Annotated in this window: 59 protein-coding genes (2 of these 59 running past the window's edge); 40 read left to right on the forward strand and 19 right to left on the reverse strand. The window is 67.6% G+C overall.

Annotated features, from left to right (window positions below; translation table 11 throughout):
• Positions 1–941 carry the 5' portion of a coenzyme F420-0:L-glutamate ligase gene (locus tag C8K36_RS03245; RefSeq protein ID WP_107982974.1) on the reverse strand. 406 nt of this gene lie to the left of the window's left edge, so the window shows 941 of its 1,347 coding nt (coding positions 1–941); the start codon lies at positions 939–941; the stop codon falls past the left edge of the window.
• Entirely contained in the window at positions 938–1,942 is a 1,005-nt protein-coding gene (gene cofD, locus C8K36_RS03250; protein ID WP_107982975.1) for a 2-phospho-L-lactate transferase, read from the reverse strand. The genes C8K36_RS03245 and cofD overlap by 4 nt, the downstream gene beginning before the upstream one ends.
• A gap of 492 nt (positions 1,943–2,434) precedes the next feature.
• On the opposite strand from cofD, the gene C8K36_RS24660 reads away from it, so the two are divergent.
• Complete coding sequence (locus C8K36_RS24660; protein WP_181319440.1) at positions 2,435–2,668, forward strand: WhiB family transcriptional regulator; 234 nt, start codon at positions 2,435–2,437, stop codon at positions 2,666–2,668.
• A gap of 7 nt (positions 2,669–2,675) precedes the next feature.
• On the opposite strand, the gene C8K36_RS03260 is transcribed toward C8K36_RS24660, so the two are convergent.
• On the reverse strand, positions 2,676–3,167 hold the full coding sequence (locus C8K36_RS03260) for a metallopeptidase family protein (RefSeq protein WP_107982977.1): 492 nt from the start codon (positions 3,165–3,167) through the stop codon (positions 2,676–2,678).
• A gap of 155 nt (positions 3,168–3,322) precedes the next feature.
• Here C8K36_RS03260 and C8K36_RS03265 point away from each other — a divergent pair, with 155 nt between their 5' ends.
• From C8K36_RS03265 to secA, 17 genes are all read left to right on the forward strand, one after another.
• Positions 3,323–3,721 (forward strand): DUF3499 domain-containing protein, encoded by a 399-nt coding sequence (locus C8K36_RS03265; protein ID WP_107982978.1) that lies wholly within the window; start codon positions 3,323–3,325, stop codon positions 3,719–3,721.
• Between the two features lie 210 nt (positions 3,722–3,931).
• Entirely contained in the window at positions 3,932–5,314 is a 1,383-nt protein-coding gene (locus C8K36_RS03270; RefSeq protein ID WP_107982979.1) for a phosphomannomutase/phosphoglucomutase, read from the forward strand.
• 80 nt (positions 5,315–5,394) lie between these two features.
• Positions 5,395–6,516, forward strand: a complete 1,122-nt coding sequence (locus C8K36_RS03275) for a tobH protein (protein WP_107983728.1) — start codon at positions 5,395–5,397, stop codon at positions 6,514–6,516.
• The gene (manA, locus tag C8K36_RS03280) at positions 6,516–7,763 is read left to right on the forward strand and encodes a mannose-6-phosphate isomerase, class I (protein WP_107982980.1); all 1,248 of its coding nucleotides are present in this window, start codon (positions 6,516–6,518) and stop codon (positions 7,761–7,763) included. Before C8K36_RS03275 ends, manA begins: the two co-directional genes overlap by 1 nt.
• Before the next feature lie 173 nt (positions 7,764–7,936).
• A complete protein-coding gene (locus tag C8K36_RS03285; RefSeq protein ID WP_107982981.1) occupies positions 7,937–9,454 on the forward strand; it encodes an amino acid permease in 1,518 nt (505 codons plus the stop codon).
• A 109-nt stretch (positions 9,455–9,563) separates the two neighbouring features.
• Positions 9,564–10,781 carry an alkane 1-monooxygenase gene (locus C8K36_RS03290; protein WP_107982982.1) on the forward strand — a complete coding sequence of 406 codons (1,218 nt, stop codon included), beginning with the start codon at positions 9,564–9,566 and terminating at the stop codon, positions 10,779–10,781.
• The gene (locus C8K36_RS03295; RefSeq protein ID WP_107982983.1) at positions 10,778–10,939 is read left to right on the forward strand and encodes a rubredoxin; all 162 of its coding nucleotides are present in this window, start codon (positions 10,778–10,780) and stop codon (positions 10,937–10,939) included. The genes C8K36_RS03290 and C8K36_RS03295 overlap by 4 nt, the downstream gene beginning before the upstream one ends.
• Positions 10,940–10,959: 20 nt before the next feature.
• Positions 10,960–11,142 (forward strand): rubredoxin, encoded by a 183-nt coding sequence (locus C8K36_RS03300; RefSeq protein WP_107983729.1) that lies wholly within the window; start codon positions 10,960–10,962, stop codon positions 11,140–11,142.
• 34 nt (positions 11,143–11,176) lie between these two features.
• Positions 11,177–11,785, forward strand: coding sequence for a TetR/AcrR family transcriptional regulator (locus tag C8K36_RS03305; RefSeq protein WP_107982984.1), 609 nt, complete (start codon positions 11,177–11,179; stop codon positions 11,783–11,785).
• 74 nt (positions 11,786–11,859) lie between these two features.
• Positions 11,860–13,338 carry an adenosylhomocysteinase gene (ahcY, locus tag C8K36_RS03310; RefSeq protein WP_107982985.1) on the forward strand — a complete coding sequence of 493 codons (1,479 nt, stop codon included), beginning with the start codon at positions 11,860–11,862 and terminating at the stop codon, positions 13,336–13,338.
• Positions 13,339–13,557: 219 nt separating this feature from the next.
• The gene (locus C8K36_RS03315) at positions 13,558–14,226 is read left to right on the forward strand and encodes a dTMP kinase (protein WP_107982986.1); all 669 of its coding nucleotides are present in this window, start codon (positions 13,558–13,560) and stop codon (positions 14,224–14,226) included.
• A 135-nt stretch (positions 14,227–14,361) separates the two neighbouring features.
• Complete coding sequence (gene mtrA, locus C8K36_RS03320; protein WP_107982987.1) at positions 14,362–15,039, forward strand: MtrAB system response regulator MtrA; 678 nt, start codon at positions 14,362–14,364, stop codon at positions 15,037–15,039.
• Positions 15,036–16,883: an MtrAB system histidine kinase MtrB gene (gene mtrB, locus C8K36_RS03325; RefSeq protein ID WP_107982988.1), complete on the forward strand. Its 1,848-nt coding sequence runs from the start codon at positions 15,036–15,038 to the stop codon at positions 16,881–16,883. Before mtrA ends, mtrB begins: the two co-directional genes overlap by 4 nt.
• Positions 16,880–18,652 (forward strand): MtrAB system accessory lipoprotein LpqB, encoded by a 1,773-nt coding sequence (gene lpqB, locus C8K36_RS03330; protein WP_107982989.1) that lies wholly within the window; start codon positions 16,880–16,882, stop codon positions 18,650–18,652. The genes mtrB and lpqB overlap by 4 nt, the downstream gene beginning before the upstream one ends.
• A 42-nt stretch (positions 18,653–18,694) precedes the next feature.
• The gene (locus C8K36_RS03335; RefSeq protein WP_107982990.1) at positions 18,695–19,369 is read left to right on the forward strand and encodes a ComF family protein; all 675 of its coding nucleotides are present in this window, start codon (positions 18,695–18,697) and stop codon (positions 19,367–19,369) included.
• 252 nt (positions 19,370–19,621) lie between these two features.
• Positions 19,622–20,299 carry a ribosome hibernation-promoting factor, HPF/YfiA family gene (gene hpf, locus C8K36_RS03340; RefSeq protein WP_107982991.1) on the forward strand — a complete coding sequence of 226 codons (678 nt, stop codon included), beginning with the start codon at positions 19,622–19,624 and terminating at the stop codon, positions 20,297–20,299.
• Positions 20,300–20,457: 158 nt separating this feature from the next.
• Positions 20,458–23,286 (forward strand): preprotein translocase subunit SecA, encoded by a 2,829-nt coding sequence (gene secA / locus C8K36_RS03345; protein WP_107982992.1) that lies wholly within the window; start codon positions 20,458–20,460, stop codon positions 23,284–23,286.
• Positions 23,287–23,296: 10 nt separating this feature from the next.
• Here secA and C8K36_RS03350 read toward each other — a convergent pair whose 3' ends face one another.
• Positions 23,297–23,809, reverse strand: a complete 513-nt coding sequence (locus C8K36_RS03350) for an Rv3235 family protein (RefSeq protein WP_107982993.1) — start codon at positions 23,807–23,809, stop codon at positions 23,297–23,299.
• A 196-nt stretch (positions 23,810–24,005) separates the two neighbouring features.
• Between C8K36_RS03350 and C8K36_RS03355 the strand changes: the two genes are divergently transcribed.
• From C8K36_RS03355 to C8K36_RS03390, 8 genes are all read left to right on the forward strand, one after another.
• Positions 24,006–24,446, forward strand: coding sequence for an HAD-IA family hydrolase (locus tag C8K36_RS03355; RefSeq protein ID WP_107982994.1), 441 nt, complete (start codon positions 24,006–24,008; stop codon positions 24,444–24,446).
• Positions 24,446–25,882 carry a WS/DGAT/MGAT family O-acyltransferase gene (locus tag C8K36_RS03360; RefSeq protein WP_107982995.1) on the forward strand — a complete coding sequence of 479 codons (1,437 nt, stop codon included), beginning with the start codon at positions 24,446–24,448 and terminating at the stop codon, positions 25,880–25,882. The genes C8K36_RS03355 and C8K36_RS03360 overlap by 1 nt, the downstream gene beginning before the upstream one ends.
• A 39-nt stretch (positions 25,883–25,921) precedes the next feature.
• Positions 25,922–26,437: a DUF6912 family protein gene (locus C8K36_RS03365; protein ID WP_107982996.1), complete on the forward strand. Its 516-nt coding sequence runs from the start codon at positions 25,922–25,924 to the stop codon at positions 26,435–26,437.
• A gap of 117 nt (positions 26,438–26,554) precedes the next feature.
• Entirely contained in the window at positions 26,555–27,670 is a 1,116-nt protein-coding gene (locus C8K36_RS03370; RefSeq protein ID WP_107982997.1) for a ferredoxin reductase, read from the forward strand.
• 121 nt (positions 27,671–27,791) lie between these two features.
• Positions 27,792–29,051, forward strand: a complete 1,260-nt coding sequence (locus C8K36_RS03375; RefSeq protein ID WP_107982998.1) for a fatty acid desaturase family protein — start codon at positions 27,792–27,794, stop codon at positions 29,049–29,051.
• 71 nt (positions 29,052–29,122) lie between these two features.
• On the forward strand, positions 29,123–30,361 hold the full coding sequence (locus tag C8K36_RS03380) for a fatty acid desaturase family protein (RefSeq protein ID WP_107982999.1): 1,239 nt from the start codon (positions 29,123–29,125) through the stop codon (positions 30,359–30,361).
• Between the two features lie 162 nt (positions 30,362–30,523).
• Entirely contained in the window at positions 30,524–30,907 is a 384-nt protein-coding gene (locus tag C8K36_RS03385) for a PLDc N-terminal domain-containing protein (protein ID WP_107983000.1), read from the forward strand.
• Positions 30,908–31,021: 114 nt separating this feature from the next.
• Entirely contained in the window at positions 31,022–32,308 is a 1,287-nt protein-coding gene (locus C8K36_RS03390; protein ID WP_107983001.1) for an NADH:flavin oxidoreductase, read from the forward strand.
• A gap of 80 nt (positions 32,309–32,388) precedes the next feature.
• On the opposite strand, the gene rsgA is transcribed toward C8K36_RS03390, so the two are convergent.
• Positions 32,389–33,381: a ribosome small subunit-dependent GTPase A gene (gene rsgA, locus C8K36_RS03395; RefSeq protein WP_107983730.1), complete on the reverse strand. Its 993-nt coding sequence runs from the start codon at positions 33,379–33,381 to the stop codon at positions 32,389–32,391.
• The gene (gene aroA, locus C8K36_RS03400; protein WP_107983002.1) at positions 33,378–34,727 is read right to left on the reverse strand and encodes a 3-phosphoshikimate 1-carboxyvinyltransferase; all 1,350 of its coding nucleotides are present in this window, start codon (positions 34,725–34,727) and stop codon (positions 33,378–33,380) included. The genes rsgA and aroA overlap by 4 nt, the downstream gene beginning before the upstream one ends.
• A gap of 127 nt (positions 34,728–34,854) precedes the next feature.
• Here aroA and C8K36_RS03405 point away from each other — a divergent pair, with 127 nt between their 5' ends.
• A complete protein-coding gene (locus tag C8K36_RS03405; protein ID WP_107983003.1) occupies positions 34,855–35,610 on the forward strand; it encodes an SOS response-associated peptidase in 756 nt (251 codons plus the stop codon).
• On the opposite strand, the gene C8K36_RS03410 is transcribed toward C8K36_RS03405, so the two are convergent.
• Complete coding sequence (locus C8K36_RS03410; protein WP_420910834.1) at positions 35,597–36,613, reverse strand: LLM class flavin-dependent oxidoreductase; 1,017 nt, start codon at positions 36,611–36,613, stop codon at positions 35,597–35,599. The genes C8K36_RS03405 and C8K36_RS03410 overlap by 14 nt on opposite strands.
• Before the next feature lie 111 nt (positions 36,614–36,724).
• Entirely contained in the window at positions 36,725–37,219 is a 495-nt protein-coding gene (ybaK, locus tag C8K36_RS03415; protein WP_107983005.1) for a Cys-tRNA(Pro) deacylase, read from the reverse strand.
• Between the two features lie 251 nt (positions 37,220–37,470).
• Here ybaK and C8K36_RS03420 point away from each other — a divergent pair, with 251 nt between their 5' ends.
• Positions 37,471–38,151, forward strand: coding sequence for a sigma-70 family RNA polymerase sigma factor (locus C8K36_RS03420; protein WP_420910835.1), 681 nt, complete (start codon positions 37,471–37,473; stop codon positions 38,149–38,151).
• Positions 38,148–38,447: a mycothiol system anti-sigma-R factor gene (gene rsrA, locus C8K36_RS03425; protein ID WP_107983007.1), complete on the forward strand. Its 300-nt coding sequence runs from the start codon at positions 38,148–38,150 to the stop codon at positions 38,445–38,447. Before C8K36_RS03420 ends, rsrA begins: the two co-directional genes overlap by 4 nt.
• A 73-nt stretch (positions 38,448–38,520) precedes the next feature.
• On the opposite strand, the gene C8K36_RS25370 is transcribed toward rsrA, so the two are convergent.
• On the reverse strand, positions 38,521–38,595 hold the full coding sequence (locus tag C8K36_RS25370; RefSeq protein ID WP_022597109.1) for a 50S ribosomal protein bL37: 75 nt from the start codon (positions 38,593–38,595) through the stop codon (positions 38,521–38,523).
• 108 nt (positions 38,596–38,703) lie between these two features.
• Between C8K36_RS25370 and C8K36_RS03430 the strand changes: the two genes are divergently transcribed.
• Entirely contained in the window at positions 38,704–38,919 is a 216-nt protein-coding gene (locus C8K36_RS03430) for a biotin/lipoyl-binding carrier protein (RefSeq protein ID WP_107983008.1), read from the forward strand.
• 28 nt (positions 38,920–38,947) lie between these two features.
• Positions 38,948–40,468: a sensor histidine kinase gene (locus C8K36_RS03435; RefSeq protein ID WP_107983009.1), complete on the forward strand. Its 1,521-nt coding sequence runs from the start codon at positions 38,948–38,950 to the stop codon at positions 40,466–40,468.
• 109 nt (positions 40,469–40,577) lie between these two features.
• Here the strand turns inward: C8K36_RS03435 and C8K36_RS03440 are convergent, their stop codons facing one another.
• Together C8K36_RS03440 and C8K36_RS03445 are read right to left on the reverse strand one after the other, a co-directional pair.
• Entirely contained in the window at positions 40,578–40,832 is a 255-nt protein-coding gene (locus tag C8K36_RS03440; protein WP_005518766.1) for a WhiB family transcriptional regulator, read from the reverse strand.
• Positions 40,833–41,158: 326 nt separating this feature from the next.
• Positions 41,159–42,115: a diacylglycerol/lipid kinase family protein gene (locus C8K36_RS03445; RefSeq protein ID WP_107983010.1), complete on the reverse strand. Its 957-nt coding sequence runs from the start codon at positions 42,113–42,115 to the stop codon at positions 41,159–41,161.
• Positions 42,116–42,161: 46 nt separating this feature from the next.
• On the opposite strand from C8K36_RS03445, the gene C8K36_RS03450 reads away from it, so the two are divergent.
• Entirely contained in the window at positions 42,162–42,578 is a 417-nt protein-coding gene (locus tag C8K36_RS03450) for a hypothetical protein (RefSeq protein WP_107983011.1), read from the forward strand.
• A 10-nt stretch (positions 42,579–42,588) separates the two neighbouring features.
• Here the strand turns inward: C8K36_RS03450 and C8K36_RS03455 are convergent, their stop codons facing one another.
• Both C8K36_RS03455 and C8K36_RS03460 read right to left on the reverse strand, forming a co-directional pair.
• On the reverse strand, positions 42,589–43,101 hold the full coding sequence (locus C8K36_RS03455) for a GNAT family N-acetyltransferase (RefSeq protein WP_107983731.1): 513 nt from the start codon (positions 43,099–43,101) through the stop codon (positions 42,589–42,591).
• Between the two features lie 29 nt (positions 43,102–43,130).
• Positions 43,131–43,745: an acid phosphatase gene (locus C8K36_RS03460; protein WP_107983012.1), complete on the reverse strand. Its 615-nt coding sequence runs from the start codon at positions 43,743–43,745 to the stop codon at positions 43,131–43,133.
• Between the two features lie 55 nt (positions 43,746–43,800).
• Between C8K36_RS03460 and C8K36_RS03465 the strand changes: the two genes are divergently transcribed.
• Positions 43,801–44,604, forward strand: a complete 804-nt coding sequence (locus C8K36_RS03465; protein ID WP_107983013.1) for a ParA family protein — start codon at positions 43,801–43,803, stop codon at positions 44,602–44,604.
• Positions 44,605–44,620: 16 nt separating this feature from the next.
• Here C8K36_RS03465 and C8K36_RS03470 read toward each other — a convergent pair whose 3' ends face one another.
• The 4 genes from C8K36_RS03470 to C8K36_RS03485 are packed head-to-tail and all read right to left on the reverse strand — an operon-like array spanning position 44,621 to position 49,653.
• On the reverse strand, positions 44,621–45,856 hold the full coding sequence (locus C8K36_RS03470) for an amidohydrolase (RefSeq protein WP_107983014.1): 1,236 nt from the start codon (positions 45,854–45,856) through the stop codon (positions 44,621–44,623).
• A gap of 59 nt (positions 45,857–45,915) precedes the next feature.
• Positions 45,916–46,740: an SDR family oxidoreductase gene (locus C8K36_RS03475; RefSeq protein WP_107983015.1), complete on the reverse strand. Its 825-nt coding sequence runs from the start codon at positions 46,738–46,740 to the stop codon at positions 45,916–45,918.
• Positions 46,741–46,789: 49 nt separating this feature from the next.
• Positions 46,790–48,004 (reverse strand): PQQ-binding-like beta-propeller repeat protein, encoded by a 1,215-nt coding sequence (locus C8K36_RS03480; protein ID WP_107983016.1) that lies wholly within the window; start codon positions 48,002–48,004, stop codon positions 46,790–46,792.
• 20 nt (positions 48,005–48,024) lie between these two features.
• Positions 48,025–49,653 carry a DEAD/DEAH box helicase gene (locus C8K36_RS03485; protein ID WP_107983017.1) on the reverse strand — a complete coding sequence of 543 codons (1,629 nt, stop codon included), beginning with the start codon at positions 49,651–49,653 and terminating at the stop codon, positions 48,025–48,027.
• A gap of 369 nt (positions 49,654–50,022) precedes the next feature.
• Here C8K36_RS03485 and C8K36_RS03490 point away from each other — a divergent pair, with 369 nt between their 5' ends.
• Together C8K36_RS03490 and C8K36_RS03495 are read left to right on the forward strand one after the other, a co-directional pair.
• The gene (locus tag C8K36_RS03490; RefSeq protein WP_107983018.1) at positions 50,023–50,703 is read left to right on the forward strand and encodes a ferritin-like fold-containing protein; all 681 of its coding nucleotides are present in this window, start codon (positions 50,023–50,025) and stop codon (positions 50,701–50,703) included.
• A 106-nt stretch (positions 50,704–50,809) separates the two neighbouring features.
• Positions 50,810–51,040, forward strand: a complete 231-nt coding sequence (locus C8K36_RS03495) for a DUF3107 domain-containing protein (protein ID WP_181319442.1) — start codon at positions 50,810–50,812, stop codon at positions 51,038–51,040.
• Positions 51,041–51,116: 76 nt separating this feature from the next.
• Here the strand turns inward: C8K36_RS03495 and C8K36_RS03500 are convergent, their stop codons facing one another.
• On the reverse strand, positions 51,117–51,788 hold the full coding sequence (locus tag C8K36_RS03500; RefSeq protein WP_107983020.1) for a TetR/AcrR family transcriptional regulator: 672 nt from the start codon (positions 51,786–51,788) through the stop codon (positions 51,117–51,119).
• Between the two features lie 442 nt (positions 51,789–52,230).
• Between C8K36_RS03500 and C8K36_RS03505 the strand changes: the two genes are divergently transcribed.
• From C8K36_RS03505 to C8K36_RS03520, 4 genes are all read left to right on the forward strand, one after another.
• Positions 52,231–53,217: a DUF3152 domain-containing protein gene (locus C8K36_RS03505; RefSeq protein WP_420910853.1), complete on the forward strand. Its 987-nt coding sequence runs from the start codon at positions 52,231–52,233 to the stop codon at positions 53,215–53,217.
• 43 nt (positions 53,218–53,260) lie between these two features.
• Positions 53,261–54,016, forward strand: a complete 756-nt coding sequence (locus C8K36_RS03510; protein ID WP_258195005.1) for an HAD family hydrolase — start codon at positions 53,261–53,263, stop codon at positions 54,014–54,016.
• Positions 54,017–54,066: 50 nt separating this feature from the next.
• Positions 54,067–55,245: an adenylyltransferase/sulfurtransferase MoeZ gene (gene moeZ / locus C8K36_RS03515; protein ID WP_107983734.1), complete on the forward strand. Its 1,179-nt coding sequence runs from the start codon at positions 54,067–54,069 to the stop codon at positions 55,243–55,245.
• Positions 55,246–55,324: 79 nt separating this feature from the next.
• On the forward strand, positions 55,325–56,179 hold the full coding sequence (locus C8K36_RS03520; RefSeq protein WP_107983021.1) for a TIGR02569 family protein: 855 nt from the start codon (positions 55,325–55,327) through the stop codon (positions 56,177–56,179).
• Between the two features lie 19 nt (positions 56,180–56,198).
• Here C8K36_RS03520 and C8K36_RS03525 read toward each other — a convergent pair whose 3' ends face one another.
• The gene (locus tag C8K36_RS03525; RefSeq protein ID WP_107983022.1) at positions 56,199–56,864 is read right to left on the reverse strand and encodes a FadR/GntR family transcriptional regulator; all 666 of its coding nucleotides are present in this window, start codon (positions 56,862–56,864) and stop codon (positions 56,199–56,201) included.
• A gap of 274 nt (positions 56,865–57,138) precedes the next feature.
• Here C8K36_RS03525 and C8K36_RS03530 point away from each other — a divergent pair, with 274 nt between their 5' ends.
• Positions 57,139–57,671 carry the start of a CynX/NimT family MFS transporter gene (locus C8K36_RS03530; protein ID WP_107983023.1) on the forward strand. 652 nt of this gene lie beyond the right edge of the window, so 533 of the gene's 1,185 nt are visible here — the first part of the coding sequence; it begins with the start codon at positions 57,139–57,141; its stop codon lies off the right edge, out of view.

The following is a 57,671-nucleotide window of genomic DNA, read 5'->3' on the forward strand; positions in this document are numbered from 1 at the left end:
TGCATCGCGTCGAGGACACGCTTGCGGACATCGGGGCTGCGCAGCCACACGAATCGCACCGGCCGGGTGTGGTGCGGTGCGGGTGCGGTGAGCGCCTCCGCGATCGAACCGCGCAGCACGTCGGCGTCGACGGGCTCGTCGGAGAACTCGCGCACCGAACGGCGCAGCAGCAGGGCCTCGCGGCGACCCAGTTCGAACGACTCGGCGGTGCCGAGCCAGAACAGGTCCTCGGGCCCGCGTCGGATCAGCTTGTCCGCGGCCGAACCGTCGTCGTCGAGCCCGAGCCCGCGGACGACGGCGACCGGCATACCGCCGAGCTTGCCTTTGACGAGATCGCCTGCGGCGGCAACCTCGTCGGCCACGGCGACCTCGGTGACGAACAGTTCGTTGCCCTGGCTGTCGACGGAGCCGGCGTAGGCGTGCAGGACCGGGATACCCGACGCGCCGATCGCGGCGTCGATCTGGCCCACGCGCCACGCGCGGCCCATGGTGTCCGTCACGACGACCGCGACGTCGACTCCGAGCCGGCACGCGATGTCCGCGCGCAGCTTTCGAGCGCTGCCGTCCGGATCTTCGGGCAGCAGCGCCAGTTCGGCGCCGTCGACGTTCGAGCCGTCGATGCCCGACGCGGCCTGCACGATGCCGAGTCTGTTCTCGGTGATGAGGGTGCGTCCCTTGCGGGCCACCACCCGGACCGCTTCCTGATCGACGAGGCGTCGGCGGGCCGCATCGCGCTCGTCGGGGTCGGTGGGGGAGGCGACGATCCGCCCCTCGACCTTCGAGAACACTTTGCTGGTGACGACCAGCACGTCACCGTCGGCGAGCCACGGCGCCGCCTCGGCGATCGCGGCCGCCAGGTCGTCGCCCGGCCGGAACTCGGGAAGCCCTGGGACGGGCAGGATCTCGACGGCTCGCCCGGCGCCGTGGTCGCGCACCGTCACAGGCTCACCCCGGCCACATCGAACGCGGCGCGCACCATCTCGGCGGTGGTCTCGGGATCGCTCATGATCAGCGGCACACTTCGGACCGAGACCCCGGGGACGTCGGCCTCGTCGGTCGAGTGGACCAGCCAGCCGTCGAGGATGCCGGTCCCGGAACGCGCTCCGTAGTGCCGGCCGATCGCCTCGGCGGACGTCTCGACACCGATCACGGCGAGGCACTCGTCGGCCATGCCGCGCAACGGCTTTCCGCCGATGATGGGGGACACTCCCACGATCTTGGCCTTGGTGGTGCGCAGGGCGCCGCGGATCCCCGGGACGGCGAGGATGGCGCCGATGCTCACGACCGGGTTCGACGGCGCCAGCAGGACGATGTCCGCGGACTCGATCGCCTCGAGAACCCCCGGCGCCGGCTTCGCCTGCTCCGCGCCGACGTACGCGAAACTGTGCGTGGGAACCTGTGCGCGGTACCGGACCCACCACTCCTGGAAGTGGATCGCTTTCTGTTGCGGCTCGGCCGAATCCGTGTCGTTCTCGGGGTCCGTGACGACGACGTGGGTTTCGCTGCGATCGTCGCTCACCGGCAGCAGGGACACCCCGGGCTTCCACCGGTTGCACAGCGCCTCGGTCACCGCGGAGAGGGGGTAGCCGGCGCGCAGCATCTGGCTGCGGATGAGATGCGTTGCGATGTCACGATCGCCGAGTCCGAACCAGTCGGGCTGGGCGCCGTACGCCGCGAGTTCTTCTTTCGCATTCCAGGTTTCGCCGATGTGGCCCCAGCCCCGTTCCGGGTCGATCCCGCCGCCGAGGGTGTACATGCACGTGTCCAGATCGGGGCAGATTCGCAGCCCGTGCATCCAGACGTCATCGCCTACGTTGACGACCGCCGTGATCTCGTGATCGGTCGAGCCGTCGGCTCCTGCCGAATCGTCGCCGAGCAGATTTCGAACACCTTGGAGGAAACGGGCACCTCCGACGCCGCCAACCAATACAGTCACCTTCACAACCCGAAGCCTATGCGGTATCGCTCAGTGCTGATCGAGGCTGTCTCACCGAACCGGGTTGTACCACGCTGTGTGGACGGGCGCGGATAGTAAACGACTTTTCCCATTCGGCTTGACCCGACACGCCAGGGCATGTCTAATCACATGTATGTCATTCCAAGCTCGAGGGGCGAGTTCACTTGGATCGGCTGTCGGCCCGAGTCATCTTTCGGGCAGTTGCGCGTGTGGCCCTCGGAACGAGAACGGCACAACGTTTTTCGAGATCGATCGACATATTCTGCGCTAGAACACAGGTGGGGAGGCGGAGCGATGCAGTACCAGCAATACGAGTACCAGCAGTATGAGTTCAACACTCCTCTGAGCGTGGTCGCCGACGAGCCGCGGACCGAGTCCGATGCGGTCGCCGGTAGTGAGACCACCGGATTCGTCGGTGCCGAGTTCGAACTCGGCGTGGCCGTTCCCCAGCTCAGTCTGATCCCGGGGCTCGATGCGATGTTCGACCCCGCCGAGGATCAGTGGCAGGACCGCGCACTGTGCGCGCAGACCGACCCGGAAGCGTTCTTCCCTGAGAAGGGCGGCTCCACTCGCGAAGCCAAGCGCATCTGCCTGGGGTGCGAGGTGCGGGGCGAGTGCCTCGAGTACGCGCTTGCCAACGATGAGCGGTTCGGCATCTGGGGCGGACTCTCCGAGCGCGAACGCCGTCGCCTCAAGCGCGGCATCATCTGAGAAGCCACTACTCGTCGGTTTCGGGGAGATCGGGATCGATCACCTCGGGGTCCACGCCGAGATAAGTGGACACCTGTTCCACGAGAACGTCGTGCACCAGATCCTCGAGGTCATGAGGATCCTTGGCGCGCAATTCCATCGGTCGCCGGAACAGTACGATGCGTGCGCGCGTCGCCGTCCCGTGTCGATCGATGCCTGCGGGAATGAGTCGCGACAGGGGCACCGGCCCGTCGGCGACCACTTCCGGTGGCCAGTTGACCGAATCCGGGTCGATGGCCCGAATCCGCGGTACGTCGTCGACCGCGATATCCAGCTTGGTGAGGCGATCGTGCCATCGTGCGTCGATGGGCTCGAACGCGCCCAGCACCAGCTGATCGAACTTTTCCGCGCGTGTCCGCGCCGCCGGCAGATCCGGCGGGAAGAGCGGTCCCCGAATTCCGCGGCCCCGGCGCGCGACCGAACGCGACGTCAACGGGCGGGGACGACGAGCTCTGGCCATGACGTGGAGATTACAGCGATCCCCGGACAACACGCCCCGGACACTGCCGCCGGCCGGCGGTACGGCGATGTGGGCGGCCGGAGACGGCTCCCGGAAGCGTTTCCTCGGTGTGTCCGAGTAGGCCAACCGGACACTTGGGGATAGTCTCCTTGCTTGTGAGATCACTGCGTCGATGCTGCCGGCCTGGGTGCAAGAACCCTGCTGTCGCGACCTTGACGTACGTGTACTCCGATTCCACCGCTGTCGTGGGTCCGTTGGCCACGGTGGCCGAGCCTCATTCGTGGGACCTGTGTGAGACGCACGCGTCCCGCATCACCGCCCCCAAGGGCTGGGAACTCGTCCGCTACGAGGGCGGATTCTCATCCAGCACCCCCGACGAGGACGATCTCACCGCGCTGGCCGAGGCGGTCCGCGAGGCCGGACTGGGCGAGCGTCCCCGTTCCGAGGACGGCTCTCACGAGGCTCGTTCCGGCATGTCGGCGCCGTCGTCGCCGCCCACCGCGCGTACCGGTCGGCGCGGTCACCTGCGGGTCTTACCCGACCCGGCCAACTGATCCCGAGCGCGCAGCACAGCTTCGGTCGACTCGCCCTGCTCCCGCACGAACGCGCATCGAAAGCGCACCGAGCGTAAACGTCCCGACCGACGCCGCCGCTCGGGAGGCGGACTCGGTGCAGTCACCACTAGGCTCGGTGATCGACCCGGTGGACGACTCGGCTCTACGTGCATCGTCTGTCGCATCTACGAACAGCAGGAGTAACCAGAAGTGGCTCGATCTGTCGAATCCGTGAATGCCGTGATCAAGGCCTACGACGTGCGTGGTGTCGTCGGTGAGCAGATCGATGCCGACTTCGTCCGAGACGTGGGCGCGTCGTTCGCCCGACTGGTGCGGGACGAGCAGACCGGCGCCGCGCAGGTGACGCGGGTCGCGATCGGACACGACATGCGTGAGTCGTCACCCGAACTCTCCCAGGCGTTCGCCGAGGGCGTCGTGGGGCAGGGACTCGACGTCGTGCACATCGGGCTCGCGTCGACCGACCAGTTGTATTTCGCGTCCGGTGTCCTGGATTGCCCCGGTGCGATGTTCACGGCGAGCCACAACCCCGCCAAGTACAACGGGATCAAGCTGTGCCGCGCGGGCGCCAAGCCTGTCGGACAGGACACGGGTCTCGCCGACATTGCCCGTGAGGTCGCCGAGGGCGTGCCCGCGCACGACGGGGACATCGGGTCCATCACCGAGCAGGATGTGCTCGGCGAGTACGCGAGCTTCGTCCGCGGTCTGGTGAACCTGGCCGACCTGCGGCCGCTGACGATTGCAGTCGACGCCGGCAACGGCATGGGTGGCCACACGGTTCCCGCGGTGTTCGAGCCGATGCCCGTCACGGTGCGGCCGCTGTACTTCGAACTCGACGGCAGCTTTCCCAACCACGAGGCCAACCCGCTGGATCCGGCCAATCTGGTCGATCTGCAGAAGTACGTGCAGGAGACCGGCGCCGACATCGGACTGGCCTTCGACGGCGACGCAGACCGTTGCTTCGTCGTGGACGAGAAGGGCAACCCGGTCTCGCCGTCGGCAGTGACGGCTCTGGTCGCCGAGCGTGAGCTCGCGAAGGAGCCCGGCGCCACCATCATCCACAACCTCATCACGTCGCGGTTCGTGCCGGAACTCGTCGAGAAGCTCGGGGGCGCGGCCGTCCGGACACGGGTGGGGCACTCTTTCATCAAGCAGCAGATGGCCGAGACCGGCGCCGTCTTCGGCGGCGAGCACTCGGCTCACTACTACTTCCGCGAGTTCTGGGGTGCCGACTCCGGCATGCTCGCCGCCCTGCACGTGCTGGCGGCGCTCGGGGAGCAGGATCGTCCGCTGTCGCAGCTCATGGCTGCGTACGAGGGTTACGCCGCGTCCGGCGAGATCAACTCGACCGTGGCCGACGCGACCGAGCGGACCGAGGCCGTCATCGCGCTCTTCGCGGACCGAACGGTTTCCGTCGACCGCCTCGATGGCGTCACGGTCGACCTCGGCGACGGCGCCTGGTTCAACCTGCGTGCCTCCAACACCGAGCCGCTGCTGCGCCTGAACGTCGAGGCACGCACGCCCGCCGACGTCGATGCGCTCGTCACCGAGATCCTCGGAACGGTCCGCACCTAGAACGTCGATTGCTGGGATACTCGAGACACCTGGACTCGTCGGGGGGACAGGGGTGTGGGTGAAAGGGAGGTGTGTTCGCGATGACAGCTCCGTCGTCTCTGCTCGACCTCGACGATGTCGAAGCACTACTCAATGCCGATATCGACGGCACACTCAGATTCGCGGCACTCGGTGGCGCGCAGATCCGGGCCACGCAGGCCGCGGTCCACGAAGATGCCCTGTCCCGGCTGCACGGGATGCAGCCGCGCAGCGTCGTCCTCGTCAGCGGTGACGGCTGCGCGTCGCGGGCGGCGGAACTGATCGAGGCCGCAGTCGGCAGCCGGATCGGCGTTCCGGTGGTCGGGTCCGTGGGCACTCCGCCGTGGGTGGGTCCGCTCGATGTAGTGGTCGTCGCGGGCGACGATGCGGGTGACCCGCGGCTCGTCGAGTCCGTGGACAGCGCGCTGCGCCGCGGTGCCGAGGTCGTCGTCGTGGCGCCCGACGAGGGGCCGCTGCGCGCTGCGGGCGCGGGCCGCGCAATGGCCCTGCCGCCCCGCATCGCGGTCCCCGATCATCACCGTCTGCTGCGGTATCTCGCGGCCTTCCTCGCCGTCCTCGTCGCCGTCGAGGCGGAGCGGACGACCAAGGTGATCCCCGATCTCGATCGCCTCGCCGACGCGGTCGATGCGGAGGCAATGCGCGACCACCCGTCCAACGAGATCTTCCACAATCCGGCGAAGGCACTGGCCGTGCGGATGCAGGGGCGACGGGTCGTGTTGACCGGTGACACCCGGATGTCGGCAGTGGTGGCCCGGCACGGCAGCGAGACGTTGCTGCGCGTCGGCGCGGGAGTGTCGGCGGCCACGGATCTGCCCGGCGCTGTGAGCGGCGCGCTCCGATTCCCGGTGGCGGCGGGGGTGGGGGCGGGATACGACCCGTTCTTCCACGACGAGGAACTCGACGGACCCGCGCCGGCACAGGGTGTGCGTGTCCTCGTTCTCGCGCTCGAGGCCGATCGGCAGCTCGTCGAACGCCGCATCGCGTCTCTCTCCGACGCGGATGTCGTCGTCGCCGACGACACCGAGGCCACGGCAGGCCTCCCCGTTCCGGGGCCTGAGGTGGCTGGGCCGCCCGGTACGCGGAACGAGTTGGAGCAGATGGCAATCCTCGTCGGCCGCCTCGAGATGAGCGCGGCCTACCTACGTCTGATCGGTGGTAACTAGTGCGCCAACTCGAAGGGGCGCTCCGGTCATACGCGTGGGGGTCGCGGACGGCGCTCGCGGAACTGAGCGGTCGTCCGAGCCCCAGCGCGCACCCGGAAGCGGAGTTGTGGCTGGGAGCGCATCCGGGCGATCCCGCGCACGTGATCGAGGAGAGCGGTGCTCGTTCGTTGCGTGACGTCATCGACGAGGCGCCGCTCCACGAACTCGGTGAGCGCAGCATCGCGGCGTTCGGTGAACGACTGCCCTTCCTGCTGAAGGTGCTCGCAGCCGAGGAACCGTTGTCGCTGCAGGCGCATCCCAGCGCGGAGCAGGCCCGGGAAGGGTTCGCGCGCGAGGACGCCGCGGGTATTCCGCTGGATTCGGCCGAACGCAACTACCGCGACGCCAGCCACAAGCCCGAGCTCGTCGTCGCACTCACCCGGTTCGAGGCGCTCGCTGGGTTTCGGGATCCACACCGCACCGTGCGGTTCCTCGACGCACTCGGCGTCGCCCAACTCGAACCGTACGTCGGGTTGCTGTCGGGTCAGCCCGACCCCGACGGCTTGCGGGCGCTCTTCACGACGTGGATCACGCTGCCGCAGCAGGCACTGTCGGCCCTGCTGCCGCCCGTGCTCGACGGCTGCGTCGATTATCTCTCCCGCCCGGACGCCGCCGGGGCAGAGTTCGTGCCCGAGGCCCGCACGGTGCTCGAGCTGAGCGAGGGTTACCCGGGGGATGCCGGGGTGCTGGCGGCGTTGCTGCTCAACCGCATCACCCTCGAGCCCGGGCAGGGTTTGTTCCTCGACGCCGGAAACCTGCACGCCTACCTGCACGGAACCGCCGTCGAGATCATGGCGAACTCCGACAATGTCTTGCGCGGCGGGCTCACCCCCAAACACGTGGACGTTCCCGAGTTGCTGCGGGTGCTCGATTTCGACTCCGTCGACGTTCCACTGCTTGCGCCCGACGCCACCGGGAGGGTCGGCGAGGTCGCGTACGCGACCCCCGCCCCCGAGTTCGTACTGTCCCGCATCGACCTGGATGCGTCGGACGCGGGAGCCGGAGTGTCGGTGACGATCGAGCCCGACGGCCCGCAGATCCTGCTGTGTACGTCGGGTGCGGCCAAACTCGGATGCGGCGCGCAGTCCCTCGTCCTCGAGCGAGGCGGTTCGGCGTGGATCTCGGCGTCGGACAACGAGGTTCACATCCAGGCGTGCGCCGACGAGACCCAGATCTTCCGTGCCGGCGTGGGTCGTGTGACGACCTGACGTCCGGTCGCACCGGCTGCCGCCGACCCCCTGGCGGGTGAGCCTGATCTGTACCGCATTACCACCTGATTGGAGCGGTGCCGGGCATTGTCCGGTGGCGTGTCACGAAACCCTGCTGACGGCAGCGTCCGGGCATAGGCTTTTCACCATCCCAACCTCCCGAGGAGGCCGCGATGGTGGCACCGAATCGGAAGCCTGCGCGCAACCGTTCAGGACTCTTCCGAACCAAGTCGATCGAGCAGTCGATCCTCGAGACCGACGAACCTGAGACGAAGCTCCGCAAGGATCTGACGTCGTGGGATCTCACGGTCTTCGGCGTCGCGGTCGTGATCGGCGCCGGAATCTTCACTCTCACGGCGCGTACTGCCGGCAACGTGGCGGGCCCGTCGGTGTCCCTGGCGTTCGCGTTCGCGGCGGTCGCGTGTGCGCTCGCCGCACTCTGCTACGCCGAATTCGCGTCGACGGTTCCGGTCGCCGGCAGTGCGTACACGTTCTCGTACGCCACGTTCGGTGAGTTCGTGGCCTGGATCATCGGCTGGGACCTCATCCTCGAGTTCGCGCTCGCGGCATCGGTGGTGGCGAAAGGCTGGTCGCTGTACCTCGGCGAGGTCCTCGGCAGCGCGACCCCGGTGTTCCACATCGGGTCGCGCGAGATCGACTGGGGCGCTGTCCTGATCATCGCGATCATCACGGTTCTCCTGGCGACGGGCACCAAGCTGTCGTCGCGAGTCTCGGCGGTGATCACGGCGATCAAGGTCATCGTGGTCCTGTTCGTGGTGGTCGTGGGTGCCTTCTTCATCAAGCGCGAGAACTACTCCCCGTACATCCCGCCCTCGGAGTCCGGATCGACGGGTGAGGGCATCCACCAGTCGCTGTTCTCCTTCGTCACTGGCGCCGGCGGCAGCACGTTCGGCTGGTACGGCCTCCTCGCGGCGGCCAGCCTGGTGTTCTTCGCGTTCATCGGCTTCGATGTCGTCGCGACGACGGCCGAGGAGACGAAGAATCCGCAGAAGGCCCTTCCTCGAGGCATTCTCGGCTCGCTCGCCATCGTGACCGTGCTCTACGTGGCGGTCTCGCTCGTGCTCACCGGGATGGTCAAGTACACCGACCTGGCGGGCGACGACTCGACGCTGGCCACGGCCTTCGCGCTCAACGGGATGGACTGGGCCAAGAACCTCATCTCGTTCGGCGCCCTTGCGGGCCTGACCACCGTCGTCATGGTCCTCATGCTCGGGCAGACGCGGGTGCTGTTCGCGATGTCGCGCGACGGACTGATGCCCCGGGCCCTGGCGCCCACCGGCAAGCACGGAACACCCGTACGGATCACGTGGCTCGTCGGCGCGGTGGTCGCGATTCTCGCGGCGTTCTTCCCGATCGGCACGCTCGAAGAAATGGTCAACATCGGCACGCTGTTCGCCTTCGTGCTCGTGTCGATCGGGGTGGTGATCCTCCGCCGGACGCGGCCCGATCTGCCCCGCGGCTTCCGCGTTCCGTTGGTGCCCCTCGTCCCCATCCTCGCGGTCCTCTCCTGCCTGTGGCTGATGTTCAATCTGTCGGTCGAGACCTGGCTGCGCTTCGTGGTCTGGATGGCGTTGGGCGTGGTCGTCTACTTCGCGTACAGCCGACGGCACTCGATGATTTCCGTTCGGGAGCGCGCAGCGGCCCGAACGGATGCGCCGGAGAACACATGACAGGTTTACAAATCACTCCATTTGTCTAGACGCCGTACAGCTCGCCGCGTATCGTCCACTTCAGGGTGATGCCGCTCACTATCGAGTGGCCTCGAGGAAGGGGACGACGATGGTGGCGGGCGAAGCGGTCGACACGAACGCGCCGGTCTGGCGGGACAAGAAGCGCTACCTGTGGTTGCTGGGGCTGATCCCGCCGACCGCGATCTTCCTCGCGCTCGGACTCGTCTGGCTGTTCAACCGAATCGGGCTGGAGGCCGTCGCTCCGGTGTGGTGGTGGATCGGTCCGCTGCTCGTCTATGTGCTGCTGCCCATTCTCGATCTGGCGTTCGGTGCCGACGGCCAGAACCCGCCCGACGAGATGATGGAACAACTCGAGAACGATCGCTACTACCGCTGGTGCACGTACGCCTACATTCCGCTGCAGATCGTGACCGTGGTGGTCGCCTGCTACCTGTGGTCCGCGGACGACCTCGGGTGGCTCGGAATCGACGGCGGTCTGGGGGTGATCTCGAAGATCGGTCTGGCCATCAGCGTCGGGTGCGTGGCCGGCATCGGCATCAACACCGCGCACGAACTCGGTCACAAGAAGGACGAACTGGAACGGTGGCTGTCGAAGATCACGCTCGCGCAGTCGTTCTACGGGCACTTCTACATCGAGCACAACCGCGGCCATCACGTGCGCGTCGCGACACCGGAGGATCCGGCGAGTTCCCGCTTCGGGGAGAGCTTCTGGGCGTTCCTGCCGCGCAGCGTGTGGGGCAGCATGCGCTCGTCGTGGCACCTCGAGAAGGCGCGTCTCGGACGTCTCGGCAAGGGGCCGTGGACAATTCACAACGACGTCCTGAATGCGTGGCTGATGTCGGTGGTGCTGTTCGGGGCGATGATCGCGATCTTCGGCTGGGAGGTGACGCCGTATCTGGTGTTGCAGGCCGTGTTCGGGTTCACGCTCCTCGAGACCGTCAACTATCTCGAGCACTACGGACTGCTGCGTCAGCGCACCCAGAGCGGCCGCTTCGAGCGGTGCACGCCCGCGCACAGTTGGAACAGTGATCACATCTGCACCAACATCTTTCTGTACCACCTGCAGCGGCACAGCGACCACCACGCCAACCCGACGCGTCGCTACCAGACGTTGCGCAGCATGGACATTGCGCCGACCCTGCCGAGCGGGTACGCCAGCATGATCATGCTGGCGTACGTGCCGCCGCTGTGGCGCGCGGTGATGGACCGGAAGGTCCTGGCCCACTACGACGGCGACATCACGAAGGTCAATCTGCAGCCGAGCAAGCGGGAAAAGCTGCTCGCGGGATACGGGGGAGCGGCATGAGCGCGTATCGGTGTCCGGTGTGCGAGTACGTGTTCGACGAGGCCACGGGGGCGCCTCGTGAAGGATTTCCCGCCGGTACCGAATGGATGTCGGTGCCCGACGACTGGTGCTGCCCCGACTGCGGGGTCCGGGAGAAGATCGATTTCGAACCCGTGTGACGGGGAACAGGACAGTGATCATGAAGGACTACAAGCTCTATCAGTGCGCGCAGTGCGGATTCGAGTACGACGAGGGGTTGGGCTGGCCGGACGAGGGCATCGCGCCCGGCACCCTGTGGGAGGACATTCCGGACGACTGGCGCTGCCCCGACTGTGGTGCCGCGAAGGAGGACTTCTTCATGGTCGAGGTCGAGCGCAGCTGAGCCGCGACCATTCTGCGCCGATAGGGTCGACGCCATGACCGAGCCACATTCGCGGGTGCCGTATCAGGAGGCGTCGCGTCTTCTCCTGCGTGAATCGATCCTGGATACGGTCCACGACTTCCTGCTCGAACGCGATTGGTCGGGAGTCACGATGACGGACGTCGCGGCCGTGGTGGGGGTCAGTCGTCAGACGCTGTACAACGAGTTCGGGTCCCGGCAGGGTCTCGCGAACGGTTACGCGCTGCGCCTGGTCGACAGGTTCGTCGACGCGGTCGCGGACGCGGTGTACCGACACGAGGGCGACGCCCACACCGCGTTGGTGGACGGCTTCACTGTCTTCTTCCAGGCCAGCGGCGCCGATCCGCTGGTTCGATCGTTGCGGACGGGCGCCGCGAAACCGGACCTACTGCGCATCGTGACCACCGACAGCGCACCGCTGATCGAGCGCGCCACGGGGCGGCTGGCAGAGACCTTCAGGCTGAGCTGGATTCAGGCGTCGGACACCGATTCGACGGTGCTGAGCCACGGCATCGTGCGCATCGCGCTCAGCTACGTGTCGATGCCTCCGACGTCCGATCGGGACGATGCGCGCGAGTTGGCGGCGCTGCTGTCCCCCTTCGTCGACGTCGTGACCCGGGCGTGAGGCACTGCCCGTCTCCGGGGTGCAGGGCTACCCGATAGCCTGAATGCATTCCAGACAGCGAACAGGAGAGACACATGACGTCCTCAGTTTCAGCGGCGCCCGTGGCCGAGCAGCGTAACGGTATCGATTTCAAGGTGGCGGATCTGTCGCTCGCCGAGTTCGGCCGCAAGGAGATCCGGCTGGCCGAGCACGAGATGCCGGGCCTGATGGCGCTGCGGCGCGAGTACGCAGACGTGTTGCCGCTCAAGGGTGCTCGCGTGTCCGGCTCGCTGCACATGACGATCCAGACCGCGGTTCTGATCGAGACCCTGGTCGCGCTCGGTGCTGAAGTTCGATGGGCGTCGTGCAACATCTTCTCGACACAGGATCACGCGGCCGCGGCCGTCGTCGTCGGTCCGCACGGCACCGAGGAGGAGCCCAAGGGCGTCCCGGTGTTCGCGTGGAAGGGCGAGACTCTCGAGGAGTACTGGTGGGCCGCCGAACAGATGCTCACGTGGCCCGGCACCACCGCGAACATGATCCTCGACGACGGCGGTGACGCCACGATGCTGGTGCTGCGCGGCGCACAGTACGAGAAGGCCGGCGTCGTGCCGCCTACCGACGACGAGCACGACTCGGACGAGTACAAGGTGTTCCTGGCGCTGCTGCGCAAGTCCCTCGAGGCCGACGCCGGTAAGTGGACCGCGGTCGCGGAGTCCGTCAAGGGTGTCACCGAGGAGACCACCACCGGCGTGCTGCGCCTGTACCAGTTCGCCGCCGCCGGTGAGCTGGCGTTCCCGGCGATCAACGTCAACGACTCGGTCACCAAGAGCAAGTTCGACAACAAGTACGGCACCCGCCACTCGCTGCTCGACGGCATCAACCGCGGCACCGACGTTCTCATCGGTGGCAAGGCCGCGCTGGTGTGTGGCTACGGCGACGTCGGCAAGGGTTGCGCGGAGGCGCTGCGTGGCCAGGGCGCCCGCGTCACGGTCACCGAGGTGGATCCGATCAACGCGCTGCAGGCGCTGATGGACGGGTTCAACGTCAAGACCGTCGAGGAGTTCATCGGCGAGGCCGACATCGTCATCACGGCGACCGGCAACAAGGACATCATCTCCTTCGAGCACATGAAGCAGATGAAGCACCAGGCGATCCTGGGCAACATCGGTCACTTCGACAACGAGATCGACATGGCCGGTCTCGAGCGCGCGGGTGATGTCACGCGGATCAACATCAAGCCGCAGGTCGACGAGTTCACGTTCGCCGACGGACACTCGATCATCGTGCTGTCCGAGGGCCGCCTGCTCAACCTCGGCAACGCGACCGGTCACCCGTCGTTCGTGATGTCGAACTCCTTCGCAAACCAGACGATCGCGCAGATCGAGCTGTGGACCAAGCCGGAGGAGTACGACAACGAGGTCTACCGTCTGCCCAAGCATCTCGACGAGAAGGTCGCAAAGATCCACGTCGAGGCGCTCGGGGGTTCCATCACCAAGCTGACGAAGGATCAGGCCGACTACATCGGCGTCGACGTCGAGGGCCCGTACAAGCCGGAGCACTACCGCTACTGATTCACATGCGGCATTCGTCGTAAGCGCAGTCGGCAACGGCCGGGGATCGTCGTCACGATCCCCGGCCGCTGCCGTTGTCCGCCCACCTCGTGCCCGGGGACGTCCCGATCGCCGGTGACCGGATCGGGGCGGTCTCGAGTGCGCCGGGCCGGCGACGCCGGGGCCCTCCCACCGCGGGCTTCCGGCGTCCGCGGTCGCACACCGATAGGCTCGACCCTCGTGGGAATTCTGATTGCCCTGGAGGGGCTCGACGGTGCCGGCAAACGGACGCTCGTCGGCAAGGTCGTCGCTCGACTCGAATCGGACGGCCTGGACGTCGCCACTCTCGACTTTCCCCGCTACGGCGCATCGATCCATGCAGACCTCGCGTCCGAGGCGCTCAAGGGTGCGCACGGCGACCTGAGCGGGTCGGTGCACGCGATGGCGGTGATGTTCGCGCTCGACCGCGCGGGCACGGCCGACCGGCTGCGGGAACTCGTCGCCGCACACGACATCGTCATTCTCGACCGCTACGTCGCCTCCAACGCCGCGTACGGCGCCGCGCGGATGCACGAGCAGGGCGACGGCGAGTTCGTCGGCTGGATCGAGAATCTCGAGTTCGACCGGCTCGGGCTGCCGCGCCCGGATCTCCAGCTGTACCTGGACGTGCCTGTCGCGCTCGCGGAGGAACGCGCACGCAGGCGTGAGGCGGTCGACAGCTCCCGGGCACTGGACGCGTACGAGAAGGACAGCGGCCTGCAGAAGCGGACCGGCGAGGTGTACCGCGAGTTGGCCGCAGCGGACTGGAACTCGCCGTGGTGGACGCTCACACCCGATACCGATCCGGGCATCCTGGCCGATAAACTGGCAGTCTTGCATCAGCGGACATGCCCGCCGCCGCAACATTGAGCGGCACGTCGCCGTGACATTGAGCGGCACGCCGCGGTGACATTGAGCGGCACGCCGCGGTGACATTGAGCGGCACGCCGCGGCGCGTACGCGTCTTTCCACATCAAGCAGCCTCGAAGATGTAACGATAGGGATATGAAGCCAAGGATTCTGGTTGTCGACGATGACACGGCGCTCGCCGAGATGCTCACCATCGTGCTTCGCGGTGAGGGGTTCGAACCCTACGTGGTGGGCGACGGCAGCCAGGCACTCGCGGCGGTTCGGGAGACGCGGCCTGACCTGGTGCTGCTCGACCTGATGCTTCCCGGCATGAACGGCATCGACGTGTGCCGTGTGATCCGGGCGGAGTCGGGTGTGCCGATCGTGATGCTCACGGCCAAGACCGACACCGTCGACGTCGTTCTCGGGCTCGAGTCCGGCGCCGACGACTACATCATGAAGCCGTTCAAGCCGAAGGAACTGGTCGCCCGGGTCCGCGCGCGCCTGCGTCGCACGGAGGAGGAGCCCGCCGAGGTGCTCAGCATCGGCGACATCATGATCGACGTCCCGGCGCACAAGGTCACGCGCGACAACGCGTTGATCTCGCTGACGCCGCTCGAGTTCGATCTGCTGGTGGCGCTTGCCCGCAAGCCGCGTCAGGTGTTCACCCGCGAGGTGCTGCTCGAGCAGGTGTGGGGCTACCGTCACGCCGCCGACACCCGCCTGGTGAACGTGCACGTTCAGCGCCTGCGCGCCAAGGTCGAGAAGGATCCTGAGAATCCCGAAGTGGTTCTCACCGTCAGGGGGGTCGGCTACAAGGCCGGACCGCCGTGATCGGTGCCGGCAGAAAACGCCGGCGGGTCAACAGGGCATTCTCGCCACTGATCCGCTGGTGCCGGGCTTCCGGCAATTGGCTCGCCCATTCGTGGCGGAGGTCGCTCCAGCTCCGGGTGGTTGTCTCGGCGCTGTCGCTGTCATTGATCGTCATCACGATTCTCGGTGTGGTGCTCACCAGTCAGATCACCGATCGCCTCCTCGACGCGAAGATCACCGCGGCGAGCGAGGAGCTCGACCGTGCCCGCAGCACGGTCGAGGCGCAGTTGTCCGGCGCCGACGACAGCGGATCGCTGCAGGTTCGCTTGGACGCGGCCCGGCTCGCCCTGACCAACCGCGAGACCGACGGGGGCCAGACGTCGGGGTCCGCGGGTACGTTCGACCCCGTCCTCATCGTGCCGGGCGACGGGCCGCGTGAGCCCACGTCCAGTGGGCCGGCCAGCCAGGTCCCCGAGAGTCTGCGTGAGTTCGTCCGCGCCAACCAGATCAGCTACCAGTTCGCGACGGTCAACGATCCCGACGGATACTCCGGTCCCGCGCTCATCATCGGCAGCCCCACCGCCTCGGACATCTCCACGCTCGAGCTGTACCTGGTGTTCCCGCTCGCGAGCGAGGACAGCAGCCTGTCATTGATGCGCGGAACGCTGCTGATCGGTGGTGCGGTGTTGGCCGTGCTGCTCGCCGCGATCTCGATGCTCGTGGCCAGGCAGGTCGTGCTGCCGATCCGGTCGGCGTCGCGTATCGCGGTCCGGTTCGCGGACGGCCGGCTCAAGGAACGCATGCCGGTCCGCGGCGAGGACGACATGGCCCGGCTGGCGATGTCGTTCAACGAGATGGCCGAGAGCCTGTCGAAGCAGATCACGCAGCTCGAGGAGTTCGGCAATCTGCAGAAGCGGTTCACGTCCGACGTCAGCCACGAGCTCCGGACTCCGCTGACCACCGTGCGAATGGCAGCCGACCTGATCCACGACAGCAGCGACGACCTCGACCCGGTGCTCAAACGATCGTCGGAGCTCCTGGTCGCCGAGCTGGACCGCTTCGAGAGCCTGCTCGGGGATCTGCTCGAGATCTCGCGACACGACGCCGGTGTTGCGGAGTTGGCGTCCGAACAACTGGATCTACGGATGTGCGCGCGTGCCGCCATCTCGACGGTGCGCCATCTCGCGAAGGAGACGTCGACCGAACTGATCGTCGACCTGCCCGAGGAGCCGGTGGTGGCGGAGGTCGATCCGCGACGGGTCGAGCGCATTCTGCGTAACCTGCTCGCGAACGCGATCGACCACAGTGAAGGCAAGCCCATTCTCCTGCGCTTGCGCGCCGACGACGATGCCGCCGCATTCATCGTGCGGGATCAGGGTGTCGGTCTGCGCCCAGGGGAGGAGAAGCTGGTGTTCAACCGGTTCTGGCGGTCGGACCCGTCGCGCGTCCGGAGGTCCGGGGGCACCGGACTTGGCCTGGCGATCAGCGTCGAGGACGCCAATCTGCACAACGGCACACTCGAGGCCTGGGGCGAGCCCGGTGCGGGTGCGTGCTTCCGTCTGACTCTTCCCCGTGTGCGTGGTCGCAAGGTGACGAGGAGTCCGCTGCCGCTCAAGCCGGGCACCGCGAAGTACCTGCAGGGCCAGCCGCTGCCGGGCGCACCCGACACAGCAGAGGCCGCCGACACCTCGATGGCCGACGGCGCAGTCGTGGAGGCCTCGCTCTCCCCGTTCCCGGCTCCTTCGGCGCCGCTCGCCCCGCCCGCGTCCGAACCCGCCGTGACGGAGGCCGATCAGCCGATGGAGCCCCAGCCCGATCCGGACGAGAGCCCCACCGTGCCGAGGGTGCGGGAGAAGGAATCGTGAGCCGGACGCGTGCGGCGGTGTGCGCGGTCGTCGGGGCGGTGCTCATCGGGGTGACGGGCTGCGCCAACCTGCCGGATTCGTCTGCGCCGCAGGCTATCGGAACGATCGAGCGCGCGATGCCGACGACGAGCGTCGAGGCTCCGGCGCCGGGGCGGGAACCGGATCTGTTGCTGCGGGACTTCGTCAAGGCGAGCACCGATCCGACCAACCGGCACCTGGCCGCGCGTCAGTTCCTGACCAAGGACACCTCGGCGCGGTGGGACGACGCCGCGAGCGCGACGATCGTCGACAAGATCGACCTCATCCTCGAGTCGCGCACCGCGGACCGCGCGGTGTACACGATCCGTGCCAACCGCGTGGGACAGCTCGAGCCGGGTGGTCTCTACCAGGCGCAGGAGGGCACCTACGAGGCGAAGTTCAGCTGGGTGAGGGTCGACGGCGAATGGCGCATCGACGACCTGCCGTCCGGTGTCATCATGGACCGGCCTCAGTTCTTGAACTCCTACCAGCGCAAAGCGTTGTACTTCCTCGACCCGAGCGCGACGACCGTGGTTCCGGACCCCCGGTGGGTCGCGGCGAGCCAGGATCAGATGGCGACGCAGTTGATCGGCCTGCTCATCGACGGACCGAAGCCGTCGCTCGCCGGTGCGGTGCGTAACGAACTCGGCTCCGGGGTGTCCGTGCTCGGCACCATCACGAAGGCGGACGGGCGTTCGTCGCAGGTCGGAGTCGGACTCGGCGGCATCCGCGTGGACTTCCAGGGTCTGAGCAAGATGAATGCGCAGTCGCGTGAACTGCTTGCGGCACAGGTGGTGTGGACGCTGGCCAACGCCGACATCTCCGGACCGTACGTGCTGATGGCCGACGGTCAGCCGCTCGATGCCCGCTACCCGGACGGGTGGACCACAGCGGACGTGGCGTCGTTGAACCCGCTCGCGACGACCAGTGCCACCGTCGGGCTGCATGCTCTGCGCGGCGGCGGCCTCGTCAGCGTCGAGGACGCGGTCGTCATGCCCGTCCCCGGGTACTTCGGGGCATCGGACAATCTCCGTTCGGTCGCGATCTCGCGTGACGGAGCACTCGCGGCGGCGGTCGCCGAGACACGGCGCCCGGCGCCCGAACCGCAGACCGCGCTGGTGGTGGGGACCTACGACGGCAGCGTGGCTACCGCACTCGAGGCGCAGTCGGTGACACGACCGTCCTGGGGTCTCGACGGTGCCAGCGTGTGGGCCGTCGTGAACGGTTCGACAGTGGTGCGGGTGGTGCGCGAGACCGGCACCGGCAAGCTGACCACCATGAACGTCGAATCCGGGGCGATCAGCGTGCTCGGCGGGCCGATCACGGAGCTGAGGCTCTCCCGCGACGGTGTCCGTGCGGCACTGATCGTCGACGGCAAGGTCTATGTCGCCACGGTGGTCCAGATGCCGGACGGGGCGTACTCGCTCACGAGTCCGCGTGCCATCGCACACGGGCTCGGCGGCCCGGCCATCTCGCTCGACTGGAGCAACGGGGACACGGTCGTGGTGGCCCGCGGCGGATCCGACGTCCCGGTGGTCCAGTTGGCGGTCGACGGGTCGCGCATGGACTCGCTGCCGAGCCGGAACCTGACGTCGCCGGTGACGGCCGTCGACGCGACGTCGACCACCGAGTACGTCGCGGACGCGCGAGCGGTGTTCCAGCTCAACAACAACGACCCGGCCGGCGACCGGTACTGGCGTGAGGTGCCCGGACTGACCGGCACAAAGGCGATTCCGGTCCTTCCGGGCTGACGCGGGCCCACCTGTGTCGGTGGTGGGCGGCACACTGCCCGTGTGCGCACACTCCTCGACCTGCTCCTGCCCGCAGAGTGCGGGGGCTGCAGCGTCTCCGGGACCATGTGGTGCGAGCGGTGCCGCCGCGCCCTCGCCGATGTTCCGATCGCGGTCACGCCTCGAGTGGACCCCGGTGTGCCGGTGTGGGCGCTCGGGCACTACTCGGGGCCGCGCAGGAACGCGGTGATCGCGGCGAAGGAGCGCGGTCGGCGCGACCTCGCCGCGCCACTCGGTGCCGCCCTGTCGGGTGCCGTCGGCGTCCTGCGGGGGTGGGGAGAGTTGTCGCCGGCGGAGTCGTCCCGGCTCTGCCTGGTCCCCGCGCCCACCCGAGCCCGCGCCGCACGGGTCCGTGGGGGCGATCCGGTGCTCCGCGCCGTGCGAGCCGCCGCGGCCTGCCTGGAAGCGGACTGCCGCGTGTCCCCGGTGCTGTCGATGCGCCGCGGCGTGCGGGATTCGGTGGGGCTGTCGGCGGGGCAGCGGCAGGACAACATCGGGGGCCGCATCGTGGTCGCGCCGTCAGTGGGCGACCGAATTTCGGAAATTGCCGACCGCACGCTCGAAGTGGTCCTGATCGACGACGTCGTGACGACAGGAGCCACGTCGGCCGAGTCGGTGCGGGCACTCCGGTCGGCAGGAGTGCAGGTCGCGGCGGTGATCGTGGTCGCCGCCGCGTGATCCGGCAAAACGGGCGCAGGGCCGACACCAGGAGGAAACCGTCGATTCGGGCGAATGTCGTCGACGACACACCGGTGAAATCCCTCTGAAGAGTGGCACACAGAGCGGTTACGTACTAGCGTCGCCATCACACCCGAAGACACAGGTGGGAGGTGATATTTCACGTTCTGATGCCGGGTGGTTCCCCGCCCGGTCGAGATCGAAACTCGCCGGTCTCACTTCAGTGGGCCGGCCGTTAATCGGGAGGTACGAGTGACGACCCCTACGCAAGCCTCAGTTTTCTTCGACGAGGACACCGCAACGGCGGAGGCTCCGAGTACCGCAGGCGTGAGCAACGCCGAAATCGTCGTCAAAGGACGCAACGTAGAAGTGCCGGATCATTTCCGGGTCTACGTTTCCGAGAAGCTCGCACGACTCGAGCGCTTCGATCCCACCATCTTCCACTTCGACGTGGAACTCCAACACGAACGCAACCGCCGACAGGCCAAGAGTTGCCAGCGCGTCGAGATCACGGCGCGAGGCAAGGGCCCCGTCGTCCGCGCCGAAGCGAGTGCGGACAGTTTCTATGCGGCATTCGAATCCGTGACTGCCAAGCTGGAAAGTCGATTGCGTCGGACCAAGGATCGTCGAAAGGTCCACTACGGGGAGAAGACGCCGGTCTCCGTCGCGGAGGCCACTGCCACTCTCGCGCAAGATGATTCGCTGGCCATCGACCGCGATCTCTCACTGGACGGCGAGGCTCCGCCCGGTCCGGGACAGATCGTGCGCAAGAAGGTCCACTCCGCCGCGCCGATGACCGTCGACGACGCGCTGTACGAGATGGAACTGGTCGGCCACGACTTCTACCTGTTCCACGACAAGGAGACCGACCGGGCCTCCGTCGTGTACCGCCGCCACGCGTTCGACTACGGATTGATTCGCTTGGCGTGACATTGCGGGCGGTCGGTCTACTCGCCCGACTGTGATTGCGCATACCATGGGATCCGGCTGGGGTCGCCCGACCTCGGCCGGATCCCGTTTGTCACGTATCTGCCCACTGATACACCGACACCTGGAACCCGACACCTGGATTGAGGACGAAGAGGACCGTGCCGTCACTGTCGCTATCGAAGCTGCTCCGTGTAGGTGAGGGTCGCATGGTCAAGCGGCTCAAGCAGATCGCCGACCATGTCTCCTCCCTCTCTCCCGAGGTCGAGGCGCTCTCCGACGAGCAGCTGCGGGCCAAGACCGACGAGTTCAAGAAGCGCTACGCCGATGGCGAGACCCTCGACGACATGCTGCCCGAGGCCTTTGCGGTTGCCCGCGAGGCCGCGAGCCGCGTGCTCAGTCAGCGTCATTTCGACGTCCAGGTCATGGGTGGCGCGGCGCTGCACTTCGGCAACGTCGCGGAGATGAAGACCGGTGAGGGCAAGACCCTGACCTGTGTGCTCCCGGCGTACCTCAACTCGATCTCCGGGGACGGCGTGCACGTCGTCACCGTCAACGACTACCTCGCCAAGCGCGACTCGGAGTGGATGGGCCGTGTCCACCGCTTCCTCGGGCTCGAGGTCGACGTGATCCTGTCCGGTATGACGCCCGCGCAGCGGCGCAAGGCGTACGCCGCGGACATCACGTACGGCACGAACAACGAGTTCGGGTTCGACTACCTGCGTGACAACATGACGCACAGCCTCGACGACCTGGTGCAGCGCGGCCACAACTTCGCTGTCGTCGACGAGGTCGACTCGATCCTCATCGACGAGGCCCGCACCCCGTTGATCATCTCGGGGCCGGCCGACGCATCCAGCAAGTGGTACGGCGAGTTCGCCCGCATCGCGCCGCTGCTCAAGCGCGACGTCCACTACGAGGTGGACATCAAGAAGCGCACGATCGGTGTCCACGAGGCCGGAGTCGAGTTCGTCGAGGACCAGCTCGGTATCGACAACCTGTACGAGGCCGCGAACTCGCCCCTGGTGAGCTACCTCAACAACTCCATCAAGGCGAAGGAGCTGTACCAGCGCGACAAGGACTACATCGTCCGCGACGGCGAGGTCATCATCGTCGACGAGTTCACGGGACGTATCCTCGTCGGCCGCCGCTACAACGAGGGCATGCACCAGGCGATCGAGGCCAAGGAGAAGGTCGAGATCAAGGCCGAGAACCAGACTCTCGCCACGATCACGCTGCAGAACTACTTCCGCCTGTACGACCGGCTCTCCGGCATGACGGGTACCGCCGAGACCGAGGCCGCCGAGCTGCACCAGACGTACGGCCTCGGCGTCATCCCGATCCCGACGAACCGTCCGCTGATCCGCGTCGACAACGGCGACCTGATCTACAAGACCGAAGAGGCCAAGTTCGACGCGGTGGTCGACGACGTCGTCGAGCGGCACGAGAAGGGCCAGCCGGTCCTGATCGGTACCACCAGCGTCGAGCGCTCCGAGTACCTGTCGAAGCAGTTCACCAAGCGTGGCGTGGCGCACAGCGTGCTCAACGCGAAGTTCCACGAGCAGGAGGCGACCATCGTCGCCGAGGCCGGACGTTCCGGCGGCGTCACCGTCGCGACCAACATGGCCGGCCGTGGTACCGACGTCGTGCTGGGTGGTAACCCGGACATCATCGCCGACATCGTGCTCCGCAAGCAGGGGCTCGATCCGGTGCACAACCCGGAGGAGTACGAGGCGGCGTGGGACGGCGTCCTCGACAAGGTCAAGGCCGAGGTCAAGGAGGACGCCGACAAGGTCCGTGCCGCCGGCGGCCTCTACGTTCTGGGCACCGAGCGTCACGAGTCCCGCCGCATCGACAACCAGTTGCGCGGTCGTTCCGGTCGTCAGGGCGATCCCGGCGAGTCCCGCTTCTACCTCTCACTCGGTGACGAGTTGATGCGGCGCTTCAACGGCGCCGCGCTCGAATCGATCATGACGCGACTGAACCTGCCGGACGATGTGCCGATCGAGGCCAAGATGGTCTCGAAGGCGATCAAGAGCGCGCAGACGCAGGTCGAGCAGCAGAACTACGAGATTCGCAAAAACGTCCTCAAGTACGACGAGGTGATGAACCAGCAGCGCACCGTCATCTACGCCGAGCGCCGCCGCATCCTCGAGGGCGAGAACCTCGAGGGTCAGATCGACTCGATGATCACGGACGTCGTGACCGCGTATGTCAACGGCGCCGCCGCCGAGGGCTATGTCGAGGACTGGGATCTCGAGCAGTTGTGGTCGGCACTCAAGACGCTGTACCCGGTGGGCATCGACTACAAGGAACTCGTCGGTGCGGCCGAGGCCGGCGAGTCCGACCTCGACCGCGAGGGCCTCCTCGATGCACTGCTGAAGGATGCGCACCAGGCGTACGCCAACCGCGAGCGCGAGATCAACGAGGTTGCCGGTGAGGGCGGCATGCGCGAACTCGAGCGCCGCGTGATGCTCTCGGTGCTCGACCGCAAGTGGCGTGAGCACCTCTACGAGATGGACTACCTCAAGGAGGGCATCGGCCTGCGTGCGATGGCGCAGCGCGACCCGCTGGTCGAGTACCAGCGTGAGGGCTTCGACATGTTCGCCGGCATGCTCGAGGGGCTCAAGGAGGAGTCGGTCGGGTTCCTGTTCAACCTGCAGGTCGAGGCCGGAACCCCGCAGGGCGGCGGCGCCCCCGTCAGTGTGACCGCGGCATCCGCTGCGGCCGCGGCGGCCGGTGGTCCGGCGCTCGGGCAGCAGTCGGCCCCCGAAGGCGCGGCAGCGCCGGTGGCGCTGCGGGCCAAGGGTCTGGACGACCATCAGCCTCGTGGGCTGACGCTGTCGGGCCCCGCCGAGGACGGCAGTGCCCAGGTGAGCCGCGTCGCCGGTGAGTCCGACGCCCCGGACTCCACGCGCCGCGAGCGTCGCGAAGCGGCCCGGGTCGACGCGAAGTCCAAGAAGGCGCCCAAGTCCAAGCGCAAGCGCTAGACCGTGCTCGTCAGGCGATCCGCAGCGATGTGATCGCCCATCCGGCCGGGTGTGCGCCCTTGCCGCGTTCGATACGCGCGGCGACGGCGAACACCCGGCCGCCGCGGTTGTAGGTGCCGAACACCTCCGCCGCGTCGGTGTGGACGGCCCGGACATGGACGCGAGTGAGCGTTGCGCTGCCCAGGCGTCGACTCCCGGGCGCGGATCGAACGAGGGCAGGCACGAGGTCGCGGACGGACGGGGTCAGCAGCGGGCGCAACTGCGCCGGAGTCCGGCGTCCGTCGAGCACCTCCAGGGTGAGCCGCAGCGCGTGCTCGGCGAACCGGCGCAACTCGGGAGAGTCGGTGGTTTCGGCGCTCGACAGTGGTCGGGACGGACGGGGTGAACGCCCGTCGTGGGGTGACCTGCGGGCGGTACCGGACCGCGGTTCGATCTCCGGAGCGAGCGCGGACCGGCGAATCACCTCGCGCGGAAGCGGCTCGAATTGTGGTGCGCGGGACACGAATCTGTGGGGAACGTGCATGTTCGGCCTCTCCTGTGCGGTGATGCGGCACTCTCGTCGACTGCGCCCGCCGGACGCGATTCCGGGTGGACGCGCGGGGTCGACTCCGTGGAGAGACGGAATCTGGCGCACAGCATGGCACGTCGAACGTCGAAAAGCGAGGGCCCCTCGCCCCGCTCGTCTCGCCAACGTCACCGGCGAGTCCTAGGGTGGTGGCGTGCAGGGACTGGTGCTGGACTTCGGTGGCGTACTCGCGGGCCCGGGCGCGAACGGCCGTCTGCTGGCCGGTGTCGTCGCGGCCGCCCGGCGTGACGGGGTCCGCACCGCGATCCTCAGCAACGATCCCGGCGGTCCCGGAGCGCAGGGGCTGAGGGACCTGGCGGGGTCGTTCGTCGACGTCGTCGTGGTGTCGGGGGATGTCGGGATGGCCAAACCCGATCGGCGGATCTACGAGTTGACGGCGGAACGGCTGGGTCTGGCGCCGGGGGAGTGCATCTTCGTCGACGACTTGATCGCCAACGTGCGTGGTGCCGTCGCGGCGGGCATGGTCGGGGTCCATCACACCGATCCGGTAACGGTCGCGGAAGAGATTGCGGTTCTTCTCGATTCGGACGGTCCGGGTTTCGGCACGAGTGTGGTCGAGGATAGGGGGCGTTGATGGCGAAGGCGACGAGACTGGCGACGCAGGACGCGTCGTTCTATTTCCTCGACGGGGGCACCACGCCCATGCACATGGGCTCGGTTGCCGTGCTGGAACTCCCGTCGACCGGATTCGATTTCGAGGCGGTCCTGAGACTCGTCGAGGCCCGCCTGCACCTCGTCCCGCGCTATCGGCAGAGGGTTCGGGAGGTGGCCTTCGGGCTCGCCCGTCCGGTCTGGGTCGACGATCAGGACTTCGACGTCACCTACCACGTCAGGCGTTCGGCGCTGCCGTCTCCGGGCACCGACGAGCAGTTGTACGACCTGGTGGCGAGACTGCTGTCGCGGCCGCTGGACACGACCCGGCCGCTGTGGGAGATGTACGTGGTCGAGGGGCTGGCCGGGAACCGGTGCGCGGTCTTCGTCAAGTCGCATTCGGCGCTGGTGGACGGGGAGGCGGCCCTCGACATCGGTCAGGTTCTCCTCGACGACACCACGGCGCCGGCGGAGACGTCGGAGGATCTGTGGATGCCGGAAGCGGCGCCGAGTGAACCCGCGTTGGTGGTGGGCGCGCTCGCGCAACTGGTTTCGCAGCCCCGCGACGGCGTGCAGACGTTGCGCATGACTCTCGGCGATATGTCCAGCGTGGTCGACGAGACGGTGAATGCCGTCGGCAAGCTCGCGGCACTCGCGCGGACGGCGGCGCAACCGGCGCCGTCGAGTCCGCTCAACGCGCCGATCTCGCGCAACCGCCGCTACGCGACGGCGCGCACCGACCTCGAGCCCTACCGCAAGATCCGGGCCCGGTTCGGGTGCTCGATCAACGACGTCGTGCTGACGGTGGTCGCCGGCGCACTGCGGAACTGGCTGCTGTCGCGCGGTGAACCGGTCGCGGAGGCCACGACGCTGCGCGCCCTCGCGCCGATGTCGATCTGCGAGGCGCACCCCGGGACGAACGGGGCGAGTGTGGTCGACGTGTGCGGCGACGACGGCCGGCCGCACGGGCGGACGTCGTCGTTTCTGGTGGACCTGCCTGTGGGGGAGCCCAATCCGGTGATGCGGCTTTCCCATATCGCGCACGCGACCGAGGCTTTCGGCCGGCAGAGCAGGCCCGTGACCGCGCGGACGATGATCCGACTGTCGGGTTTTGCGCCGGCGTCGCTGCACGCCCGCGGGGCCCGCGCCGCGAGCAGTCAGTCGCACCGGATGTTCAACGTCATGGTCACGAACGCGCCCGGTCCGCAGATTCCGCTGTACCTGGCGGGCATGCGGATGGCCGAGATGTACCCGGTGTCGCCGCTCCTGAAGAATCAGGGCCTGAGCATCGCGTTGACGTCCTACGACGGAAACGTCTACTACGGTTTGAATGCGGATCGCGACGCAATGTCCGATGTGGACGTGGTGGCCGCGTCGCTGCACGAGTCTCTCGAGGAGTTGTTGGATGCCAGTGGCTGAATCGGTGCGCCCGTCGGCGCCGGTGACCGGAGGTCGACCGTGAGGATCTACGTTCCCGCGACCATCGCGATGTTGGAACAGTTGGTTGCCGAGCGCGAACTGGTGCCGGTGAGTCGGACCGCATTCGCGGTGACGCCCGCGCTGCGCGAGGCCTATCACTCGGGTGACGAGGACGAACTGTCCGAGGTGGCGATGGCGGAGGCCGCGCGCGCGTCGCTGCGACTGATCGCCGCCGCGGTTCCGGAACCGGGCAGCGACGGCCCCGCGCCGCGCTATCGCCGCGCGGTGATCGCGGCGGACGTCGAGGACGCCACGCACCGTCCCGATCTCGACGATGCCGTCGTGCGGCTCGGCCAGGTGCTCACCCTGAATCAGGTGGCGTCGGTACACGTCGATCTGGCCGAGGCCGAGTCGGACATCGAGCGGGCCGTCGAGGTGATCGACGACGCAGACCTGGGTGATGCCGATGCGGAGTTCGTTCTCGGCGATGCCGAGGATCACGAGTTGGCGTGGTACGCGACGCAGGAGTTGCCGTTCCTGCTCGAACTCCTCTGATCTGCGGCTTCGGGCGCGCGAGGTCGTTACTTCAGCTCACTACTCTGGCGTAAGTTACGCCACCGTAGGCGCATGCCCTAGTCTGGCGTTACGCCCGAAGTGCTAGTTGGAGGTCGGATGGGATTGAAGAGCTGGATCGAGGCGCCTGCAGCGGGAGTTGCCGGCTCGAACCGGTCGGTGGCAAGCCTGGTGCGCGGCGCCGTGACCAGGCTGACGACGCCACTGCTCCCCGACGACTACCTGCATCTGGTCAACCCGCTGTGGTCGGCGCGCGAGCTGCGCGGCCGCATCGTCGAGGTTCGGCCGGAGACGGCTGACTCGGCGACTCTGGTGATCAAGCCGGGTTGGGGCTTCGACTTCGAATACCAGCCGGGGCAGTACGTCGGCATCGGTATCCATGTCGACGGGCGTTGGCACTGGCGCTCGTACTCGCTGACGTCGGCGCCCAACGTCGACCACAAGCTGATCTCGATCACCGTCAAGGCGATGCCCGAGGGCTTCCTGTCCAGCCACCTCGTCACGGGTGTGCCGTCCGGCGCAATCGTGCGACTGGCTGCACCCACCGGCAACTTCACGCTGCCCGAGCCGCCGCCGGAAAAGATCCTGTTCCTCACGGCCGGCAGCGGCATCACCCCGGTGATATCGATGCTGCGGACCATGAACCGTCGCGGTCAGCTGCCCGACGTCGTGCACGTCCACTCCGCGCCCACCGAGGAAACGGTGATGTTCGGTGACGAACTGGCCGCGTTGGAGAAGTCGCACCCGTCGTTCCACTGCCATGTCCGGCACACCCGGGCACAGGGAAAGTTCGAACTGTCGTCGCTCGACGCCGTCTGCCCCGATTGGCGTGAGCGTCAGGTCTGGGCGTGTGGTCCGCAGGGCATGCTCGACGAGATCGAGAAGACCTGGGAGCAGGAGGGCCTCGCGACCAATCTGCATCTCGAGCGCTTCGCGGTGTCGCGCGCCGATCTGTCCGGCGACGGCGGCACGGTGACGTTCGCCCGGTCCGGCAAGCAGGTGCAGGCGGACGGCGCGACGACGCTGCTCGAAGCCGGCGAGAAGGCCGGTGTGTTGATGCCCTTCGGCTGCCGCATGGGCATCTGTCAGACGTGTGTGGTGCCGCTGGAGTCCGGCCACGCGGTGGACCTGCGCAACGGCAAGGAGCATGCGGAAGGCGAGCGTATTCAGACGTGCATCTCGGTCGCGGCCGGCGACTGCACGCTCGACGCCTGACTGTGGTTGTGATCTCGGCATCTACGCCATCGGAGGGTGTCCGAATTCCCGTATCGTTGATGCCTGTGCCTCGCGTCGACTGCCGACGCCGGTGAACTGATCTATCCAACGGAGGACCTCGGTGGCCATTACGGACATCAAAGAGTTCGCCCATCTCACTGACGCCGACATCGACGCCCTCGGGCGCGAGTTGGACGCGATTCGTCGCGACGTCGAGGAGTCTCGGGGCTTACGCGATGCCCGCTACATCCGGCGCACGATCAAGCTGCAGCGTTCGCTCGAGCTCGGCGGTCGTGCGGTGCTCTTCGGTAGCCGGCGCAAGTCCTTGTGGATTGCAGGTACGGCGATGCTCTCGCTCGCGAAGATCATCGAGAACATGGAGCTCGGGCACAACGTGATGCACGGGCAGTGGGACTGGATGAACGATCCGGAGATCCATTCCACGACGTGGGAGTGGGACCAGACCGGCCCGTCAGAGCACTGGAAGCGGGCGCACAACTACGCGCACCACACGTACACCAACATCGTCGGGATGGACGACGACGTGGGATTCGGCATCCTGCGGATGACGCGTGACGAGAAGTGGCAGCCGATCAATCTGCTGCAGCCGGTCGCGAACGTGATCCTGGCGGCGACGTTCGAGTGGGGCATCGCGCTGCACGACCTCACGGCGCAGAAGAACCTCGAGGGCGTCGACCACAAACAGTGGAACTCCGCTCCCAACAAGCAGTTCGCGGTGAAGATCGTCCGCCAGCTCGGCAAGGATTTCGTGTTGTTCCCGGCGCTCACGGGCCCGGCCTGGAAGCACACGCTGGCCGCGAACACGACCGCCAACTTCGTGCGGAACCTGTGGGCGTATGCGGTGATCTTCTGCGGTCACTTCCCGGACGGCGCCGAGAAGTTCACTGCCGAGCAGTTCGAGAACGAGACGCGGGCGCAGTGGTATCTGCGGCAGATGCTCGGCAGCGCGAACATCGACGCCGGCCCGGTGATGGCGTTCCTGACCGGCAATCTGAGCTATCAGATCGAGCACCACCTGTTCCCGGACCTGCCGTCGAATCGGTACGCCGACATCGCGGTGCGGGTGCGGGCGCTGTGCGCCAAGTACGACCTGCCGTACACGACAGGTCCTCTGAGCAGGCAGTACCTGCTGGCACTGCGCACGATTCACAAGCTGGCACTGCCGGACCGTTTCCTGAAGCGGACGTCCGACGATGCTCCCGAGACGTCGTCGGAGCGCAAATTCCTCTCGACCGGCTCGCGGATCGCGGAGACGCTTCGGGTCGACGCCGCGACCGGTCGGCGTCGTGGCCTGCTGTCGGCGCTGCGGGCGCATGCCGAGGCCCAGGTGGGAAAGCGTCGTATAAAGGGGCTTTCGTAGGCTATTGTGATCTGTCTCACAGTCGCGCGACGTTAACCTACGGTGGCGTAACTTACGGTACGGTAGGCACCGTGGCGATTACCGACATCAAGGAGTACGCGCATCTGACGGATGCCGACATCGAGTCGCTCGGACGCGAACTCGACGCCATCCGTCGTGATGTCGAAGACTCTCGTGGCGAGCGCGATGCGCGCTACATCCGCAACACGATCCGTCTGCAGCGTGGACTCGAGATCGGTGGACGCGCGGTGCTGTTCGGCAGCCGGAAGCGGCCTCTGTGGCTGCTCGGAACCGGCATGCTCGGCATCGCGAAGATCATCGAGAACATGGAGCTCGGGCACAACGTGATGCACGGGCAGTGGGACTGGATGAACGATCCGGAGGTCCACTCAGCCAGCTGGGAGTGGGACAACGTCGACCCGTCGGCGCACTGGAAGCAGACCCACAACTACCTGCACCACAAGTACACGAACATCCTGGGCATGGACGACGACGTGGGATACGGCCTGCTCCGGGTCACCCGCGACCAGAAGTGGCGGCCGTTCAACTACGGCAACATCGGGTACAACGCCCTCCTGGCGCTGCTGTTCGAGTACGGCATCGCCATCCAGCTCCTCGAACTGGGCAAGGTGGCGGCCGGACGCGACGACCGCGAGTACACCAAGCGGAACGCGAAAGAGGTCGGCGCGAAGATCGCCAAGCAGACGCTCAAGGACTATGTGGTCTACCCGGCCCTCACCGGGAAGGCATGGAAGACGACCCTCACCGCCAACCTGACGGCCGGCGTCATCCGCAACCTGTGGACCAACGCCGTCATCTTCTGTGGGCATTTCCCGGACGGCGCCGAGAAGTTCACCAAGGCCGACGTCGACAACGAGACGAAGGCCGAGTGGTACCTGCGTCAGATGCTCGGCAGTGCCAACATCTCCGGCGGACCCGTCATGGACTTCATGACCGGCAACCTCAGCTACCAGATCGAGCACCACATCTACCCGGATCTGCCGTCCAACCGGTACGCCGAGATCGCGGTCAAGGTGCGGGCGCTGTGTGAGAAGTACGACCTGCCGTACACCGCCGGTCCACTGCCGGTGCAGTACGCCAAGGCGTGGCGCACCATCGCCAAGCTGTCGCTGCCGAACAAGTACCTCAAGGACACCTCGGACGACGCGCCGGAGACGGCGTCGGAGCGTAAGTTCGGCGGCAACACGACCGCTTCGTTCGACCCTGTCACCGGCGCGCGCCGCGGGCTGGGCTCGGCCATCAAGGCGTCGAGGAAGCGTCGCGGCCTGCGGGCGCTGATCTCGCGCTAGACATTTCATCCGGGTCCCCGGTGTGATTCGTGCCGAAAGGCGCAGATCGCGCCGGGGATCCGTGCTTTCGGGCTTTCCCCGTTCGCAGTGCCGGGTGGGCGGGTGAGTGGGACAGTGAATGGACGAGGTCTGCTCGAAATCGTCTGGTGAACGGAGCGCGCGATGGAATCGTTCTGGGACTACTTCTGGCTCGTCTTCGCGTGTTTCGTGTTCGCGGCATACGTGATGGTGCTGTTCTCGATCCTCACCGACCTGTTCCGAGACCACCGGATGTCGGGCTGGATGAAGGCGGTGTGGGTGCTCTTCCTGTTCGTGCTGCCGATCGTCACCGAGGCCGTGTATCTCATCGTTCGTGGACGCGGCATGACCGAGCGGGCGGAGGCGGCCGATCGGCAGTATCGGTGGGCCGCGGACGACTACATCCGGGATGCCGCCGGTACCGCCCCCGACCAGCAAGTCGCCACCGCGAAGTCGCTGCTCGATTCGGGAGCAATCACCGACGACGAGTACCGAACCCTGGAGGAACGCGCGGGCCGCGTCGACTGATCGCCGGGCCTTCGATCTCGATCGGTTTTCCGTTGGGAGGGACGCCGTATTGACGGCGCGGTCGCCCATGCGAAATGTGGTGCCGGTCACGCTGGATCGAGAGAAGGGCGACGTATGACCATCGCAGGACTACCCACGGACGGGGTGTCGGTGACCCCGGACCCGTTCGCCCCGGCAACCCTGGGACCGGTTCGGCTCCGCAATCGCATCATCAAGGCCGCGACATCGGAGGGACGATCCCCCGAGGGGCTCGTCACCGACGACCTGATCGACTTTCATCTAGGTTTCGTGCGCGGGGGCGTGGGCATGACCACGGTCGCGTACTGCTGCGTTGCCCCCGAGGGAGCCAGTGCGCCCGGGCAGATCCTGATGAGTACCAAGGCACTGCCGGGCCTGCGACGGCTCACCGACGCGGTCCACCATGCAGGCGGCGCCATCGCCGCTCAACTCGGTCATGCCGGCGTGGTTGCGTCGAAGAAGATCACCGGCGTGACGGCGATGTCGCCGAGCCGGGTGATCAACCCGTCGTCACTCGAATACTGCCGGGAGATCACCGCATCCGAGATCCGCCGCGTGATCGACCAGTTCGGTGAGGCCGCGAAGATCGCGGTGGAGGCAGGCTTCGACGCGGTGGAACTGCACTTCGGACACCTCTACCTGCCGAGCTCCTTCCTGAGCCCACTCCTCAACCGCCGCAAGGACGAATACGGCGGCACCATCGACAACCGGTCCCGGCTGGTCCGGGAAATTGCGCAGCACGTCAGAGAGGTGGTCGGCGACCGGATCGCGGTGACCGCCAAGATCAGCATGGACGACGGGATCCGGGGAAGTATCTGGCTCGCCGAATCCCTGCGAACTGTGCAGTTGCTCGACCAGGACCGCAATCTCGACGCGATCGAACTGACCCAGGGATCGTCGTTCTTCAAGCAGATGTACCTCTTCCGCGGTGACGTACCGGTCGACGAGTTCGCGGCCGTGATGAAGGAGCCCTTCAAGACGGGAGTCCGGCTGTTCGGCAAGCGCGCGCTGGGTACCTACCCGTACGAGGACCTCTACATGCTCGAGTCGGCCCGCCAGTTCGTCCCGGTCGTGGCGGACACGCAACTGATTCTGTTGGGCGGCATCAACAACTACGACCACATCGCGACAGGGATGCGGGAGGGCTTCGGCTTCGTCGCGATGGGCCGCGCCCTGTTGCGTGAACCGGATCTGGCGAACCGGATCAAGGCCGACCACACTGTGTCCGGGCGCTGCAACCACAACAACAAGTGCATGTACACGGTGTACGGGCGCACCCACTGTGTGCTCGACCCGGACAGCCGTCACGGCGTCGCGGGGTCCGCCGACTCGACCTCGTTCACCGCGGACAGGTCGAGGAATCTGCCGATCACACCTGCGTGACCGCGCGCACCGCGTGAGACCGAGACGAAACGCCCGCCCGATTCCGGGGCGGGCGTTTCACCTCGTCGGCAGATGGCCGACTACGTCCAGGACTCGTTCGACATGAGCGCGACCAGCAGTCGTCGCACCGCCTCGACCCGGCCCGCGGAGTCGCCCTCGAGCTTGTCCAGAGCACATTCCGGATCGGCCGGCGGGCCCAGGTGGGTGCATCCGCGGGGGCAGTCCTCGGCGGCCGCAGCCAGGTCGGTGAAGGCGGCGACGACGTCCTCGGGCGAGATGTGCGCGAGCCCGAACGATCGGATGCCGGGCGTGTCGACCACCCAGCCGCCGCCGGGCAGCGCCAACGCCACCGACTGCGTCGACGTGTGGCGGCCCTTGCCGACACCGGACACGACACCTGTTGCGCGGTCCGCGTCGGGCACCAGGCGGTTGACCATCGTCGACTTGCCGACACCGGAGTGACCGATGAGTGCTGTCAGGCGTCCGGTGAGGATCTCGGTGACCGGTTCGATCGGATCATCGCGACCGGCGACGACGACGGGGATGTCGAGGTCGGCGAACGTCGCGGCGAATTCGTCGGGCATCGCCAGATCGCTCTTCGTCAGGCACAGAACGGGTTTCAGGCCGCCCACATAGGCCGCAACGAGGGCCCGCTCGACGAACCCGGTGCGCGGCGGCGGGTCGGCCAGCGCGACGACGATCAGCAACTGTTCCGCGTTGGCGACCACGATCCGCTCGAACGGATCGGTGTCGTCGGCGGTGCGGCGCAGCACCGTCTTCCGGTCCGCGACCCTCACGATCCGCGCGAGGGTGTCGGGTTTGCCGGACAGGTCACCGACGACGCTCACGTTGTCGCCCACCACGATCGGGGTGCGACCGAGTTCGCGGGCTCGCATGGTGACGACGGGACGGTCCGGGTCGCCGCCCAGCACGACGCCCCAGCGGCCCCGGTCCTTCGAGAAGACCATGCCCTCGGCTGCATCGGCGTGCTCGGGCCGGGTCTTCGTACGTGGACGCGTTCCCTTGCCCGGACGGATCCGGACGTCGGACTCGTCGTACTGCCGGCGGCTCAGGACAGAGCCTCCTGCTCGGCGGACCCTGACGCGGACCGTGCCTCGTCCAGCATTGCCGCCCACAGGTTCTCGAACCCGGGCAGCGTCTTGGCGGTGGTGCCGACGTCCTCGATGTCGACTCCGTCGACCACCAGTCCGAGGATGGCGCCCGCGGTTGCCATGCGGTGGTCGGCGTACGAGTGCCACTGTCCGCCGTGCAGCGGACGCGGTGTGATGCGCAGTCCGTCCTCGGTTTCGGTGACGTCACCGCCCAGCTTGTTGATCTCGGTGGCCAGGGCGGCCAGTCGGTCGGTCTCGTGGCCGCGCAGGTGCGCGATACCGCGCAGCACCGACGGGCCCTCGGCGAGCGCCGCGAGGGCGGCCACGGTGGGGGTGAGTTCGCCGATGTCGCGCAGGTCGATGTCGATGCCGCGCAATGTTTCAGGGCCGGCGACGGTGAGGATGCCCTCGTCCAGGCTCACGTCGGCGCCCATGTCGGTGAGGATGCCGCGGATCGCGTCACCGGGCTGCGTGGTGCGTGACGGCCACAGCGGCACCCGTACGGTACCGCCGGTCACCGCAGCCGCGGCGAGGAACGGAGTCGCGTTCGACAGGTCGGGCTCGATGACCCAGTCCACGGGATCGACCTTGCCCGGCAACACCTTCCATGTGTCGGCGTCGCCGCTCTCCCCGGGAGGGCGGACCGTGACACCGGCCTCGCGCAGCATCTCGACCGTCATGTCGATGTGCGGCATGGACGGCAGCGAACCACCGTCGTGGCGGACCGTGACACCCTCGTCGAAACGGGCGGCCGACAGCAGCAGGCCCGACACGAACTGCGACGAGCCCGACGCGTCGATCGTCACCGTGCCGCCGCGCAGTCCGCCACGCCCGTGGACGGTGAACGGCAGCGCATCGCCGTCGATGTCGGCGCCCAGCCCGCGCAGAGCCTCGAGGATCGTGCCCAGCGGGCGGGTGCGGGCCTGCTCGTCACCGTCGATCGCGACAGTGCCGTCGGCCAGCGCAGCCACCGGCGGCAGGAAGCGCATCACGGTGCCGGCGAGACCGCAGTCGACGGCGCCGCCGGTCATGGCGGCCGGGACGACCCGCAGCGTGGTGCCGGTCGGGGCGTGGGGCGTCGCGGTGATCGAGATGCCGAGCGCCCGCAGACCCTGCATCATCAGGTCGGTGTCGCGGCTGCGCAGAGCGCCCGTGATCGTCGACGGACCGGACGCGAGTGCCGCGAGGATGAGGGCCCGATTGGTGATCGACTTGGATCCGGGCAGCGTCACGGACGCATCCACGGGGGCTTCGGCTCGGGGCGCTCTCCACAGGCTCTCTCGACTCACCCGTCCATCTTCGCTCATGCGTGGTCGGGGTGTGGCAACCGTGCCAGCATGGGAGGGAACGGTCACACGCGAGGTTCTAAACGACGGGGCCCGAAACGACGGGGCCCGAGACGACGGGGCCCGAAACGACGAGGAGTGGGCACGCATGTGCGGCAGATATGCGACGACGGCCGACCCGGCGACGCTCGCGGTGGAACTCGACGCCGTGAACGAGACGGGGGAGTCGGGTCCCGACGCGGCGGACTACAACGTCGCGCCCACCACCCAGGTCCTCACCGTCGTCGCGCGGCACGACCGCGGCGACGACGACAGCGAAGTGCGGCGGCGGATCCGCCGCATGCGGTGGGGTCTGGTGCCGTCGTACGCGACCGAGCCGGGCAAGGGCGCGCCGCTGTTCAACGCGCGGTCCGAGACGGTCGCCACCAAGGCGGCGTTCAAGACGTCGCTGCGGTTCAAACGCTGCCTGGTCCCGATGGACGGCTGGTACGAGTGGCAGACCGAGCCGGCGCCGGACGGCAAGGTGGCGAAAGTGCCCTACTTCATGTCCCGCGGCGACGGGGAGCGGCTGTTCATGGCCGGGCTGTGGTCGGTGTGGCACGACCCGAAGGCGCCCGAGGATCCGCCGCTGCTGTCCACGACGATCCTCACGACCGACTCGGTCGACCAACTCGCGAACGTCCACGACCGGATGCCGCTGATCCTGCCGCCCGACCGCTGGGACGCGTGGCTCGACCCGGACAGCCTCGGCCACCCCGATCTGATCCGCCCGAGCCTCGAATCCGTCGAGGCCGTCGACATCCGGCGTGTGTCCTCCAAGGTCAACAGCGTCCGTAACAACGGCCCCGACCTGTTGACCCCGGACACCGAGGACCGGGCGGGCGAGCAGATCAGCCTGCTGTGAGCGCCTGCCGTGCCGCGAGGCCGGTCACGTCGGCGACCAGCTCGAGCGAGCGCATCCACGCGGTGCGGTCGGTGGCCGAGGACACCACCATCAGCTCGTCGGCGCCGGTCTCCTCGGCGAAGCGATCCAGGTAGTCGCGCACGACCGTCGGCGTGCCCACTGCGCTGTACTGCACCATCGCGAGCACCTGCCGTCCGGCGGGCGACTCCAGGATCATGTCGGCCTCCTCCGGTGTGAACGTGCGGCCCCGCCCGACGAAGAGCCCGACCCGCTTGCGTTTGGTGTCGAGAAACAGCCGCTGCGCCTCGTCGTCCGTGTCGGCGGCGATCACGTTGGCCGCCGCGATCACGTACGGCTCCGCGAGCTGCGCAGACGGCCGGAACTCGCGGCGGTAGATTGCGATCGCGTCGTGCAGCGCGGCCGGCGCGAAGTGCGACGCGAACGCGTAGGGCAGGCCCAGCGCGGCGGCCAACCGGGCGCCGAACAACGACGATCCGAGGATGTACAGCGGCACGTTCGTTCCCTGGCCGGGAGTCGCCTCGATCCCCGGCACGCGCGACGGTCCCGAGAGGTAGCCCTGCAGTTCGAGCACGTCCTGTGGGAACGACTCCGCCGAACTCGGGTCGCGGCGCAGCGCGCGCATGGTCTGCTGGTCGCTGCCCGGCGCGCGGCCCAGGCCGAGGTCGATGCGGCCGGGGTGCAATTCCGCCAGCGTGCCGAACTGCTCGGCGATCGTCAGTGGCGCGTGGTTGGGCAGCATGATGCCGCCCGAGCCGAGTCGGATCCGCTCGGTGTTGGCGGCGATGTGCGCGATCAGAACGCTCGTCGCCGACGACGCGATCGACGGCATGTTGTGGTGCTCGGCATACCAGATTCGCTGATAGCCCCACCGCTCTGCGTTCCGGGCCATCTCCACGCTGGCACGGAAGCTGTCGCCGGCGCTCTCGCCCGAGCCGATGTGCGCGAGATCGAGGATGGAGATGGGCAGGGAGAGGTCAGTCACGGCGGACACCGTCTTTCGTTCGTCGAAGATTCTTCTCAGTGGGCAACAGCGGCGCTCGCCCGGAGATTCCTGGGCGCACTCGCGGCGGCTCGGCCGGCAGTCACAGACTGCTCAGCCTGCAGTGATCTCCGCCACCACAGCTCCCGCCAGCCGCACCAGATCTTGTGGTGCCAGATCGATTTCGAGACCCCGGCGCCCCGCACTGCACAGCACCCGGTCCCAGGTGAGGGCGGAAGCGTCGACCACGGTCGGCAGTCGCTTGCGCTGCCCGAGCGGTGAGATCCCGCCCAGGACGTATCCCGTGGAGCGTTCCGCGTCGGACTGCTCGGCCATGACGGCCTTGTTCGCGCCCACCGCGGCAGCCGCCGCCTTGAGCGACAGCTTCGAGGGCACCGGCAGCACCGCGACGGCGAGCTTGCCCGTGTCCGTCTTGATCACGAGCGTCTTGAAGATCTGCGCCGGTTCCACTCCTACGTGACCGGCCAGCGAGTCGACCGCCTCGTCGCCGTACGACGCCGCGCGGGCGTCGTGGTCGTACGCGTGGATCCGGTGCGCCACCTTCTCCTTGTCGAGCAGCTTCGTTGCGGGAGTCGATGTTCCGGCCATGACGACTCACTCTAGAGCGGCACGTGCGGCGGGGTTCGACACCCGTCCGAGTACCTGCGGGAACAGACTCTCGCCGCGTGCTGTTGATATCTGCCGAGACGCTGAATCAGCAAAGGGAGTGGTTCGTGACGGTGTTGTGTGCGGAGCGGGCTCGCCCGGAGGCCCCGACAGAGTTGGTGACCGGGACGCGTCCCTCGATCGTGCCGGGGTTGGCGGTAGCCTTGACCCCTACGGCAAGCGAAGGGATCAGTGTGCTGGACGATCACGATCACGAGCCCGCGAACGAGTCGGCGGGTGAGGGGCCGGAGCCCCAGGACCAACTGATCGAGCGGTTCGAGCGTGATGCGCTGCCGCTGCTCGACCAGTTGTACGGTGCTGCGCTGCGGATGACGAGGAACCCGGCCGACGCCGAGGACCTGGTGCAGGAGACGTACGTCAAGGCGTACTCGGCGTTCCGTTCCTTCAAGAAGGGAACGAACCTCAAGGCCTGGCTCTATCGCATTCTCACCAACACCTACATCAACTCGTATCGGAAGAAGCAGCGTCAGCCCGCGCAGTACCCGACCGACGAGATCACCGACTGGCAGTTGGCGGCGACGGCCGAGCACACGTCGACCGGTCTGCGGTCGGCCGAGGTCGAGGCGCTCGACGCGCTCCCTGACGACGACATCAAGGCGGCACTGCAGGAACTCCCGGAGGAGTTCCGGATGGCGGTGTACTACGCCGACGTCGAAGGGTTCCCGTACAAGGAGATCGCGGAGATCATGGGCACTCCGATCGGCACCGTGATGTCGCGTCTGCATCGCGGACGCAAGCAGCTGCGGGGCTTGCTCGCGGACGTCGCCCGAGAACGTGGATTCAACCGCGGGGGCGCGGTCGACGCCGCCGAGCGCAGCAGTGACGTCGAGGCGGAGCAGGAGGTTACTCGGTGACCGGGGAGAACGAATTCGAGCAGTTGGACTGCTCGGCGGTGATCGCCGATGTGTGGCTGCTTCTCGACAGCGAATGTGACGAGCACTCGCGGGCACGGATCGAGCGGCATCTCGAGGACTGCGGGGCTTGTTTCGCGGCGTACGGCATCGAGGAGAAGATCAAGAGCCTGATCGGACGCAAGTGTGGTGGGGATCATGCTCCCGCGGGCCTTCGTGAGCGCCTGTCGATCGAGATCCGCCGGACGGTCACCGTCACCGAGACGGGACTGGTGGGAGAACTCGACGCGGAGCGCTAGCCGGCGCCTACACGACGATCAGGGGCCGGCAAGCTGTCGCTTGCCGGCCCCTGATTCTCGTCTGCAGCCTGAATCAGGCGTTGGGACGCTTGCCATGGTTGGCGGCGTTGCCCTTGCGGCTGCGCTTCTTACGACCACGCTTACCCATGAGTAGCTCCTTCTCTGTTCGAACTCGGGTTCGTCCTAGTGTTTCACGTGTGGTTGGCTGTGGTTCCATTGGCTGGTCCGCGACCGTCCACGAACAGTGAGGTGCCAGGTGGCAGAAGATGTGCGCGCCGAGATGGTTTCGACCGTCTACCAGGTCGTTGTCAGTGCAGGCGAAGATGTGACCGAGGGCGATACCCTGGTGATCCTCGAGTCCATGAAGATGGAGATCCCCGTTCTGGCCGAGGTGGCCGGCAAGGTGACGTCCGTCGATGTGAAGGTCGGCGACGTCATCCAGCAGGGTGATCTGATCGCCACCATCAGCTGATCCAGCGAAGCGATTCGGAGCCTGGCACATGTCGACGCTGAGCGACCTGCTCGCCGAGCACACCGACCTTCCCGGCAATGCGGTCGACCACTTGCAGCAGGTGGTGGGCGAATGGCAGCTACTCGCGGACCTGTCTTTCGCCGATGTCCTGCTGTGGGTGGCCACCGAGCGGCGTGACGATCAGTCCGCCGCGGTCGCGGGAGAACCCGTCACGGTCGTGTGTGTCGCGCAGTGCCGGCCCACCACGGCGTCCACCGCCTTCCCGGACGATGCCGTCGGTTCCGTGGTCTCGGAGTCGGAACATCCGCAGGTGCTCAGGGCCCTCGTCGAGGGCGAGATCGTCACCGAGGTCGACCACTCGTGGCGCGGGGGAGCGCCGCTGCGTCGCGAAGCAGTCCCGGTGCGCTGCGACGGCGAGGTCATCGCCGTCCTCAGCCGGGACACGAACCTCGCGCAGCAGCGCGCCCAGAGTCCCCTCGAGATCGCATACCTCGATTGCGCGGCCGATCTGTGCCAAATGATCAGTGAGGGAACGTTTCCCAACCCGGAGACCCGCTCGGACACCAATTCCAGTCCGCGCGCGGGCGACGGCTTCATTCGCCTCGATCCCGAGGGCCGCGTCGTGTACGCGAGCCCCAACGCGTTGTCCGCCTATCACCGCATGGGTCTCAACACCGATCTGACCGGCAAGGATCTGGCGTCCACGACGCGCTCGCTCATCACGGACCCGTTCGAGTCGCAGGAAGTTGCCGACTACATCAGCGGCACCGTCGCCGGTCGGCTGGGACACCGGATGGAGATCGAAGCTCGCGGCGCGATCGTGTTGCTGCGCGCCCTGGTGCTCAAGCCCCACGACACGGTGGTCGGCGCGGCCGTCGTGATCCGCGATGTCACCGAGGTCAAGCGTCGTGACCGCGCCCTGCTCAGCAAGGACGCGACGATCCGGGAGATCCACCACCGGGTCAAGAACAACCTGCAGACGGTGGCGGCGCTGCTGCGCCTGCAGGCCCGCCGTACCGGGAACGAGGAAGCACGGCTGGCGTTGAGTGAGTCCGTTCGGCGGGTCACGTCGATCGCGCTTGTGCACGAGACACTCTCGATGTCGGTGGACGAAGAGGTGGACCTCGACGAGGTCGTCGATCGACTGGTGCCGATCCTCGCCGACGTGGCCTCGGTCAACATGCCCATCAAGATCAAGCGCGAGGGCAGCCTCGGCGTCTTCTCCGCCGAGCGCGCGACGCCACTGGTGATGGTGTTGACGGAACTGGTGCAGAACGCGATCGAGCACGCCTTCGAACCGGGCGAGTCGGGGACGGTCTACCTGCGCGCGGATCGATCGGCGCGGTGGCTCGACGTCGTCATCCACGACGACGGCCGCGGGCTGCCACCCGCTTTCAGTCTCGAGAAGTCGGATCGGCTGGGTCTCCAGATCGTGCGGACACTCGTCGGCGCGGAATTGGGCGGCTCACTGGGTCTGCACCCGTCGCCCGGCGGCGGTACGGACGCCGTGCTCCGGGTGCCGCTCGGTCGACGGTCGCCGCGGGTCTGATCGCGGCAACCGAAAGGCCCCGGGCCGGACGTATGTTCGGGTCACGAAACACACGAAAACGACGGAAGGCCCGGCACCTCGTGGTGCCGGGCCTTCCGTGAAAGCCGTGTCAGACCGCGGTGCGCGCGCGGGTCCGAGCGTTGCGGCGCTTGAGAGCGCGACGCTCGTCCTCGCTCATACCGCCCCAGACGCCGGCGTCCTGACCGGACTCGAGGGCCCAGGACAGGCACTCGGCGGTGACGGGGCAGCGGTTGCACACAACCTTGGCATCAGCGATCTGCGCGAGAGCCGGGCCGCTGTTTCCCACCGGGAAGAACAGTTCGGGATCCTCGTCGCGACAGATTGCGGTGTGACGCCAGTCCATCTTTCCACTCCTTAACTGGGTGCAATGTGCACCGTAATGTATTCGCAAGTTCACGGGTGCTTACTTGGACGTTTCAGCACTGTTACTTGTGAATGCTTTCACGAACCGAGGGGAAGTCAATAGAAAACGACTGCACCGTGGGCAAGCTCACTTGGTTAGGCTCCCCTATGTGGTCCCTTGTCCTTTGTACACCCACCTGGGCTTTTATGCACGCCATCTGGACATTCGGTTGCGTCGGCATGGCCGATCGGCCGGTCGGGAGGTCCCGATCGAGCGTCCGAATCGGTGGAACGAGGGTCGAACTGGGCTTGTCGTCGACGGGTGTGTCAGTGCTGTGCAGGTGCGATGACCTCGAGTGCATCGGGTACGGCGACGAAAGTCACATCGGTTCGCAGGCCAATATAGTCGCCGTCCATTTGCAGGCCGATCGGCGAACTCGAACGGATGTGGATTTGCGGTACGTCGTCGAATCGAATCAATGAATGTGATTTAGGCGATAATCCGGCAGAAAGTAGTTGACGAACAACGCGGAGACTGGGAAAGACGCGCATCGTCCGCATCGCGAAGAGTCCGAGTCCGGTTTCGAAGCTGGTGCCCGGATTCGTGTGGACCTCACGCCTGTTCAGGTACGTCCACGGTGTCGAGTTCGAGACGAAGGCGTAGTGGACGCCGTCGATCGGAGCGTGATCGGGGACGTCCACCGTCAACGTAGGCTCCTCCCGCTTGGCGCGGAAGAAGCAACGGATGGCGTGCCGCACGTAACGCCCGGGCGTGACTAGCTGCCCGTTCTTACGGCCGTTGTCGACGGCCTCGCATACCTGGGCATCGAGACCCATTCCCGCGTTGAACGTGAACCAGCGGTTGTCACAATGGCCGAGGCCGATCGTCCGTCGTCGGCGCAGTGTGAGGAGGTCGATGAGCTGGTTGGTGGCGTCCACCGGGTCGGGCTCGATTCCGAGCGAGCGCGCGAACACATTGGCCGAACCGCCCGGGACGACCGCGATCAGCGGGATCGGCCCGATCGGCACCGACCGCATCGACCGCGGGTGGGGCTCACCGAGCAGGCCGTTGACGACCTCGTTCACCGTGCCGTCGCCGCCGTGGACGATGATCAGCGCGACACCGTCGGTGCGAGCCTGGGCGGCCAGTTCACCGGCATGTCCGCGGTGGGTGGTGTGCGCGACGGCGAGGCGGACGCGACTCGACAACGCGTGCGCGAGGAGGTCGCGGCCCGCGGGCGTGGTCGAGGTGGCGTTGGGGTTGACGATCAGCAGCGCACGCACGGGGCATCAGCCTAGCCGGGTCACCACGGTGTTCTAGGCTTGCTGCGTGTCGAACCAGCCTGCGCCCGCCTCCACTCCCAAAACGGTCCGTGGGGCCGGTGCGGTCGTCACCCTCGAGGGTGCGGCCGCCGTCGGTTTCGCGATCTTCCTGTTGGTGCGTGGTCTGCGCGGCGTCGACCAGAGCGTGACGAGCGGCTACGGCACCGCCGCCTGGTTCGCGATCCTCGGCGGCGCCGTGCTCGCGGCCGGTATCGCGCTCCTGCGCGGGCAACGCTGGGGGCGCACGATCGCGCTCATGGCGCAGCTGCTGCTGCTACCGGTCACCTGGTACGTGATCACCTCGCACCAAGTGCTCTGGGGCATTTTGCTCGGCATCGTGGTGATCGGCGCTCTGGTCATGCTGTTCGCGGGCAGCACGTCGCGCTGGATGGCCGAGGCCTACGCCGCACCCGACGGTGAATGAGCGGTAGGTACTACCCGGCTTGCCTGGGCAGTTCCGACAGTTCCGACAGTTCCGCCAGCGCGTCGCCGCTGAGCCGGTAGGTAGTCCACTCGTCCTGCGCGACCGCGCCGAGGGACTCGTAGAAGCCGATCGACGGGGTGTTCCAGTTGAGGACCGACCAGGCCAGCCGCGTGTATCCCTGGGCGACGCATTCCTCGGCGAGTGTCGCGAGCAGCGCCTTGCCGTAGCCGGCGCCGCGGTGCTCGGGGGTGACGTACAGGTCTTCGAGGTAGATCCCGTGCACGCCGTCCCACGTCGAGAAGTTCCGGAACCACAGTGCGGTGCCGACGATCACCGGCGCCGCGGAGTCGTCCGCCCGGACCTCCACGACGTGCGCGAACGCAGCAGGCGCCGGGCCGAACAGTGCCGTCTCGATCTGCGCCGGGACGACGGTGCACTCGTGCCGGGCCTTTTCGTATTCGGCGAGTTCGTAGATCAGCCCGGTGATCGCGTCCACGTCGGCTGGCGTCGCGCGGCGAATCACCGAAGTGGTGCGGTGGTCGGTTTGTTCGCTCACTGACGGCCTTCTCTCGGGGTCACGTTGTGGGTGAGGATCATGCGGAACCCGTGCTCATAGCTCAGGACGGTGTGCGCCGCGGGAGTCAGGGCGAAGCGCCTGCCCTCGGAGACCGGGAGTTCGACCCAGCGTGCGATCACGGCCCGCAGAAAGTGGCCGTGGCCCACCAGCACGACGTCGCGTTCGGCGAGGGCCGCCTCCGCGGTGTTCACGACCATGTCTGCGCGGGACGTCACCATCTCGTGTGTTTCTCCGCCCGGGCACGGGTGCGTCCACACGGTCCAGTCCGGAATCTGTTCGCGGATCTCCGGAGTGGTGAGTCCCTCGAACTCGCCGTAGTCCCATTCGGTCAGTGCATCCCAGCGCCGCTCCTCGGTGAATCCGGCGAGGGCGGCAGTTACGTGTGCCCGACGCCGTGGACTCGTGACGACGAGGGGATTGTTCAGCGCGAGTTCGGCCAGTTGCTGCCCGGCTTCGCGGGCTTGGATCGCGCCGCGATCGGTGAGGGGGACCTCGGTGGCGCTCGTGTGCCGGCCGAGTCGCGCCCACTCGGTCTCACCGTGTCGCAGCAGAACCAGTCGGCGCTCGGGTGAGGTCATGGGATCAATCATGCCGGGTGAGCCCGAACCCTCGCCTTCGGGCCTCGAGTACGCAAGGATCTAGGCCGTGACGATGGTACTGGCTGTAGCGAATCAAAAGGGTGGGGTAGCCAAGACCACGACGGTCGCGTCTCTGGGGGCTGCACTCGTGGACCTGGACCGGCGCGTGCTGGTGGTGGATCTGGACCCGCAGGGATGTCTGACATTCTCGTTGGGGCACAATCCCGATCGACTCGAGGCGTCGGTGCACGACGTCCTCACAGGGGACACGCCGGTTGCGGACGTGCTGCTCGACACCGACGACGGGGTCAAGCTTCTTCCCGCGACCATCGATCTTGCCGGCGCGGAGGCATTGTTGCTGATGCGTCCGGGCCGAGAGTTCGCGCTCAAGCGCGCGCTCGCGCCGATTCTCGACGACTTCGATGTGATCATCATCGACTGCCCGCCGTCGCTGGGGGTCCTCACGCTCAACGGGTTGACCGCGGCCCAGCAGGTGCTGGTGCCACTGCAGTGCGAGACGCTGGCGCACCGCGGCGTCGGGCAGTTGCTGCGCACGGTCTCCGAGGTTCAGCAGATCACCAACCCCGATCTCGTGCTCCTGGGTGCGCTGCCCACGCTGTACGACGCGCGCACGACGCACAGCCGCGACGTCCTCTCCGACGTCTCGGATCGCTACGACCTGCCGGTCCTGGCCCCGCCGATTCCGCGCACGGTGCGGTTCGCGGAGGCCTCGGCGTCGGGATCGACCGTGCTCGCGGGCCGCAAGAACAAGGGCGGTGAGGCGTACCGCCAACTAGCGCATCACCTTTCGGCGCACTGGACGGGCAAGGCCGAGCTGGTCACCTTCTCGCCGTACGAGGGGACCGCCTGACGGACGGCAGGACGGGTCAGTCCAACCACTCGCGTGCGGCGGTAATCAGAGCCGAAACGCCGGTCGTGATGGTCGGTTCGATGACGGGGGCGTAGTACGGCGAGTGGTTGGGTGGCAGGTCGGGGGCCTTGCCCTCGGCTTTCGCCTTCGCGAAGATCGCGGGGTCCGCGCCGCCGAGGATCCAGTAGCAGATCGGGGCACCCGACGCCGTCGCGAACACCCCGACATCCTCGCTCGCGGCGCCCGGGCCGGGATCGATCACGTTCTCGTCGCCGAAGCGTGCGCGGAACGCCGCGGTCGTCCGAGCGACGGCATCGGCGTCGTTGACCAGGACGGGAAACGAATCGATCGGTGTGATCTCAGGTTTTCGCGGTGCGTTCGACGCCTGCGCCTCCGCCTCGACGATGCGGGTGATCGTGGCGAGAACGCCGGTCCGCACGTCCGGGTCGTACGTGCGGATGTTGAGGGCGAGTTCTGCGCGGTCGGGAATCACGTTGGCCTTGGCACCCGCTTGCAGCGAGCCGACGGTGACCACCACCGTGTCGGTCGCGGAGACAGTGCGTGAGACCACCGTCTGCAGGCGCATCACCGTTGCCGCCGCCATGACCACGGGGTCCACGGACTGCTCGGGCATCGATCCGTGGGATCCGACGCCGTGCAGCAGCACGCGCAGCGAGTCGGCGCCCGCGAAGGCGGCGCCCGGGTGGGCCGCGAGCATGCCGGCCGGAAGCGGCGCGACGTGCTGACCGAGCACGACGTCGGGACTGCCGAACCTCTCGAACAGGCCGTCGTCGACCATCGCCTGCGATCCCGACCCGAGTTCCTCCGCGGGCTGGAACACCGCCATCACGGTGCCCGACCACGAAGCCTGTTCGCCCACCAGCACTTCCAGGGCGCCCAGCAGACACGTCACGTGCATGTCGTGCCCGCACGCGTGCGCCACGGGGACGTCGATGCCGTCGGGGTCGGTCGCGTGCGCTGTGCTGGCGTAGGGGAGACCCGTCTTCTCCTCGACGGGGAGCGCATCCATGTCGGCCCGCAGCAGGACGGTAGGGCCGTCGCCGTTGCGGACGAGGCCCACCACACCGGTGCCGCCGATGCCGGACGTGACGTCGATGCCCAGTTCGCCGAGTTTCGCCGCGATCCGTTCGGCGGTACGGGTTTCCTGGTACGACAGTTCCGGATGTCGGTGCAGATCACGGTAGAAGTCGGCCAGCCACGGTGCGGTGCTGGTGCTGTCTGTGCTGGTCATCGCGCAACCTCGCTCGGTTGGGGACACTGCGCGGTCCAGCCTAACGCCTCCGGGTCTCGTCAGCCGGTGAAGTGCCGCGCGAGATCCTCTCCGGAGGGTTCCCACACGGCGGGCCAGTCGTTCTGTCGTAAAAGTGCATCGGTGCCGCCGTCGGCGAACAGGACACTGCCGCACAGCAACGACGCGGCGTCACTGGTGAGGAAGGCGATCAATGCCGCAATCTCCTCGGGTCGGCCGCGTCGACCCAGCGGTACCGGATAGAAGTCGAGAGCCCTCGCGAGGTTCGGATCCAGATCGGGGCCGGACGTCATAGGCGTGTCGACGATCCCGGGCGCGACGGCGTTGAGGCGGATGCCCGCGCCGATCCACTGGGGAGTCACCGACTCTCGGCGTACCCAGCGGGCCAGAGCGAGTTTCGACGCGGGATACGACGGGATGGCGGTCGCCTCGTCGCCGAGGGTCACGGCCAGGTCCTCGTCTCCGGCCAGGCAGGCGTCGACGACGTGCCCGGGGATGCCCGGTTGCGTGCTGGTGCTGCTCGACGAGATCGCGACTGCGTACGAGCGCTCGCGCCGGGCGAGGGTCGGGCGCAACTCGTCGAGGAAGTCGATGACGCCGAAGTAGTTGACGGACAACAGCTTTCCGCCAGAATGCGATGACAGTGGCCCGAGGCCGGCGCAGCACACCACGGCGTCGATCACGCCGTCGGCGGCGTCGGTCACGGCAGCGGAGGCCTCCCGGCGGCCCTCCCGGGTGGACAGATCCGCGGTGACCTCGGTGCCGGCGAGGTCCACACCGACGACGTCATGGCCGTTGCTGCGAAGGAGTTTCACCGTGGCGGCGCCGATGCCCGAGGCTGCGCCGGTGACGACGATGTTCGACATGCGCGAATTAGAACACGTTGCAGGCTGGCGGGGTACCTGATCGACGTACTCAGCGCAGGGCGACGACGTCGTCGCCGCGCTGCTCGAGCACGATGTCGCCGAGGATCGCGGTGGCGATCGGGGCGGCGTCGTTGTCGCGGGTGACGGGGATGCGCCCCTGCTCGACGCCCGTAGCGGGGTCGAGGACGGCGATCGCGCCGGGGACCGGGACCATGAGCGACCCGGCCATGATCGCGCCGGGCCCGAGAGCGCCCGTCGCGGTCCACTTCGGGGCGAGTTCGCTCGTGGAGAGTGCGATCAACTCGCTGCCGGTCCACCAGGTGAAGACGGAACCGTTCCGGGCCGCCGTGGCGTCGGCGCCGACGGCGGTGGTCACCGGGTACGAGGCAGTCTCGTTGCCGGTGCCGTCGACTACCACGATGCGCGCTCCCGACACCGGGCCGGCGGGAAGGAACACCGCCGTGCGGTCGCCGGACGATGCGATGAGTCGAGCCCCGGCAGTGTCCGCACCCGGCCCCGTCAGCAGCGCGGAACCGAACTCCTGCGGTTCCTGGTTGTCCTTCGGGGCGGCGTCGAGGACGCTGATGCGGTCGCCGGCCTCGCCCGGGCAGTGCATCAGCACGGTGACGCGGGTTCCACCCGCCGCGGCCGATTTCAGTTCACAGTCGGGACGTGGCTGCTTCCCGGGGTTGATCGGCGCGTCGACCCGTCCGAACTCGAGGGTGCGGACGAGGTCCGACCGCCACAGTTCCATCCGCTCGGAACCGCGGGACACCACGTAGGTGCCGTCGTAGGACAGGGTCACCACGTCGTCGGCGTCGCTCGACCGCTGGGCCTTGCGTTCACCGGTCGCCCCGCCGAGCTGGGTGACCTGGCTGCAGCCGCGCTGATCGCGGTAGACGGCGACCACGGTGTTCCAGGCGCCGATGGCGCCGCACAGCGGCATATCGCGCTGGTATCGCCACCGTTCGTCGCCGGTGACGGGGTCGCGCCCCAGGACCGTCCCGTCGTCCGCGGTCGCGACGGTGCCGTCGGCGACGATGGGCGCCGACGACGCGGGGCTGGCGGCACGCCACAGTTCGTGCAGTGACGAGGGCGGTGCGAGCGGTGAATCCACTGCAGCCGCAGGACCTTCCGCGGTCACCGACGTGGTTCCCCGAGCGTCGCTCCCGATCCAGATCGCCGCCGCGGCGACCGCGACGAGAATCGCGATGGTCGCGGCGACGGCGACGTCCAGACGGGTACGACGCTCGGGTGCCAGCACAGGTGGCAGGTTACCCCGAGCTACTCGGAGGCTGCAGTGGCGCTCACGGGCTGGGTGTCGGCCTGGCCCGATGCGCCTTCGCCCGCGGCGGGACGGCGGCGACGACGGCGACGACGCGGGGCGGCGGCATCGTCGGATGCGGACGAGGCGACCTCGGTGGTCTTGTCGCCGGACGTCGCGGTGGCCTCGGCCGGCGCCGATCCGTCGGTGGCCTTGCCGCCACGGGTGCGGCGGCGGCTACGGCTGCGGTTGGATGCGTCGGACTTGTCCGTCTTCGCGTCCTTGGCGTCCTTCTCGTCCTTCGCGGGACGCTCGGCGCGGGCCTTGCGAATCGAACCCTTTGCGTCCGTGGGGATGCCGAGTTCCTCGTACAGGTGCGGCGAGCTCGAGTAGGTCTCGACGGGGTCCGGGGTGCCCAGGGCGAGTGCCTTGTCGATCAGCTGCCAGCGGGGGATGTCGTCCCAGTCCACCAGAGTGATGGCGGTGCCGGTGCGACCCGCGCGACCGGTACGACCGATCCGGTGCACGTAGGTCTTCTCGTCCTCGGGGCACTGGTAATTGATGACGTGGGTGACGTCGTCGATGTCGATGCCGCGGGCCGCGACGTCGGTCGCGACGAGGACGTCGACGGTGCCGTTGCGGAACGCCTTGAGGGACTTCTCGCGGGCGATCTGGCCGAGGTCACCGTGTACGGCGCCGACGTTGAAGCCGCGCTCGTTCAGGTCATCCGCGACCTTCTGCGCGGTGCGCTTGGTGCGGGTGAAGATCATCGTCGCGCCGCGGCCGTCGGCCTGCAGGACGCGGGCGACCATCTCGGCCTTGTCCAGCGCGTGTGCGCGGTAGATGTACTGAGTGGTGCGCTCGTGGACGGCGGACGAGTCCGCTTCCTCGGCGCGGATGTGCGTCGGCTGCGTCAGGAACGTGCGCGCCAGCGTGATGATCGGGCCCGGCATGGTGGCCGAGAAGAGCATCGTCTGACGCTTGTCGGGGACCATGCCGAGGATGCGCTCGATGTCGGGCAGGAAGCCCAGGTCGAGCATCTCGTCGGCCTCGTCGAGAACCAGGACACCGACCTTGCCGAGGATCAGGTGACCCTGGTTGGCGAGGTCCAGCAGGCGTCCGGGGGTGCCGACGATGACGTCGACGCCCTTGCGCAGCGCGTCGATCTGCTGCTCGTACGGGCGGCCGCCGTAGATGGACAGGACTTCGAGCTTCTTCTTGCCGGACTTCAGGTACTTCGCAGCGTTCTCGAGGTCCTCGGTCACCTGGACGCACAGTTCGCGCGTCGGCACGATCACGAGGGCGCGCGGAGTGCCGTCGAGCGCTGTGGTGCCGGAATCTGCGGTGGCGACGCGGTGCAGCAGCGGAACGCCGAAGCCGAACGTCTTACCCATGCCGGTGCGGGCCTGACCGATGAGGTCGTCGCCGGCGAGGGCGAGGGGGAGCGTGAGCTCCTGGATGGCGAAGGTGCGCTCGATGCCGATCTCGGCGAGCGCCTTGACGATCTCGTCGCGGACACCGAGCTCACCGAAGGTGGGCGGGGTGTGCGTCTCGTCCAACTGGGCGGACAGCGTGGTTTCGGTTGCGTCGTCTTCGTGGTCGATCGTGATCTTGCTCAGGGAACTGGCCTTCCTCGTATCGGCACGCACGCACGAGGTAAGGGGCCAGGCCGTAAGTCGGCCGATGTCGGTGCCCTCTTGTGCGGTGGCCCGGCCTCCGTCTCAGCGCGGAGATCGTGTCGATCTCGGCGAGACGCGGCGAGCGCCGTCGATCAGGTGCGCGCACATTATCTTCGGGAGTCCTCATCCGTTTCGCGCCCGATTCGTTCGAATTCAACTTCGAATTCGTCACTCCGGATTCATGCTCCGGGACCGGGACCAGCGCGGAAATAACGGTCTCCCGTCGCAATTGTAGCGGTCCGACGCTCCGCGGCCGACACATGCATGGCGCAGATCACGATTCCGGCCCGGTCCCGCCGTCCCCGATGCACTGCACGACACGGATTAGGCTGTGGCGTCATGGGAGCCGATTCACCGACGTCGTCCGTGCCCGCCATCGCTGCAGACCACCCGGGTGTGGCCGAGTTGTTCGCAGTTCTCGCCTATGGCGAGATCTCCGCGTTCTACCGACTGGCGGAGGACGCGCACATGGCTCCCACGCTGCGGGGGCGGGTCGCGCTCGCGAGCATGGCCGCAGCTGAGATGGCGCACTTCGAGACGCTCGAGCGCGCGCTCACGGGCCGCGGAATCGAGGTCTATGCGGCCATGGATCCGTTCGTCCGTGCCCTCGATGCCTACCATGCGTCCACCGACCCGTCGACGTGGCTCGAGTCGCTGGTCAAGGCCTACGTCGGCGACGGGATCGCCGCCGACTTCTACCTCGAGATCGCGCACTCCCTGGACCCCGCGGTGGGAGGGATCGTCCGTGAGGTACTCGCCGAGGTGGGGCACTCCGAATTCGTCGTGCAGGAGGTTCGGGCCGCGGTCGCCGCGAGCAAGAGCGAGAAGGACCGGCTGATGCTGTGGGGGCGCCGCCTGCTCGGGGAAGCGATCACGCAGGCGCAGTTCGTCCTCGCTCGCCGCGAGGACCTCACCGATCTGGTCATGACGGCGACCGGCAGCCTCAACGGCGTCGCGGCCCTGTTCGACAACATGCAGGCGAAGCACGCCGAACGGATGGCGGTGCTCGGCCTCGTCTGACCGGGCTGTTCGCTCTCAGCACAGCGTCGCGGCAGGCCCGTGTGGGCGGGGCTGCATTAATCTGGCCGGGACAGCTTCAAGCGCTCGGAGAGTTCGGAGGTTGACCGTGGAGGTCAAGATCGGTGTAACTGACAGCCCGCGTGAGCTCGTCGTCAACAGCGTCCTCACGCCCGACGAGGTGGAGGCGCTCGTGACGAAGGCGCTCGGCGACGCGGGCGGTGTGCTCTCGCTCATCGACGAGAAGGGGCGCAAGTTCCTCGTCCAGGCCGCGCGGATCACGTACGTGGAGATCGGTCCGTCGGACAGCCGCAAGGTCGGGTTCGCGCCGACGAGCTAGAGGCCGGCACATACGCGAAGGGCGCGGAGTCGAATCGACCCCGCGCCCTTCGCGTGTATTCGCGTATGTGTAGGGCCTACTTGGTTTCGGCGTGCAGCGGTACGTGCGACAGTCCGCCCCACGCGAGCGCGACCGTCGTGTCGACTGCCTCGTCCTTGGGGATGGGGCGCGCGGCCTCGAGCCAGTAGCGCGCGGTGAACTGGCTGGTGCCGACGAGACCGACGGCGAGGATGCGGGCACGGTAAGGGTCGAGGCCCGAGTCGTGCGCGACGAGATCGAAGACGGCGTCGACACATGCCTCGGTGGCCTGTTCGACGCGGCGCGACACCTGCGGCTCGCCCATCAGATCGGATTCGAAGACGAGACGGAAGCCCTGGCTGTCGTTGTCGACGAAGTCGAAGAACGCCTGCACGGCCGCGCGTACCCGCTGACGGTTGTCGGTCGTCGACCGCAACGCCTGACGCACACCCGAGATGAGGCTGTCGACGTAGCTCTGCAGCACCGCGACGTACAGCTCGAGCTTGCCGGGGAAGTGCTGGTACAGGACGGGCTTGCTCACGCCGGCGCACTCGGCGATCTCGTCCATGCCGGCGGCGTGGTAGCCGCGGCTGACGAAGACCTCGCTGGCGGCCGCAAGCAACTGAAGGCGCCGTGCGTCCCGGGGTAGTCGGGTGTTGCGGCGGGTGCCCTGACCGTTTGCGGTCGTGGCGGCGCGATCGGAGGGTGTCCGATCCGCGAGTTCAGTCATGTCGCTCCCAATCTGCACAAAGAGCCCCGCTTCGTCCGGTGTCCGACCTATCACGAACGCCTCGGGGCAAGATAAATCATTTGCACGATACCCGGACGGTTCTCGGCCGATTTCTGTGTACTGATCTTGTCGTCGACGCGCCGTGCGGGCGGCACCGTCACGTCCCCTGACTGCGAGTATTCCAGGATCCCACATTCGGCACAGGGCGGCGCGGCGAGCGGCCGCCCTGCAGTGACGCCGCGACGGCACACCGGTGTCTCATCTCACAGGCATGCCGTGGCCCGGCAGGAAGTCCGGCGTGCCGGGTGAACCGACGGGCGGTCTGTGAGATTCTGGCGTGGTGACTGACCGAGGAGGACCGCGCCTGGGGGGCACAGTTCCCGAGGTGTCCGACGATCAACGATCGGACGGCTCCCGGCCCACAGGAAGCGATCCCGGCCGGATTCCCGACCCACACGAACCTCTGCGCGCGCTGTGGGATCCGACCCGTCGGAACATCGGTCGTCCGCGCACTCCGCGCCCCGAACGCGATGCGCGCAAGCAGAGCAAACTCGGCAAATTCGTCTCGATGTACGGGTGGCGTGCGTACGCGATCCCCGTGCTGCTGATTGTCACGGTCCTCGTCCTCGTGGACGCGGTCCGCGGGATCGGGGAGTCGGAGCCCGGGGCCTCCACCGACCCCGGTTTCGGTGAACTCAGCCACGAGGACGGCACCGACATCGTCGGCGTCCCGCCTCTCGCAGACGGTAACTTCGCCGCGACCGTGCCCGCCGGCGCGCTGCCCGAGGGTGGCCCCTTCACCGCGACGGGAGCACGCTCCTGGCATGTCGTGCCCGGCACGACCGGGCAGGTCGGGCAGGGCACCGAGCGGGTGTTCACGTACAGCGTCGAGGTCGAGGACGGTATCGATACCGCTGGGTTGGGCGGCGACGAGTCGTTCGGTCGCATGGTCGACCAGACGCTCGGCAACCCGAAGAGTTGGACGCGCGATCCCCGGTTCGCCTTCCGTCGCGTGGACCAGACCGATCCGCTCCTGAAGGACGGCGCGAGTCCGGACTTCCGCATCTCCCTGACCTCGCAGACGACGATCCGTGAGGTGTGCGGCTACGACATCCAGCTCGAGGTGTCGTGTTACAACCCCGGCATCGACCGGGTGGTGTTGAACGAGCCCCGCTGGGTTCGCGGCGCGATCGCCTTCCAGGGCGACATCGGCTCGTATCGTCAGTACCAGATCAATCACGAGGTGGGGCACGCCATCGGGTACCAGACGCATCAGCCGTGCGAGGCGGACGGCGGGCTGGCGCCGGTGATGATGCAGCAGTCGTTCGGCACCGCCAACAACGACATCGCTGTGCTCGACCCCGAGGGTGTCGTCCCGATGGACGGCAAGGCCTGCCGCTTCAACCCCTGGCCGTATCCGCGCGGCTGACAAGCACGAGGCCGATAGCACGACGCTGAGGAGGGACCCGCCCGTGTCGTCCGAGAGCGATCCACACGTTCGTATCGGGGACACCGTGTGTTCCGGGTTCCTGTTCGACATGGACGGCGTCGTCACCGACACCGCGCGCGTCCACGAGCGCGCGTGGGCGCGACTGTTCGACGAGTTCCTCGACGAGCGCGGCGCGGGGGATCCCCACTTCACGACCGACGACTACCTGAACTACGTCGACGGACGGCCACGCGTCGACGGGGTCGCGTCGTTCCTCGCGTCCCGGTCGATCGATCTGGCGCACGGTGCGGCGTCGGACCCGCCGGACGCGAACACGGTGTGCGGTCTCGCCGCGCGCAAGGATGCGCTGTTCCTGCACGAACTCGACGCACACGGCGTCGACGCCTTCCCCGGAACGGTCGCGCTGATCGGGCGCCTGCGCGAGGCCGGCGTGCCCGTGGCTCTGGTGACCGCGAGCCGCAACGCCGAGCGGGTGCTCACCGCGGCCGGTCTGGTGGACAGTTTCGACGCGCGCGTCGACGGGATCGATGTGGACAACCTTGCGCTCGCGGGCAAGCCCGACCCGGCCACCTACCTCGAAGGGGCGCGGCGGCTGGGGTTGTCCGCCGACCGATGCGTCGTGCTCGAGGACGCGATCGCCGGGGTCGAGGCGGGTCGGCGCGGCGGGTTCGGGGTGGTCGTCGGTGTCGATCGCACCCACCATGCCGACGCCCTGCGGGCGGCCGGCGCCGACGTCGTGGTGTCGGATTTGGGCGACCTCGAGGTGCGCTTCGGCTGACGGCCTAGGCTGGACGCGAGCGTTTGGCCGGTCGAGTTCAGGAGCGTGTGGTGTCCGCGAATAGTCCGCTTCCCCCTCTGGTGGAGCCGGCGGCAGAGTTGAGCCGTGACGAGGTTGCCCGCTACAGCCGGCACCTGATCATTCCGAATGTGGGCACGGTCGGGCAGCGGCGTCTGCGGAACGCGCGCGTGCTGGTGATCGGTGCGGGCGGTCTGGGCTCGCCGACACTGATGTACCTCGCTGCGGCCGGTGTCGGCACGATCGGCATCGTCGACTTCGACGTCGTCGACGAGTCGAACCTGCAGCGCCAGGTCATCCACGGCACCTCGGACATCGGACGGTCGAAGGCGCAGAGCGCGCGCGAGTCGATCCGGGAGATCAACCCGCACGTCGACGTCCGCCTGCACGAGTTCCGGCTGGAGGCGTCGAACGCCGTCGAACTGTTCGGGCAGTACGACCTGATCCTCGACGGCGCCGACAACTTCGCGACCCGCTACCTCGTCAACGACGCCGCGGTCCTGGCCGGGCGGCCGTACGTGTGGGGGTCGATCTACCGGTTCGAGGGGCAGGTGTCGGTGTTCTGGGATGCCGCCCCGGACGGGCGGGGCATCACCCTGCGCGACTTGTATCCGGAGGCGCCGCCGCCGGGAACGGTGCCGTCGTGCGCCGAGGGTGGTGTGCTCGGTGTGCTGTGTGCGTCGATCGGTTCGATCATGGCGACCGAGGCGATCAAGCTCGTCACCGGAATCGGCGATTCGCTGCTGGGCCGGCTGATGATCTACGACGCCCTCGCCATGCAGTACCGGACCGTCAAGCTCAGCCGCGACCCCGATCGCGTGGATGTCACCGAACTCGTCGATTACGACGCGTTCTGCGGTGTGGAACCGGTCGTCGAGGCGGATCGGGACTGGGCGATCACTCCGCTGGAGTTGCGTGAGCTGCTCGACTCGGGCGCCGATGTCGCGATCGTCGACGTCCGCGAGCCGGTGGAGTGGGACATCGTCCACCTACCGGGGGCGACGCTGATCCCGAAGGACCGGATCCTGTCGGGGGAGGCGCTCGCCGAACTGCCGCTGGACCGGCGCATCGTGCTGCACTGCAAGACCGGTATCCGGTCGGCGGAGGCGTTGGCGGCACTCCGCCGGGCGGGTTTCGCCGACGCGGTGCATCTGCAGGGCGGGGTGATCGCCTGGGCGCACCAGGTCGATCCGTCGCTTCCCGTCTACTGAGCGTCCCTCCGCACCTATTCAGCGCGGCCTTCGGGGCGCCTCACCGAAACGGACGGTCTGCAGCGGTAGCCTGACGCCCGTGAGCTCTGCACAACCTCCCCAGCACGTCTGTTCGACCTTCGGTCTCCGCGAGGCCGATCCGGCCGCATTGGGCGCCGACTGGGACGGCGGATGGCGCTGCGGCGACGTCGTGCTCTCGCCTGTCGCCGATCATGCACGCGCGGCGTGGTCCGCGAAGATCCGCGAGACCCTCGCGGTCGACGCCGTGCGGTTGGCCCGTCCCGTCCGGGCCACGGACGGTCGCTATGTCGTCTCCGGTTGGCGCGCCGACACTTTCCTCGAAGGGGCCTCGGAGCCGAGGCACGACGAGGTGGTGTCGCTGTCGCTGCGTCTGCATGCCGCGACCGCTCAGCTCGAGCGTCCCCGTTTCCTCGCCCAGCCTCCGGTGGCGCCGTGGGCCGACGTCGACGTCTTCGTCGCCGCGGACCGGGCCGCATGGGAGACGGTCCCGCTGCGGACCGCTCGGGCCGCGGGAGCCCTCGAGGACCTGACGTCGGACGGCAAGCGCAGCGTCGAGGTGATCGGCCAGCTCGCCAGCCTGCGCAAGCCGGTGCGCGCACCCGATCAATTGGTGCACGGCGACCTGTTCGGCACCGTCCTGTTCGACGGCAGCGCCGCACCGGGCGTCACCGACATCACCCCGTACTGGCGTCCGGCCGCATGGGCGGCGGGTGTCATCGTCGTCGACGCGCTGTCGTGGGGCGGCGCCGACGAGGGCCTGATCGGGCGTTGGGAAGACCTGCCCGAGTGGCCACAGATGTTGTTGCGGGCGTTGCTCTTCCGGCTCTCGGTGCACACGCTGCACCCGCGCTCCACCCCCGACGCGCTCCCCGGCCTCCTGCGGACCGCCGAACTGGTGCGCCTGATCCTCTAGTCGGTCCGACCTCGCCGATCTACGCGTAGCCGGCGAGTAGTTCGTCGAAGAAGCACCGGGCCGCGGCGACCGCACGCTCGCTGTCGCCGGTGATCACGGCCTCGACGAGGGCACTGTGCTCGTCGTGGAAACCGGCGCCCGTCGCGGACGCGTGCTTGAAGACGGTGTCCTCGATCGCGGGGAGCAGCGAGTCGTAGAACTCCAGGTACACCTGGTTGTGGCTGGCGGCGACGATGCCGCGGTGCAGTGCGATGTCCGCGGCGATGGCGGCCCGCAGATCGGGGCCGTGCCAGGCGTCGGTGCGGGCCTCGAGAAGTACCCGTAGGTCTCGGATGTCGGCGTCGTCGCGGCGCCTCGCGGCCAGACCCGCCGCGGTCACGTCCAGCGACTGGCGCAGTTCGAGTACGTCGCGCTCGTGGGCGCCGGCGAAGTATGTGCCGAGCGTGCTGCCCACCTCCGACGCCGCGAGCACGTAGGTGCCAGATCCCTGTCGGCGCTCGAGCAATCCGGTGTGGACGAGAGCCTGGACGGCTTCCCGGACGGTGTTGCGCCCGGTGCCGGTGAGGTCCGCGAGCTCGGGCTCGGTGGGAATGCGGCTGCCGACCGCCCAGTTGCCGGAACGAATCTCTTCCCGGAGCTGTTCTGTCACCTGGGTGATCAGGGTGCTGCGGCGAACGGGTTGCACGGCGCTCCTGTGGGTAGGCGTGATGTCACACGAATTATGCTTTGCCCTCGATCGTCCGGTCATCCTATGATTTGTCGCGTCGAGTGCAAAGTTCTCGGGCAGTTGCTCTCAGGTGCTCTCAGTTGCTCTCAGTTGCTCCCGAAACACTCAGACCGACGAATCCCTCATCACAAACGGAACGAGGCAGTACATGACCGCGCCTGCAGGCAGTTCCCGCTCCGCGGGTGCGACCGCCCAGGCCCCGCGGGGGCCACAGCCACTCCTGGCGGGACGCATGCTGGTATTCGCCGCGATCGTGATGTCGGCGCTCACACTGCGGCTCGCGGTCACCTCCTTCACCCCGCTCGCCGAGAAGATCAGCGACGAGCTGGGCTTCTCGTCCACCGTCGTCGGTGTCTTCGGCATGGTCCCCACCGCAATGTTCGCGGTGTTCGGTCTCCTCACACCGGCGATCGCGCGCCGCCTCGGACTGGAGGGGACCGCGCTCCTCGGAATGCTGATGGCCGGTGTCGGCATGCTCACGCGGGCGATGGTGTCGGACACCTGGTCCTTGTTGGCGCTGTCGGCGCTCGCGCTCGGCGGCATGGGCATCGGCAACGTCGTGATCCCGCCGCTGGTCAAGCGGTACTTCGGCGATCGCCTCGCGCTGATGAGCTCGATCTACATCACCGGTGTGCAGATCGGCACGATCCTGCCGGCGACCGTCGCGGTGCCGCTCGCGGACGCGTTCGACTGGCGGATCTCGCTGGGCGTCTGGTCGCTGCTGGGCTTCGCCGCCGCCGCGCCGTGGCTGATGATCCTCGCGCG

The sequence above is a fragment of the Rhodococcus sp. OK519 genome (assembly GCF_003051005.1).
GTDB lineage: Bacteria > Actinomycetota > Actinomycetes > Mycobacteriales > Mycobacteriaceae > Prescottella.

What these genes read in the sequence shown, in the direction of transcription:
- C8K36_RS24660 (WP_181319440.1), top strand. Translation starts at nt 2,435, where the DNA reads ATGTTCGACCCCGCCGAGGATCAGTGGCAGGACCGCGCACTGTGCGCG.
- C8K36_RS03260 (WP_107982977.1), bottom strand. Translation starts at nt 3,167, where the DNA reads ATGGCCAGAGCTCGTCGTCCCCGCCCGTTGACGTCGCGTTCGGTCGCG.
- C8K36_RS03275 (WP_107983728.1), top strand. Translation starts at nt 5,395, where the DNA reads ATGACAGCTCCGTCGTCTCTGCTCGACCTCGACGATGTCGAAGCACTA.
- C8K36_RS03285 (WP_107982981.1), top strand. Translation starts at nt 7,937, where the DNA reads ATGGTGGCACCGAATCGGAAGCCTGCGCGCAACCGTTCAGGACTCTTC.
- C8K36_RS03290 (WP_107982982.1), top strand. Translation starts at nt 9,564, where the DNA reads ATGGTGGCGGGCGAAGCGGTCGACACGAACGCGCCGGTCTGGCGGGAC.
- C8K36_RS03295 (WP_107982983.1), top strand. Translation starts at nt 10,778, where the DNA reads ATGAGCGCGTATCGGTGTCCGGTGTGCGAGTACGTGTTCGACGAGGCC.
- C8K36_RS03300 (WP_107983729.1), top strand. Translation starts at nt 10,960, where the DNA reads ATGAAGGACTACAAGCTCTATCAGTGCGCGCAGTGCGGATTCGAGTAC.
- C8K36_RS03305 (WP_107982984.1), top strand. Translation starts at nt 11,177, where the DNA reads ATGACCGAGCCACATTCGCGGGTGCCGTATCAGGAGGCGTCGCGTCTT.
- ahcY (WP_107982985.1), top strand. Translation starts at nt 11,860, where the DNA reads ATGACGTCCTCAGTTTCAGCGGCGCCCGTGGCCGAGCAGCGTAACGGT.
- mtrA (WP_107982987.1), top strand. Translation starts at nt 14,362, where the DNA reads ATGAAGCCAAGGATTCTGGTTGTCGACGATGACACGGCGCTCGCCGAG.
- C8K36_RS03350 (WP_107982993.1), bottom strand. Translation starts at nt 23,809, where the DNA reads ATGCACGTTCCCCACAGATTCGTGTCCCGCGCACCACAATTCGAGCCG.
- C8K36_RS03360 (WP_107982995.1), top strand. Translation starts at nt 24,446, where the DNA reads ATGGCGAAGGCGACGAGACTGGCGACGCAGGACGCGTCGTTCTATTTC.
- C8K36_RS03370 (WP_107982997.1), top strand. Translation starts at nt 26,555, where the DNA reads ATGGGATTGAAGAGCTGGATCGAGGCGCCTGCAGCGGGAGTTGCCGGC.
- C8K36_RS03385 (WP_107983000.1), top strand. Translation starts at nt 30,524, where the DNA reads ATGGAATCGTTCTGGGACTACTTCTGGCTCGTCTTCGCGTGTTTCGTG.
- C8K36_RS03390 (WP_107983001.1), top strand. Translation starts at nt 31,022, where the DNA reads ATGACCATCGCAGGACTACCCACGGACGGGGTGTCGGTGACCCCGGAC.
- aroA (WP_107983002.1), bottom strand. Translation starts at nt 34,727, where the DNA reads ATGAGCGAAGATGGACGGGTGAGTCGAGAGAGCCTGTGGAGAGCGCCC.
- C8K36_RS03405 (WP_107983003.1), top strand. Translation starts at nt 34,855, where the DNA reads ATGTGCGGCAGATATGCGACGACGGCCGACCCGGCGACGCTCGCGGTG.
- ybaK (WP_107983005.1), bottom strand. Translation starts at nt 37,219, where the DNA reads ATGGCCGGAACATCGACTCCCGCAACGAAGCTGCTCGACAAGGAGAAG.
- C8K36_RS03435 (WP_107983009.1), top strand. Translation starts at nt 38,948, where the DNA reads ATGTCGACGCTGAGCGACCTGCTCGCCGAGCACACCGACCTTCCCGGC.
- C8K36_RS03440 (WP_005518766.1), bottom strand. Translation starts at nt 40,832, where the DNA reads ATGGACTGGCGTCACACCGCAATCTGTCGCGACGAGGATCCCGAACTG.
- C8K36_RS03460 (WP_107983012.1), bottom strand. Translation starts at nt 43,745, where the DNA reads ATGATTGATCCCATGACCTCACCCGAGCGCCGACTGGTTCTGCTGCGA.
- C8K36_RS03470 (WP_107983014.1), bottom strand. Translation starts at nt 45,856, where the DNA reads ATGACCAGCACAGACAGCACCAGCACCGCACCGTGGCTGGCCGACTTC.
- C8K36_RS03475 (WP_107983015.1), bottom strand. Translation starts at nt 46,740, where the DNA reads ATGTCGAACATCGTCGTCACCGGCGCAGCCTCGGGCATCGGCGCCGCC.
- C8K36_RS03490 (WP_107983018.1), top strand. Translation starts at nt 50,023, where the DNA reads ATGGGAGCCGATTCACCGACGTCGTCCGTGCCCGCCATCGCTGCAGAC.
- C8K36_RS03500 (WP_107983020.1), bottom strand. Translation starts at nt 51,788, where the DNA reads ATGACTGAACTCGCGGATCGGACACCCTCCGATCGCGCCGCCACGACC.